Source organism: Azonexus caeni (assembly GCF_048146105.1).
GTDB lineage: Bacteria > Pseudomonadota > Gammaproteobacteria > Burkholderiales > Rhodocyclaceae > Azonexus > Azonexus aromaticus_B.
This window is the reverse complement of sequence record NZ_JBKJAD010000001.1, coordinates 281,638-337,709: the sequence shown is the minus strand read 5'-3', so window position 1 is coordinate 337,709 and position 56,072 is coordinate 281,638. Positions and strand designations below refer to the sequence as shown.

The following is a 56,072-nucleotide window of genomic DNA, read 5'->3' as shown; positions in this document are numbered from 1 at the left end:
GGGAAAATGAGCGGATTCGAGCACTACCATCAGGAAATCGGCGCGCTGGATCACGAAATCCACAAGTACGCCCAGCTTTGCGGAGTCGACCTGAGCAAGCGCTACGAGATCGAGGCCTGCCTCGCCGAGCACCACGACGACTGGGCCGGCGACAAGGCCAGGGAATCGTTGCGCGGCCTGCTCGTGCTCCGCCTCAAGGTGGAAACGGAAATGATCGAACTGGGCATGCTGCCGCCGCCCTTGCTGCCGGCGGCGACCGGGCAGAACTGAGGCGGGTGCCTCAGCCGCCCTTCTTCATTTCCTCGATGCCCTTGCGCAGCATCTGGTCGAGTTCGGAACCGGCTTCGACCTGCGGCAGCAAAGCTTCCCAGTAGGCGATGCCGTTCTTGCGGTCACCGGCTTCCATTGCCGCGGCACCGGCCAGGAAGAGGGTATGGGCGTGCTTGGGATCGAGCTTGAGCGCCTGGTCGATCAGTTCCTTGGCCTTGCCGGTCAATCCCTTTCCATTCGCCATCGCCAGCGTTTCGGCGTAGCTCGCCAGCAATTCCGGATCCTTCTCGATGGCCGGCTCGGCCTTGGCATAGGCGTCGACCGCCTCGCCATAGCGCCCCAGCATCTTGTACGAGCGCGCCAGCATCAGCCAGCCGTTCATGTCGTCCGGGTTCTCCTGCATGCGGGCCGCCAGCTTGGCCACCATGGCGTCGATGTCGGCCGCCGTCATCTGCTTTTGCGGCGCGGTTGCCGCCGGGTCCAGGGCCTGCGGATTGCCGAGCAGGAGGTAGCCGCCGACGGCCGCCAGCGGCAGCAGGAACAATACCAGCAGCGCAGTCTTGCGGCTGGTGGCCGGCCCGCCATCGCTCTCCTGGGTTTCGCCCACTTCCTCAAGCAGGCGCTTCTGCAGCTCCACCTTGGCCTGCGCAAAATCGGCCTCGCCAAGATTGCCCTCGAGACGTTCGCGTTCGAGGTCGGCCAGTTGATCGCGGAAGATTGCCAGGTTGGCGGCCTTGCGGTCGGCGTCGCTGGGGCGACGACGCCCGAACCAGAGACCGGGAATGATCAGCAGCGCCGTGACGACGACGAGCAGGGTGGCAAAAAGGGCGAACTGGGTCATTTCTCTTCGTTTTCCTTGAGCAACGCTTCGGCGCGGCGGATTTCCTCGGCCGTCAGCGGCTTGGCCTGGGCGGCGGTCTGCTGGCTGCGCCGCTTGAGATAGGAGCGCATGGCCAGGATGGCGATCAGCAGCAGGGCCAGCGGACCGCCCCAGAGCAGCATGGTGATGCCCTTGACCGGCGGCCGGTAGAGCACGAAATCGCCGTAACGGCTGACCATGAAATCGAGAATCTCGGCGTTGGATTTGCCGTCATGGATCATGCCGCGGATTTCCCGCCGCAGATCGACGGCCAGCTCGGCGTTGGAGTCGGCGATCGTCTCGTTCTGGCAGACCAGGCAACGCAGCTCCTTGGACAACTCTTGCAGGCGCTTTTCGGCGACCGGGTCGTCGGCCACCGCCGCTTCGTTGGTGCGCGAGGCGTAGGCCGCCGTCGACAGCAGGCTGAGGACCAGGAACAGGATACGGGCGCAATTCATCGATTCAGCTCCGCGACCAGGGGCAGGATCTTGTCCTTGAGCACCTGCGGGCTGATCGGCCCGGTATGCTTCATGCGGATCACGCCCGTCTTGTCGATGACGTAGGTTTCCGGAACGCCATAGACGCCGTAATCGATGCCGACCCGGCCGTCGATGTCCATCACTGTCAGCAGATAGGGGTTGCCGTGCTCGGTCAACCAGCCCTGCGCCCGTTTGACGGCGAGCGGCACTTCCTGCTCGGGCGGCACGCGGCGCATGTCGATCTCGCCGTCGCCGCGCAGTTCCTTGTAGTTCAGGCCGACCACCGGCACCTGGCCGTTGCGCGAGAACTCGACGAGCACCGGGTGTTCCTGGCGGCAGGAGACGCACCAGGTGGACCAGACATTGAGCAGCCAGACCTTGCCCTTCATGTCTTCCGGCCCCATCGTCGCGCCCTCCTTGCCCAGGACGGCCAGGCGGAACGCCGGCGCCGGCTTGCCGACGAGCGGCGACGGCACCTCGCGCGGATTCAGGTTGAGACCGACGGCGAGCAGCACGACCAGCGCGGCAAAGGCGCCAAGTATCCAGTAATAGCGATTCATCCCTGATTTCCCCCAAGCACGTTCGCGGCGACATCAGCGGCGGGCTTGCGCCGGCTGCGGTAGCGGCGGTCAAGGATGGCCAGCAAGCCGCCCAGCGCCATGATCGCGCAGCCGCCCCAGATCCAGTCGACATAGGGCTTGTAATAGACGCGCACCGCCCACTCCGCTTGCGGCCGGTCGGGATCGATCGGCTCGCCGAGCGAGACATAGACGTCGCGCAGCAGACCGGCGTCGATCGCCGCCTCGGTCATCGGCATCGACGACGAGAAGTAGTTGCGCTTTTCCGGGAACAGCTTGCGCTCCAGCTTGCCGCCCAGGAGCAGGTCGAAATCGCCCTGCGCCGCCTGGTAGTTCGGCCCCTGCAAAGACTGGACGCCGTTGAAACGGAACTGGTAGCCGCCAACATCGACGACATCCCCCGGCCCCATCTTGACGTCCTTTTCCTCTTCATAGGTACTGACCATGCTGACGCCGACGACAAAAACGGCGATACCGATATGCGCGACATGCATGCCGACGAAGCTCGCCGGCTGATCCAGCGCGGCGGCGACGAAGCCGCGACCGCCGCGGGTCTGATTGACGCGACGGACGAAGTGGATCAGCGCCGTGACGACGATCCACGCCGCCAGCAGCAGACCGAGCGCGGTCAGTACCTTCCACTGGCCATAGAGCAGCGGCACGGCGATCGCCACCACGACGGCGACGGCAAAAGCCCAGCGCAGGAGGCGCGCGATCTCGCCCAGCGACGCTTCCTTCCAGCGGGCGAAGGGGCCGATCCCCATCAGGAACAGCACCGGCATCATGACCGGGAAGAAGACCGTATCGAAATACGGCGGCCCGACCGAGATCTTGCCGATACCGAGGGCGTCGATCAGCAGCGGGTAAAGCGTGCCGAGCAGGACGGTGGCGCAGGCGACGACCAGCAGCACGTTGTTGGTGAGCAGCAGCGACTCACGGGAAATCAGGCCGAAACGACCGCCCAGACCGACCGACGGCGCGCGCCAGGCGAACAGGGCGAGCGAAGTGCCGATCACGGCGACCAGGAAGACCAGGATGAAGACGCCGCGCGTCGGATCGGTGGCGAAGGCATGCACCGAGGTCAGGACACCGGAACGGACCAGAAAGGTGCCGAGCAGCGACAGCGAGAACGCCGAAATCGCCAGCAGCACTGTCCAATTCTTGAAACTGCCGCGTTTTTCGGTGACTGCCAGAGAGTGGATCAGGGCCGTGCCGACCAGCCAGGGCATGAAGGAAGCGTTTTCGACCGGATCCCAGAACCACCAGCCGCCCCAGCCCAGTTCGTAATAGGCCCACCACGAGCCCATGGCGATGCCGAGGGTCAGGAAGATCCACGCCCCCGTCGTCCACGGCCGCGACCAGCGCGCCCAGGCGGCATCGAGCTTGCCGGAGAGGAGGGCGGCGATGGCGAAGGCGTAGGCCACCGAGAAACCGACGTAACCCATGTAGAGCAGCGGCGGGTGGATGACCATGCCCGGATCCTGGAGCAGGGGATTCAGGTCGCGCCCCTCGGCGACGCCAGGTAACAGGCGTTCGAAGGGATTCGAGGTGATCAGGATGAAGAGCAGGAAACCGAAGGAGACCAGGCCAAGGGTACCGAGCACGCGGGCCAGCATCACTTCCGGTAACTGCCGGGAGAAGAAGCGCACCGCCAGCAGCCACCAAGCCAGCATCAGCATCCATAACAGGAGCGACCCCTCGTGGCCGCCCCACACCGCCGCGACGCGATAGGCGAGTGGCAGCAGGGAATTGGAATGCTGGGCGACATAGGCAACCGAAAAATCGTTGGCGACGAAGGCCCAGGTCAGGCAGGCAAAGGAAACCGTAACCAGCAGCGAGAAGGCGCCAGCCGCCGGCCGGCAGAGGGCGATCCAGGGTTGATTGCCGTTATGGGCCCCAATCAGGGGAAGGGTGCCCAGCAGGAGCGCAACCAGCGCCGCCAGGATCAGGGCGAAATGGCCAAGTTCAGGAATCATGCTCAGTTACTCGCGGGTTGCGATGCCGTCGCCGCCGGTTTTTCCTGCGCGGACGCCTTCTGGACGCCGCGTTCGTGCGCGTCGTTGAGCGCCTTGGCCGCTTCCGGTGGCATGTAGTTCTCGTCGTGCTTGGCCAGGACTTCCTGGGCCTTGAACGTCCCGTCCGGCAGCAGGCGCCCCTGGGCGACCGCACCCTTGCCTTCCATGAAGAGGTCGGGAAGGATGCCGACGTAATCGACGACGATATCGTGCTCGGTATCGGTGACGATGAAACGGATGGTCACCCCGTCGGCCTGCCGCTGGATGCTGGCTTCCTTGACCAGGCCGCCGATGCGGAACAGCTTGTCCTGCGGGGCCTTGCCCTGGGCGACGTCGGTCGGCGAGATGTAAAGGGCGATGTTGCTGTTCAGTGCGTTCAGCACCAGGGCCGAAATGGCGCCGACGAGCGCCAGCGCCCCGACGATCAGGGCCAGTTTCTTGTGGCGGGACTTCATGCTTCCTTGCTCCGGGATTCTGCGCGCAACTGGCGCTTCAGGCGGGCGATGGTCGTCTTGCGCGAGCGACCGACGGCTATCGGTTCGATCGCCATGACCAGCGCGGTAACGCCAAAGGAGCCCCAGACATAGAATCCGTAGCCGCCCATGGCGATGAAATCGGCGAAACTGTTCCAGTAGATCATTGCATTTCCCCGCTCCGCATCAGTTCCGCCCTGACCCAGTCGGTGTTGCGCTCGCGCTCAAGCATCAGGGTCCGGACCCGCGCCAGCGCGACGGCGATGCTGTACATCCAGAACGACAGGGCCATCAGCAGCATGCCCCACAGCATGACCTCGGCCATCGACGACTTGGCGAGATTGACGCTGGAGCCCTGGTGCAGCGTGTTCCACCATTTCACCGAAAAATAGATGATCGGTACGTTGACCACGCCGACCAGCAGCAGGATGCCGCCGGCCTTGTCGGCGCGGCGCACGTCGTCGATCGCGGCGACCAGCGCCAGGTAACCGATGTAGAGGAAGAGCAGGATCAGCTCCGAGGTCAGGCGCGCGTCCCAGACCCACCACGTCCCCCACATCGGCTTGCCCCACAGGGCGCCGGTCCACAACGACAGGAAGGCCATCAGCGCGCCGGTCGGCGCCAGCGCCCGCGCCATCATGCCGGAGAGGCGGGTGTTGAAGGCCAGCCCGATCGCCGCCCAGAAGGCCATCACCAGGTAGATGAACATGCTCAGCCAGGAAGTCGGCACGTGGATGAAGATGATCCGGTAACCCTCGCCCTGCTGGAAGTCGGTCGGCGCCACCAGCATCCCGATGTAAAGCCCGGCGATCCCGAAGAGGACGGCGAGGGCAACGAACCAGGGAATCATCTTGCCGGCCAGCGGGTAGAAGGTGGCTGGCGACGCGAAACGGTAGAGATTGAAGCGGTCGTTCATTCGAGGGCGATCTTCAGGGCCGCAGCCGACGCCCAGGGGGCAAATCCGATTGCGGCGATGGTCATGGCAGCGAGCAGTGATAGGTGTCCTTCCCCCCCGAGACCGGACACCGTCGCATCAACTGCGCCAGCGCCGAATATTAGCACCGGAATGTAAAGAGGGAGAACCAGTAACGACAAAAGTACACCGCCGCCGCGCAGGCCCAGGGTCAGCGCCGCGCCGATGGCGCCGATGCCGGACAGCGCCGGGGTGCCGAGCAGGATGGCGGCGGTCAGCACGAACAGGGCATCACCGGAGAGATCGAACTGGATGCCGAGGACCGGCGCGATCAGCGCCAGCGGCAGGCCGGAAACCAACCAGTGGGCGATCACCTTGCCGGTCACCACGAGGCCCAGCGGGTGTGGCGACAGGGCCAGTTGTTCCAGCGTGCCGTCGCGCAGGTCGTCGGCGAACAGGCGGGGCAACGAAAGCATCGTCGCCAGCAAGGCGGCGACCCACAGCACGCCGGGCGCCAATTGGCGCAGCAGGTCGAGTTCCGGACCGATGCCGAGCGGGAACAAGCTGACCACGATGATGAAGAAGAACAACGCGGAAACGATGTCGGCCTGGCGACGCATGGCCAGCTTCAGGTCGCGGCCGATGACGGTGAATACGATATCGAGCATCTGTCGTCCTCAGCCGATGCGCAGTTCGCGCACCGTGCCGGCGGGAATCGCCACCGGCTGGTGCGTCGTCATCACCGCCATGCCGCCGCGCTGCAGGTGCGCCGAGATCACCCCGGCCAGCCAGTCGACGGCGCCGACATCGAGGGCGACAAAGGGTTCGTCGAGAATCCACAACGGCCGCCGGTCGATCACCAGGCGGGCCAGCGCGACGCGGCGTTTCTGCCCCTGCGACAGGTACTTGCAGGCGAGATCCTCGCGCCCGGCAAGACCGACCTGTTCCAGGGCGTCGATCGCGTCATCCTCGGACAAGGTCTCGCCGGCCAGGCGAGCGCCGGCCAGCAAGTTTTCGAGCGGTGTCAGCTCTTCCTTGATCGCGTTGAGGTGGCCGAGATAACAGAGGGCGGCGTGGTAGTCGTCGCGGTGGCGAGCGATCGCCTCGCCCTGCCAGCGGATTTCGCCGACCTCCGGCGGCAGCAGGCCGATCAGCATGCGCAGCAGGCTGGTCTTGCCGGCACCGTTGCGCCCCTGCAGGTAAAGCAACTCACCCGCTTCCAGCGTGAAGCTCAGGCCTGCGAACAGGCGGCGCTCGCCGCGCACGCATTCCAGATTGTCGGCTTCCAGCATGGTCAGGGCCCGGGATCTATCCGGCGCGTATTATGGACGCGCCAGTGTACCGACAGTTTGCGGTGAATCAAATCGAAAAGAACGGGGGCCGCAGCCCCCGAAACGTGCGCGGTCGAACAGCCGTCTATTTGAACGGCGTCGGACGCGGGGTGGTATCGGAAGAGGGCGGCAGGATCGGCAGCGTGAAGTTCGGCTGCTCGCCGGTCAGGGTCTTCAGGAAAGCGACGATCTTGGCGTTTTCATCCTTGGTGAACTTCTTGCCCAGTTGCAGGCGGCCCATCACATCGACCGCTTCGGTCAGCGTGTTGGCGGCACCGTCGTGGAAGTAGGGATAGGTCATTTCGACGTTGCGCAAGGTCGGCACCTTGAAGTTGAAGCGATCTTCATCCTTGCCGGTGACGGCGGCGCGACCATCCGACATCTTGCCCTTGTACGGCTCGACGATGCCCATCTTCTGGAAGGAATTGCCGCCGACGGCTTCGCCGTTGTGGCAGGCGACGCAGCCACTGTCCTTGAACAGCGCATAGCCTTCCTGCTCCTGCTGGGTCAGCGCCGCCTTGTTGCCGAGCAGCCACTGGTCGAAGCGCGAGTTCGGCGTGACCAGGGTCTTCTCGAATTCGGCGATGGCCAGCGTCACCTGGTCGATGTCGATCTTGTTCTTGCCGAAGACCATCTTGAATTCGCGGACGTAGGCCGGGATCGATTCGAGGACGTTGATCGCCAGCGTATGCGTGAACGCCATTTCACCCGGATTGGCGATCGGGCCACCGGCCTGCGCCTTGAGATCGGCGGCGCGGCCGTCCCAGAACTGGGCCAGGTTGAGGCTGGAGTTGAGCACCGTCGGCGCGTTGATCGGGCCTTGCTGCCAGTGATCGCCGACCGAGGTCGGAATGTTGTCGGTACCGCCCATCGACAGGTTGTGGCAGGTGTTGCAGGACATGATGCCGGACTTCGACAGGCGCGGGTCGAAGTACAGTTTCTTGCCCAGTTCGACCATGCCGACATTGATGCTGGCGGGCGGCTTGATCGGCTGGATCGGTTCGTCGCTGGCGGCCTGCACGGCGCCCTGCAGAGCCATGCCGGAAAGCAGGAGGATGGCGGCGGAAAGGACGGTACGTTTCATTATTGATCTCCCTCGTTGTGAAATTTGCCGGACCATTCTCACCCTCGAGAAATTTGCAAATTTGATCCAAATCAATGGTTTTTATGGGATTTCCCTATAGTAACCATAGGTATCCCCTATAAATCATGAGGGTATGATCCTCAGTCTTAGGAGGAAACCGGCATGACCCTGACCGAACTGCGTTACATCGTGGCGCTTGCCCAGGAAAAGAATTTCAGCCGTGCCGCCGAGCGCTGTTCCGTCAGCCAGCCGACCCTGAGCGTGGCCATTGCCCGTCTTGAGGATGAGCTTGGCGTGCAGTTGTTCGAACGCGGCAAAGGCTTCGTCAGCCCCAGCCTGGTGGGCAGCAAGGTCGTCAAGCAGGCGCAACTGGCCCTCAACGAGGCGGAAAAAGTGCGGCAGATCGCCCAGCGTGGCCGCGACCAGCTCGACGGCCACCTGCGTCTGGGCGTCATCCACACCATCGGTCCCTACCTGCTGCCGCAGTTGATCCATTCGCTGAAGAACATCGCGCCGAACATGCCGCTGGCGATCGAGGAGAACATGACCGCCAAGCTGGCCGACATGCTGCGCGACAACGACATCGACGTCGCCATCATCGCGCTGCCCTTCGACCTGCCCGGGGTGCTGACCCGCCCCCTGTACGACGAGCGCTTCAAGGTCATCGTGCCGCGCGGCCATCCCTGGGAAAAGCGCGCCGCCATTACGCCGGAGGAAGTCGCCGGCGACGAGGTGCTGCTGCTCAAGGCCGGCAACTGCTTCCGCGACCAGGTGCTGGACGCCTGCCCGCAGGTGAGCAGCCCGGAAACCGACATCCGCCTCGGCCATTCGATCGAAACCATCCGCTGCATGGTGGCGTCCGGCCTGAGCGTCTCGGTGCTGCCGGAAAGCGCGCTGCAGGAGCCTTACGGCAACGACATGATCAGCGCCATTCCCTTCCTCGCCCCGGAACCGTCGCGCCGTGTCGCGCTGGCCTGGCGCAGTTGCTTCGTCCGCCCGAAGGCGATCGACGCCTTGCTCGCCGCCGTGCGTGGCCTCGATTCGCCGGCCTACCGCTTGCTGGTCTGACTGCCGATCAGGATTTCGGCCTGCAGTTGCTGCAGCAGTTCGCTCATTTCCCGGCTGGCTTGGTGTAGCGTCTGCCAGGAATCGGCCAGCGACTCCTCGTTGCCGGCCTGCTGCTGGTCGAGCATCAACCGGGCGACTGCATGCAGGCGCTGGTGGATCGGGTCGATCGCCGCGAAGGTCGGGATCTCGCCGTAGCGCTTGCGACCCGCCCCCTGGTACCAGCGTCCGAAGCTGCAGGCCAGGTGATCGAGTTCGATTGACGGCGCGCTGCCCGGCGCTGCGGCGAGGGCATTTTCCAGGGCCTTCATCCAGCGCCGGTGATCGACCTCGGCGATCAGCATCGGCAGGTCCTCGCGCGCCCAGGTGAAGGCCGAGGCCGCCGACCACAGTTCGTCCGGTCGGAATTCCGCCATCCACTGCGGCAGACTCGCCGCCGGCATCGGCCGGGCGATGCCGAAGCCCTGCGCCAGGTCGCAGCCGAGAAGCAGCAGGACGAGGCCGTGCTCGATCGATTCGACGCCCTCGGCGATCACCTGGCGGCGGAAGGCGCGGGTCAGGCCGATCACCCCCTCGACGATGGCAAGGTCTTCCGGGTCGTCGAGCATGTCGCGCACGAAGGACTGGTCGATCTTCAGGATTTCCGCCGGCAGACGGCGGAAATAGGTGAGCGAGGAATAGCCGGTACCGAAATCGTCGAGCGCGAAACTGACGCCGAGCTGGCGACATTCCGTAAACAGTTGGGCGACGCGCCCGACATCCTCGATCGCCGCGGTTTCCAGCACCTCCAGTTCGAGCCGTGACGGATCGAGTTCCGGGTGCGCCGCCAGTTGACGCCCGAGTTCGGCGGCGAAGCCGGGATGCTGCAGGTGTTCGCCGGCGATGTTGATGCTCAGCTTGAGGTCGATACCGGCCGCCGCCCAACTCGACAACTGGTCGAGCGCCGTGGTGATGACCCAGTTGCCGAGGTCGATCGCCAGCTCGTTGCCCTCGATCGCCGGCAGGAACTCCTGCGGCAGCAGCAGGCCGCGTTGCGGATGCTGCCAGCGGATCAGTGCTTCGGCGCCGACCACACGGCCCTGCCGCATGTCGACCTTGGGCTGGTAATGGAGGACAAACTCGCCGGCCGCCAGGCCCTGGCCGATGCGAGTGATGTCCTCGCGGCGACGGCGCGCCCGGCGGTCCTTCTCGGGATCGAACAGGTGGTGGCGGTTGCGCCCGGCCTGCTTCGCCACGTACATCGCCTGGTCGGCGTGGCGGAGCAGGGTGTCGGCATCGGAACCGTCGTGCGGGTAAAGGGTGACGCCGATGCTGGCCGAAATCGTCACGTTCTCGCCGGCCACCGCGAAAGGCTGGGTCAACGACGCGGAAATCCGGCTCAGTGCCTGATCGCACTCGTTGAGGTCGTTGAGCGTGGACAGCAGCAGCACGAACTCGTCACCGCCCAGGCGGGCGACGGTGTCGCCGCCGCGCACGCAGTTGCGCAGACGCTGAGCGACTTCGACCAGCAAACGGTCGCCGGCGGCATGGCCGAAGCGGTCGTTGACCGGCTTGAAACCGTCGAGGTCGAGATAGCAGACCGCCAGCAGGCCGCGATTGCGGGCGGCGTTGGCCATCGCCAGTTGCAGCCAGTCGGCGAGCAGCATGCGGTTGGGCAACTGGGTCAGGGCGTCGAAATGGGCGAGACGTTCGAGACGCTGCTGGTGCTCCTTGAGCAGCGTGATGTCGGAAAAGATGCCAACGAAATGGGTGATCGTCCGCTCGGCGTCGCGCACCGCCGAGATGGTCAGCAACTCGACGAAGATCTCGCCGGATTTCTTGCGGTTCCAGACTTCGCCGCGCCAATGACCTTGATCGCGGATCGCTTCCCACATGTTGCGGTAGAAGGCGGCGTCATGATGGCCGGAATTGAGCATGCCGGCGTTCTGGCCGATCGCCTCGGCGCGACTGTAGCCGGTCAGTTCGCTGAAGGTCGGGTTCACTTCGACGATGTGCCCGGAAACATCGGTGATCATGATGCCTTCGTGGGCGTTGGCGAAGACGCTGGCGGCCAGGCGCAGCCGCTCTTCGGCCGCCAGCCGTTCGCCGACGTCGCGGGCAACGGCGATCAGCGCTGCCTCGCCGTTCCAGTGCCCGTGCACGGCGCGGACCTCGGTCTGCACCAGACGACCGTCGGCAGCCAGCAAGGGGGCCGGACAGGCATTCAGGCGACCGGCGAACATCTCGTCGAGATTGTGCTGCGCCTGCTCGCGCCAGGACGCCGGGTAAAGCCGGGAGACCGGTTCGCCGTGCAGGATGCCCGGCGCGTAGCCGAGCGCCTGGTCGACCACCGGGTTGTAATGGACGATGCGGCCACCGGCGTCGATGACGAAGATCAGGTCGTCGAGCGAGGCGAACAGGCCGCTCAGATTGTCCCGCGACTGCCGCGCCGCCTCGCGGGCTTCGATGCGTTCGAGCGCCATCGCGTACTGACTGACCAGGTGCTGCACCGCCTGGCAGGTGGCGACCGAGATCTGCACGGTACGATGTCCAGCCAGGTTGAGGCAGGCGATCGCCCGACCGTTGACGACGATGGGCAGGGCGATCAGGCAGCGCAGGCCTTCGCCGGCATAGTGCGCGGGATCGATCAGACTGCAGTGATCCTGCTGCTGACAGCAGGTGTGACAACTGCACAGCACCTTGCCGTTGCGGATCAGTTCTGCCTTCGGAGAATCCGCCACGCAGCAACGGGCAGCGGCGACGAACGCGGGCGACAGGCCCTTGTGCACGCGCAGTTCGTAGTCGCCGCCGGCGTTCTGCCAGTAGAACCCGCCGCTGTCGAATTCCGGGTAGCGCAAGGCGAGGTCGAGCATGGTCGCCAGCAGCGCCTCGGGGTCGGCCTCGGTATTCAGGGCGTTGGCCAGATCGCGCTCGATGCCCAAGCGCAACTGCTCGGCGCGGGTGACGCTGATGTCGATCGCGGTGACGATCAGCGCCGGCTTGCCAGCGTACTGCGTGGCGGAAATCTGCAGGCGCACCAGCAGCACCCGGCCGTCGCGGTCGCACCCCCAGAACTCCAGTTCCTGTGGCGCACCGCCGGTAGCCGAGCGGATCACCGCGGCGATCCGGGCCAGGTCGTTCAAGCCCTGGGCAGCCAGGAAGTCCGGCGCATGACCACGCAGTTCCTCGCGCCGGTAGCCGGTCATCCGCTCGGCCGCCGCGTTGGCGTCGAGGCAGCGACCGTCGCCGTCGATGACGAACAGCGCGTCGCCCGCCGATTCGAACAGTTCCCGGAAGGTCTGCTGGCTGCGCCCGAGCTCATCGGCCTGCTGTTGGTGGGCGATCATCAAGGCAGCCAGACGGCTGGCCTGGCGGATGGTTTCGCGGCTGCCGTCGGGCAGGCGACCGGCCTGCTCGCGATAGACGGCAAAGGTGCCGAGCAGGCGGCCGTCGGGACCGAGCAGGGCTTCCGCCCAGCCGGAGGTGACGCCGATCCGGCGGGCAAAATCCCGATAATCGATGCCGCAGGCATTCTCGTGGATGTTCTCGATATAGGCTTCGCCGCGCCGCCAGGCCGCCGTCCCGGACACCCCGACCCCTTCGGCAACCGGCATGTTCGCCAGCAGGGCGCGTGCGTCCTCGGCCAGTCCGGGCGCCGCGGCAACGTGCAAGTGGGCGCCGTCGGCGTCGGCCAGCATGATCGAACAGATGATGCCGGGGACCTCGTGCTCGGCGGAGAGGGCGATCAGTTCGAGCAGGCCGGCGAGCCGTTCGCCGCGCAGCATGCCGGTCATCGCCGCGTTGCGGATCAGCAGCGCTTCGTCGTAGCGGGTCTGCAACCCGCGCTGCTCGCTGATCGTCTCGTCGAGCAGATCCATTTCCAGCGGCCGGATCAGGCTGTGCTCGGTGAGCAGGCCGAGCAAGCGGCCTTCGGCATCGACCACGACGAGATGCCGGATGCGGCTTTCCAGCATCAGCGCCGCCGCGTCGGCGGCCGAAGTTTCGGGCAGGACGCCGGTCAGCGGCTGCGTCATCACCTCGCCCAGGGTCGGATTTCCCGACGTCTGCAGGTAGAGGCGGACAACATCGCGTTCGGTGACGATGCCGCAGGCGGTGCCGCCATCGACGACGACGACGCTGGTCGCCCGCGCCGTCCCCATCGCCGCCAGCGCCTCATCCAGCGTCGCCTGCCGCGGCAGGCGGGGGAAAACCCGGTCCATCAGGCCTTCGACGGTATTGAGCTGGCGGTAGAAATCGAGCCCGAAGAAGCGGCGAAAATCGGTCTCGCTGACGATGCCGAGCAGACGGCCTTCGCCGCCCGTCACCACCAGGTGGCGGATACCCAGCCGCGTCGCCTGGCGGAAGGCGCTGCGCACCTCGGTATCGTGGCTCACCGTATGCACCGGCGTCGTCATGAAATGCGCCACCGGCCGCCGCTGATCCTCGTGTCGGCGCATCGCATGCAGCATGTCGCGCTCGGTCAGGATGCCGACCACCCGCGTCGCGTCGACGACGACCACCGAGGAAATCCTCGCCTCGACCATCAATGCCGCCGCTTCGGCAAGTGTTGCGGAAGGGGCCACGCTGTCGGCGTGCAGGGTCATCAGGTCGGCTACGGTCGGCATCCCCGGATTCTATTCAGGCGCGACCGGCTTGTGTTGATCGAGTGCAAGATTCTCGGGGCATGCACGGCAATTTTCGGCGATTGGCAAGCAATGCAAAATTAGTTTCCACAAGCGGTAATCAAGCTTTCATCACCACCTTCGCAAGGGCCGGCACCGGCACCGGGCGCTTCCAGCCAAACCCTTGGTTTTCAAGACTAATCGGCGAAACACCGGGTGTGGCACGACCTTTGCGGAAGCTCACCACCGCAAGACTGACCATCGGGGGGAGCAAAGTGACTGAAACATTCTATGAAGTGCTGCGTCGCCAGGGAATCACCCGGCGCAGCTTCCTGAAATTCTGCAGCCTGACCGCGACCTCGCTCGGGCTGGGCAGCGCCGCCGCGCCGCGCATCGCCCAGGCGATGGAAACCAAGCCACGCACGCCGGTGATCTGGCTGCATGGCCTGGAATGCACCTGCTGCTCCGAGTCCTTCATCCGCTCGGCGCATCCGCTGACCAAGGACGTCGTGCTGTCGATGCTCTCGCTCGACTACGACGACACCTTGATGGCCGCCGCCGGTCACCAGGCCGAGGCGATCATCGAAGAGGTCAAGAAGAAGTACAAGGGCAACTACATCGTCGCCGTCGAAGGCAACCCGCCGCTCAACGAAGACGGCATGTTCTGCATCCATGGCGGCCGGCCCTTCGTCGAGGTGCTCAAGGAAACCTGCGCCGACGCCAAGGCGATCATTTCCTGGGGTGCCTGCGCTTCCTACGGCTGCGTGCAGGCGGCCAAGCCGAACCCGACGCGCGCCACGCCGGTGCACAAGGTGATTTCCGGCAAGCCGATCATCAACGTGCCGGGCTGCCCGCCGATCGCCGAAGTGATGACCGGCGTCGTCACCTACATGCTGACCTTCGACCGCATTCCCGAGCTCGACCGCCAGGGCCGGCCGAAGATGTTCTACGGCCAGCGCATCCACGACAAGTGCTACCGCCGCGGCCACTTCGACGCCGGCCAGTTTGCCGAAGCCTGGGACGACGAAGGTTCGCGCAAGGGCTACTGCCTGTACAAGATGGGCTGCAAGGGCCCGACCACCTACAACGCCTGCTCGTCGATGCGCTGGAACGGTGGCGTCAGCTGGCCGGTGCAGTCCGGCCACGGCTGCATCGGCTGCTCGGAAGAGGGCTTCTGGGACAAGGGCAGCTTCTACGACCGCGTCACCTCGATCACGCCGTTCGGCGCCGAATCGAACGCCGACACCATCGGCAAGGCCGCCGCCGGCACCGTCGGCGCGGCGATCGCCGCCCATGCCGCGGTGACCGCGCTGGCCCGCGCCCGCCAGAAGGCCGGCGAGTCCGCAACCGAACAACAGGGAGAAAACTGAGATGGGCGTGTACGAAACCCAGGGCTTCAAGCTCGACAACACCGGCAAGCGCGTCGTCGTCGACCCGGTCTGCCGCATCGAGGGCCACCTGCGGGTGGAAGTTAACCTCGACGACCAGAACGTCATCCGCAACGCCGTCTCCACCGGCACCATGTGGCGCGGCCTGGAAGTCATCCTCAAGGGCCGCGATCCGCGCGACGCCTGGGCCTTCACCGAGCGCATCTGCGGCGTGTGCACCGGCACCCACGCGCTGACCTCGGTGCGCGCCGTCGAGGACGCACTGGCGATCAAGATTCCGGAGAACGCCAACACCATCCGCAACCTGATGCAGTTGAACCTCTACGTTCATGACCATCTGGTGCACTTCTACCACCTGCATGCGCTCGACTGGGTCGATGTCGTGTCGGCACTGAAGGCCGACCCGAAGGCGACCTCGACGCTGGCCCAAAGCATCTCGTCGTGGCCGCTGTCCTCGCCCGGTTACTTCCGCGACATCCAGAACCGTCTGAAGAAGTTCGTCGAATCCGGCCAGCTCGGGCCGTTCATGAACGGCTACTGGGGCAACCCGGCGTACAAGCTGCCGCCGGAAGCCAACCTGATGGCGGTCGCCCACTACCTCGAAGCGCTCGATTTCCAGAAGGAAATCGTCAAGGTGCACACCATCTTCGGCGGCAAGAACCCGCACCCGAACTGGCTGGTCGGCGGCGTCCCCTGCGCCATCAACCTCGAAGGCACGGGAGCGGTCGGCGCCATCAACATGGAACGCCTCAACCTGGTCAAGAGCATCATCGACCGCTGCACCGAGTTCGTCGAACAGGTCTACATCCCCGACCTGCTCGCCATCGGCTCCTTCTACAAGGGCTGGCTGCACGGCGGCGGCCTGTCGTCGAAAAACCTGCTCTCCTACGGCGACATCCCGCAGAAGGCCAACGACTATTCGGCCGCCAACCTGCTGCTGCCCCGCGGCGCCATCATCAACGGCAAGCTCGACGAAATCCACCCGGTCGACCTCAAGGACCCGGAGCAGGTGCAGGAGTTCGTCGCCCACTCCTGGTACAAGTACCCGGACGAAACCGTCGGCCTGCATCCCTTCGACGGCGTCACCGAGCCCAACTTCGTGCTCGGCCCGAACACCAAGGGGAGCAAGACCAACATCAAGGAACTCGACGAAGGCGCCAAGTATTCGTGGATCAAGGCCCCGCGCTGGCGCGGCCACGCCATGGAAGTCGGCTGCCTGTCGCGCATGGTGCTCGGTTATCTGCAGCCGAAGCAGTACCCGGAAATCCATGGCCTGGTCGAAGGCGCCCTCAAGCATCTCGACGTGCCGGTCACCGCGCTGTTCTCGACCCTCGGCCGGACCGCCGCGCGCGGTCTGGAAACGGCGTACTGCGTCAAGCTGCAGAGCCAGCAGTTCGACAAGCTGATGGCCAACCTGAAGGCTGGCGATCTCAACACCGCCAACATCGAGAAGTGGGAACCCGCCACCTGGCCGAAGGAGGCGATGGGTGCCGGCTTCACCGAAGCCCCGCGCGGCGCGCTCGGCCACTGGATCAAGATCAAGGACACCAAGATCGACAACTACCAGTGCGTCGTGCCGACCACCTGGAACGGCGGTCCGCGCGACCACAAGGGGCAGATCGGCGCGTTTGAAGCGTCGCTGATGGACACCCCGGTGGCCAAGGCCGACGAACCGCTGGAAATCCTGCGCACGCTGCATTCCTTCGATCCCTGCCTGGCCTGCTCGACACACGTGATGAGCCCGGACGGTCAGGAAATGACGTCGGTCAAGGTCCGCTGAGCGGTCCGGAAAGGAGGCTGAAATGCTCTCTCAACAGGACATGCTGGAGGCCGAACGGCACGGTCGGCAGGTGCGTTCGATCTATGTGTACGAGGCGCCGGTACGACTCTGGCACTGGATCAACGCACTGGCGATGGTGGTGCTGGCGGTGACCGGCTACTTCATCGGCAAGCCCCTGCCGACGGTTCCCGGCGAAGCTGCCGAGAACTTCGTCATGGGTTACATCCGTTTCGCCCATTTTGCCGCCGCCTACATCTTCGCCGTCGGCCTGCTCGGCCGCATCTACTGGGCGCTGGTCGGCAACCACCACGCGCGGCAGATCTTCAAGCTGCCAATCACCAACCCGCAATGGTGGAGCGAAGTCTTCTTCGAACTGCGCTGGTATCTTTTCCTGGAAAAGACGCCGAAGAAGTACGTCGGCCACAACCCGATGGCGCAGTTGATGATGTTCTTCTTCTTCACGGTGCTGGCGGTCGGCATGGTGTTCACCGGTTTCGCGCTGTACAGCGAAGGCGCCGGCCTGGGCACCTGGAGCGACACGCTGTTCGGCTGGGTGATCCCGGCGCTCGGCGGCTCGCTGCAGGTACACAACCTGCACCGACTGGGCATGTGGATCATGATGACCTTCGCCGTCGTCCACATCTACGCGGCGATCCGCGAGGACATCATGAGCCGGCAGTCGCTGATCTCGACCATGGTCAGCGGCTGGCGGATGTTCAAGGACTGAGCGGGCCAGGGTTCACCTTGCGTAGGCTTGCCCCGGTGCACTCTGGTGCCCGGGGCTTTTTCCCCAGAGGAAGAGAGATGGAAAAACGCATACTCGTACTCGGCATCGGCAACCTGCTGTGGGCCGACGAAGGCTTCGGCGTGCGCTGCGTCGAAGCGCTCAACGCCGGCTGGCAGTTTCCGCCGCAGGTGACGCTGATGGACGGCGGCACGCAGGGCCTCTACCTGCTGCCCTACGTCCAGGAAGCCGACTGCCTGCTGGTCTTCGACGCCGTCGATTACGGCGACACGCCGGGCGACCTGCGCGAGGTGGTCGGCGACCAGGTGCCGCGTTTCATGGGCGCCAAGAAGATGAGCCTGCACCAGACCGGCTTCCAGGAAGTGCTGATGGCCGCCGAACTGACCGGCAAGCTGCCGGCCGAACTGGTGCTCATCGGCGTCCAGCCGGAAGAGCTGGAAGACTTTGGCGGCAGCCTGCGCGACGTGGTCAAGGCGCAGATGGCGCCGGCGCTCAACCTCGCCCTCGACTGGCTGGAACGCTGGGGCGCCACCGGCCGCCTGCGCGACAGCGAAGCCGAGCCGATCACCGACGCGGCGCTGGCCATCGACCTCTACGAAGGCGAACGACCGCCGGCCGACCAGGCCTACCGCCTGGGCGATGCCCGTTTCCTCAACCTGGAGGCGGCCTGATGTGTCTCGGCATCCCGGCGCAGGTCATCGAATGCGGCGAGCACTACGCGCGCTGCCAGGGGCCCGACGGAGAACAGCGCATCGACATCCGCCTGGTCGGCGCCCAGGCGCCGGGCAGCTGGCTGCTCTGTTTCCTCGACGCGGCACGCGAGGTGATCGACGCCGAACGCGCCGCTGCCATTACTGCCGCACTTTCCGCACTCGACGCGGTCAACGCCGGAGAGACCGATCTTTCCGCCTTCTTCGCCGACCTCGAGCGCGAACCCCAACTGCCCGAATTCCTGAGGACGCCCACCCCATGAGTCTCGAACTGAAAGCCGGCCCGACCTCGCTCGAACGCCTGGAAACCGCCATCGCCCGCATGCAGCAGAAACACGGTTTCGTCCGCGTCAGCGCCGACCAGCCGGCTTTCCCGGCCGGCCTGGCGGCGCTGTTGCTGACCGACGACCCGCAACGCAACCTGGAAGTGCTCGACGCCTGCGTCATCCTGCCGGAAGCGCTGCTCGCGCTCGGTGCCAACGTCGCCCGCCTGGTCGCCGGCCCGGACGCCGCCGCCGCGCTGCTGCAGCGCTTTGCCGTGGCGCGCGCGCCGGCCGTCGTTTTCCTGCGCGACGGCGACTATCTCGGCAGCCTGAACGGCATCCGCAACTGGCAGGAATACCGCGACGAAGTCGCCCGTCTCGCCGCCGGCCCGGCCCGGCCGCGCCCGATTTCCATCCCGGTGCTCGGCGCCGGCCAACCCGGAGCCTGCGCATGAACCCGTCCACCCTGCGTCCCTTCCCGATTTCCGTCGTCGCCATGGGGCCCGGCTCGCAAGGCGATGAAGCGCCCGACTACCTGCCGATGCCGAAGGACATGCAGACCTTCGCGGCGCCCTACCTGCCGGAAAACGTGGCACCCGAAACCGTCGCCGCCGTGATGCAGCTGCTCGGCGATTTCGTCGTCCGCGCCACCGAGGCCGGTCTCGACGGCGGCGCGACGGCCGACCTGGCCAGGCTGCCGGCCGGCGTGCGCGACGTGATCACCCAGTCGCTCGGCTTCGGCGAAGTCAGCGCCTTCACCACCGCGCCGCGCCACTGGCGCGTCCAGGAAACCGCCTTCGCCGGCGTCTGGCGCGTGCTGGAGATCGCCGACGACGGCGCCATCCTCGCCGACCGCCTGGAAACCGCCAGCATTCCCGCCGTCCTCGTCGACGCGATGCAGGAATGCGCGAGCAGCGTCCTCGCCGCGCCGGAATACGCCGCCGACTGCATGAACGCGCCGGCCCTGGTCGAGGAAATCCGCATGCAGGCCGCCACCTGGCAGCCGGGCGACGCCGCCCACGTCATCAACCTGAGCCTGCTGCCGGTCAGCGAAGGCGACCTCGACGCGCTCTACGGCTGGCTCGGCCACCGCGAGGTGTCGATCCTGTCGCGCGGCTACGGCAACTGCCGGATCACCAGCACGCGGCTGAAGAACGTCTGGTGGGTGCAATACTTCAACAGCATGGACGCGCTGATCCTCAATTCGATCGAGATCGTCGGCATGCCGGAAGTGGCGCTCGCCGCCGACGACGACTTCGCCGATTCGCTGGAACGCCTGCGCGAATACCTCGACATGATGGCGGAGCCGCTGTGATCTTCGAGGGCAGCTTCCGCGCCGTGCAGCCCGCCGACCGCCTCGAATGCGGCGTCTGCTGGTGGGTCTACGACCCGGCGGAGGGCGACGACGTGCGCGGCATCGCCCCCGGCACGCCGTTCGCCGAGCTGCCCGACGACTGGTGCTGCCCCGGTTGCGACGCGCCGAAGCACAAGTTCATGGTGATCGCCGCGTGAAACCCTGGGCGGACGATCCGACGGCCGACATTGCGGCCGTCTTCGCCGACATCGCGGCGACGCGCATGGCCGGCCTGCCGATCTGCAACCCGGCGCTGCAGGTCGAAGCGCTCGGCTTCCGGCGTGCCGAATCCGGTCACTGGGTCGGCGCCCTGGTCACCCCGTGGGCGATCAACCTGCTGTGCCTGCCCGGCCACGCCGACTGGCCGGCGGCTGCCGCCGGCAGCCATTACGACTGGGCCTTTCCGTCCGGCGTCTATGAGTTCATCGTCGCCGACGAAGACCGGCTCGGCCGCTACCACCTCTGCTCGCTGTTCTCGCCGGCCGGCGATTTCGCCAGTCACGAACAGGCGCGACTGACCGCGCTGGCGGCGATCACCGCGCTGTTCAACGACCCGCTCGCGGCACCAGCGGCGGCGGCCACGCCGCCCGCCAGCCGGCGCGCCTTCCTCGGCCTGCGCGGATGAACCCGGCCGGCAGCCTGACCATCCGCGCCGGATTCACGGAAAACAGGGTGCGCATCGCCGGCGTCGTCCTCGAACGGCCGGCGATGACGCGCCTCTTCGTCGGCCAGAACCCGGACGCTGCGGTGCGCTTGGTGCCGCACCTCTACGCGCTGTGCGGCGAGGCGCAGCGGGTCACCGCGCGCGCCGCCCTGGCCGCCGCCGAAGGCCGCAGCGCCGCCTGCGACGCGATCGACACCCGCCTGCTGTGGCTGGAAGTGCTGCACGAAAACCTGTGGCGGCTGCTCCTCGACTGGCCGGTGGCCTGCGGCCTGCCGGCGGCGCGCGACGAATTCGCCGCCTGGCGCAGCGCCCGTCTCGGCGTCGACGGCAACGGCGCCACCCGCCGCCTGATCGAGGAAACGCTGTGTCCGCTGGTCGAGCGCTGCCGGATCGTCCTCGACGACCGCGGCGTCGCCCCGACCTGGCCGCAACTCGACGTCGCCGCCTGGCTTGCCTGGTGGCGCGCGCCGGCCGGCGAACGGCCAGTCATCGCCTGCACCACCGACATCGCCGCCGCCTACCTGGCGCGCGTCGCCGACGTTGCCCGGGCGGCCGCCGCGCTCGAAGCCGGCCAAGCATTTCCGCTTGCCGCCGCCGGTGGCGACGGACTGGGCGTCGCCCAGACGCTGACCGCGCGCGGCGTCCTGACGCACGCGATCGCGCTGCGCGACGGCAAGGTCGCGCGGTATCATCTCGAAGCGCCGACCGATGCGAGTTTCGCCGGACCGGCGAAACTCGCGGCACTGCTCGCCGACCGTCGCTACGCGACGGCCGAGGCAGCCCGCCAGGGACTCGAGGCGGCGATCCTGGCGCTCGATCCCTGCCTGCCTTACCAAGTGGAGTGGCAAGATGCATGAAATGTCGCTGGCCGAAGGGATCATCGAACTGGTCGAGGACACCGCGCGGCGCGAAAACGCCGCCCGGGTCGGCCTGGTCGTGCTCGAAATCGGCCAGCTGTCGTCGGTCGAGCCGGAAGCGCTGCGCTTCTGCTTCGACGTCGTGACCAAGGGCGGCATCGCCGACGGCGCGGCGCTGGAGATCGTCGCCGTGCCCGGCGCCGGCTGGTGCATGCCGTGCGCAGCGACGGTACCGATCAGCGAGCTTTACGGCGCCTGCCCGGTCTGCGGCAGCCACCAGGTACAAGCAACGGCCGGCACCGAGATGCGGGTGCGCGAGATCGCCATCGAATAATCAACAAGGGGACAAGGATGTGTACAGTTTGCGGCTGCGGTGACGGCGAAATGAAGATCGAGGGCGGGGCGCACGCCCACCGCCATGTCCATGCCGACGGGACAGTGCATGAGCACGGCCACGCGCACGATCACGAACATGCGCACAGCCACGACGGCGAAATCGCCGGCGCCCACGGCCACGCGCACACGCACGCCGACGGCACGACGCATGTGCACGAACACGTCCATCAGGGCGAACACGCGCACGATCATGGTCACCACCACCATGGACATGATCATGATCACGCGCATGGCGAAACGCACCACCACCACGGCGACCTCGACTACGGCAGCGGCCCGGCGCGTGCCCATGTGCCCGGCATGAGCCAGGCGCGCATGGTGCAGATCGAGCGCGACATCCTGTCCAAGAACGACGGCTACGCAACGAAGAACCGCGCCTGGTTCGACGAGCACGGCGTCTTCGCGCTCAACCTGGTGTCCAGCCCGGGCTCGGGCAAGACGACGCTGCTGGTCAAGACCATCGAGGCGCTGCAGGCTCGGCTCGCCATCGCCGTCGTCGAAGGCGACCAGCAAACTGCCAACGACGCCGAGCGCATCCGCGCCACCGGCGCCCCGGCGCTACAGATCAACACCGGCAAGGGCTGCCACCTCGACGCGCACATGGTCGGCCACGCGATGGAACGCCTGCAGCCGGCCGACGGCTCGCTGTTCCTGATCGAGAACGTCGGCAATCTCGTCTGCCCGGCCGCCTTCGACCTAGGCGAGCAGCACAAGGTGGCGATCCTCTCGGTCACCGAGGGCGAGGACAAGCCGCTCAAGTACCCGGACATGTTCGCCGCCGCTGACGTAATGCTGCTCAACAAATGCGACCTGCTGCCCTACCTGCAGTTCGACGCCGACCTCGCCGAAGCCAACGCCCGGCGCGTCAATCCCAAGCTGACCGTGTTCCGCGTCTCGGCGACGACGGGCGAGGGGATGGCCGACTGGCTGGCCTGGATCGACGCCGGCGTCGCCACCCAGCGCGCCCGTCTGGCCGACAACGTCGCCGCGCTGAAGGCGCGCATCGCCGACCTGGAGCGACAGCTGGCGGCCAAGTGAGCGCTCGCCTGCTGCACATCCGCGGCCTCGTCCAGGGCGTCGGCTTTCGCCCCTACGTCTGGCGGCTGGCCGGAGAACTCGGCATCGCCGGCTGGGTGCGCAACGACGGCGACGGCGTCACGCTGCTCGCCGCCGGCGCCCGGCTCGACGACTTCCTCGCCCGCCTGCCGCGCGAGATCCCGCCGCTCGCGCGCATCGACGCCATCGACAGCGGCCTCAGCGACGAACGCCCGGCGCCCGGCTTCGTCATCCGCGACAGCGTCGCCGGCGCGGTGCGCACCGCCATCGGCCCGGACGCAGCGATCTGCCCGGACTGCATCGCCGACCTCTGCGACCCAACCAACCGCCGCTGGCGCTATGCCTTCACCACCTGCACCCACTGCGGCCCGCGCCATACCGTCAGCGCCGGCATTCCCTACGACCGCGCCCGTACCAGCCTGGCCGCTTTTCCGCTGTGCGCGCCGTGCGCCGCCGAATACACCGACCCGGCCGACCGCCGCTTCCACGCCGAAACCACCTGCTGCCCCGACTGCGGACCGCAGTTGCAACTGCTCGACGGAAATGGCGCCGATCTTGCCGGCGGTGACGATCCCATCGCCGCCACGCTCGCCCTGCTGCGCGCCGGCCGCATCGTCGCGATCAAGGGTCTAGGCGGCTTCCATCTCGCCTGCGACGCGCGCAATCCCGACGCCGTCGCCGAACTGCGCCGGCGCAAGGCGCGCGAGGCCAAGCCCTTCGCGGTCATGGGCCTCAACCCCGGCGCGCTCGCCGCTTTCGCCGAATTCGGCGACGGCGAGCGGGCGCTGTTCGCCGATCTCGCCGCGCCCATCGTCCTCTGCCGCAAGGGCGGCGAGGAACTGGCCGGCGTCGCCCCCGGCCTGCCCTGGCTCGGCGTCATGCGCCCGGCGACACCCTTGCATCTGCTGCTCTGGCACGAAGCCGCCGGCCGTCCTGCCGGCACCGACTGGCTCGGCGAGGAAAACGACCTGCTGCTGGTGATGACCAGCGCCAACCCGCAGGGCGAACCGCTGGTTACCGGCAACGCCGAAGCCTTGCTCCGCCTGAACGGCATCGCCGACGCCTTCCTGATGCATGACCGCGACATCGTCGTCCGCTGCGACGATTCGGTGGTGCGCGCGGTGTTTCTGGCACCGACCGGCCCTGGCGACGCGCCAGCGGAGCCGCTGCCCGAAAAACCGGCGGTCGACGACGATCTTCCCGGCGCAGCGCCAGGCGCCGTGCCGCCCCGCTCACCGGCCGCGGCAGGCCATCCTGGCTTCACGCCAGCCTTCCTGCGCCGGGCGCGCGGTTACGTGCCGCTGCCCATTCCGCTCGCCGCCGACGGCCCGCCGGTACTGGCGCTCGGCGCCCATCTGAAGAACGCCGTCTGCGTGCTGCGCGGGCGCGAGGCTTTCGTCTCGCAGCACATCGGCAGCCTCGACAACGCGGCGACGCTGGCTTTTCTCGAAGAAACCGTCGCCCACCTGCTCGCCGTGCTCGACGTCAAACCGGCGCTGATCGCCCACGATTTACATCCGGACTACGCGTCGACCGCGCTGGCCCTGCGTCTGGCCGGCGAACTCGGCGTGCCGGCGCGCGCCGTCGGCCATCATCACGCGCATGTTGGCGCGATCTGCGCCGAACAAGGCGTCAACGACCCGCTTTTAGGGCTGGCGCTCGACGGCGTCGGCCTCGGCCCGGATGGCGGCGCCTGGGGCGGTGAACTGCTGCGCGTCGACGGCGCCGACTGTCGCCGCCTCGGCCATCTGCGCCCGCTGGCCCTGCCCGGCGGCGACCGTGCGGCGCGCGAGCCATGGCGGATGGCGGTTGCCGCGCTGCACGGCGCCGGCCTCGGCGAGCGCGTCGCCGGCTGGCTGGCGCGCACCTGGCCGGAACGCGAGGCCGGCCCGCTGCTGACGCTGCTCGACCGGCAACTGCGCTGCCCGCCGACCTCCAGCCTCGGCCGCTGGTTCGACGCCGCCGCCGGCCTGCTAGGCGTGCGCGACGTTTCGCGCTACGAAGGTCAGGCGGCGATGGAACTCGAAGGCCGGGCGGCGGCGCACGGACCGCTCGAACCCTTGGCCGGCGGCTGGCGGATAGCCGGCGGAGTGCTCGACTTCTCGCCGCTGCTGCCGGCGCTGCTCGACTGCCGCGATGCCGGCGCGGGTGCCGCGCTATTCCACGCCACCGTCGCCGCCGGCCTCGCCGAGTGGGCGATGCTTGCGGTCGACCGTGAAAAACTTGCGAAAATGGCGGTCGGCGGCGGCTGCGCGGCGAACGCGATCCTCCTCGACGCGCTGCGCCGCCGTTTGACGGCGGCCGGCATCGAAGTCCTCGAAGCGCGCGCCGTCCCCGCCGGCGACGGCGGTCTGGCGCTGGGCCAGGCCTGGATCGCCCGGCAAATGCACGGAGACAAGGCATGAACGATCTGGCCAGCGCCGCCATCCACACCGACAACCCGGCGCCGCGCGTGCTCGCCCGTTACCGGCGCTGGCAGGCCGCGCTGAACGGCGGCCACCCCGGCCTCTCGGTCGACATCGCCGGCTTCCGGCGCTATCGCGGCGACTGGATCGGCGCCGTCGTCACCCCCTGGTTCATCCACCTGCTGCTGCTCCCCGGCGGCGGCGAACTGTGGCGCGAGCTGCCGGTCGAACAGACACTGCGCGTCGGCTTCCCGGCCGGCGATCTCGACCTGATCAGCGAACGCAGCGACGACGCCGACCTGCCGGCGAGCTTCTTCGTCCCCATCCTGGCGCCGGTCGACGAACTCGCCGACCAGGACTCCGCACTGCGCACCGCGATGGACGCGCTGCACCTGCTTTTCGAACCGCCGGCCGCCGCGCCGACACCCACGAACCCCGAGCCGCAACCGGTCGACCGGCGCGGCTTCTTCCGCCGCCTGGCCGGGCGCGGTTGAACTCCCCCGAAAGGAAGCCCCATGTGTCTCGCGATTCCCGCCCAGGTCGTCGAACTGCGTGACGGCGACAACGCCGTCGTCGATCTTGCCGGCGTGCGCAAGGAAATCTCGCTGTCGCTGGTCGAAGGTGTCGCCGTCGGCGACTACGTCATCGTCCATGTCGGCTTTGCGCTGAACAAGCTCGACCCGGAAGAAGCCGAGCAGACGCTCAAGCTCTTCGCCGAAATGGGACAGCTGACCGCCGATGGCGACGGCCTGACGCTGCACTGATGAAGTACATCGACGAATTCCGCGACGGCGACGTGGCGCAGAAGATCGCCGCCAGCATCCGCGCCGAGGCCGATCCCACCCGCAACTACCATTTCATGGAATTCTGCGGCGGCCACACCCACGCCATCTCGCGCTACGGCGTCAGCGACCTGCTGCCGGCCAACGTGCGCATGATCCACGGCCCCGGCTGCCCGGTCTGTGTGTTGCCGATCGGCCGCGTCGACCAGGCCATCCGCCTGGCGCTGGATGAAGGCGTGACGCTATGCACCTACGGCGACTGCCTGCGCGTGCCGGCTTCCGACAGCCTGTCGCTGCTGAAGGCGAAAGCGAAGGGCGGTGACATCCGCATGGTCTATTCGAGTGCCGACGCCGTGACATTGGCGCAGAAGAACCCGGACAAACAGGTCGTCTTCTTCGCCATCGGCTTCGAAACGACGACGCCGCCCACCGCAGTAGCAATCAAGCAGGCCGCCGCGCTCGGTCTGAAGAACTTCTCGGTCCTCTGCTGCCACGTGCTGACGCCGTCGGCGATCTCCAGCATCCTCGAATCGCCGGAAGTGCGTCAGTGGGGTACCGTGCCGCTCGACGGCTTCGTCGGCCCGGCGCACGTGTCGACGATCATCGGCAGCCGGCCCTATGAATTCTTCGCCGAGGAGTACCGAAAGCCGGTGGTCATCGCCGGGTTTGAGCCGCTCGACGTGATGCAGGCGATCCGCATGCTGATCCGCCAGGTCAACGAAGGCCGCGCCGAAGTCGAAAACGAGTTCTCGCGCGCTGTCGACCGCGACGGCAACCTGAAGGCGCAGGCGCTGGTCGCCGAGGTTTTCGAGATGCGCAAGCACTTCGAATGGCGGGGTTTGAACGTTTTGCCGTACTCGGCGCTGCGCATTCGCGGCACGTTCGCCGAATTTGACGCGGAGAAGCGCTTTCCTGTGACCTATGCGTCGGTGGCGGATCACAAGGCTTGTGAATGCGGGGCGATTTTGCGTGGGGTGAAGCGGCCGCAGGATTGCAAGATCTTCGGGACGGTGTGTACGCCGGAGAATTCGGTGGGGTCGTGCATGGTGTCGTCGGAAGGTGCCTGTGCGGCGCATTACACTTATGGGCGGTATAAGGATGTGGCCTGAGCGGCTGTTTTTTCCTGCTTGCCGACGGACGGCTTTCGCTTCTGATGCGCTGGGTTCCGCGCCTGACGCGCGGGCGTACTTTTTCTTGTGTGGCCAAGAAAAAGTAGCCAAAAAGAAGGCCACCCCCAGGTCGGCGCCGGGCTGCGCCCGGTCCCTTGCGCTACTCGGCGCGCCGGGCGGCTGCGGAACTCGGCCCTGCGGGCCTCAGACAGTCCTCGCCGACTTCCCCCGGCACGCCTGCGTTGCTCAGCGCCTCTCAGGGGGGCCCCGAAAACCAGCGGCATGCGAAGGGTTGCGGTTGAAAGAGCGCCATGCTTTCAGCAGCGATCGGTTTGCCGGACCCCTTGGGAGGCGCCGAGCAACGCAGGGCCTGGCGGATAAAGGGCGAGCACTGTCTGAGGGGCAAAGCCCCGAGTTGCGCAGCCCCCGCCAGGACCGAGTAGCGCAGGGGACCCGCGTAGCGGGCGCCGACCTAGGGTCGCCTTCTTCTTTGGCTACTTTCTTCTTGGCGAAACAAGAAGAAAGTACGCCCGCCGGGCAGCGGCGGAAAACAGCGGATCAACAAACCCAACCGCCCCCAAGAACCCACAGCCAAACCCAAAACCATGACCACCTCCCGTAAACCCTACATCCGTCCCCTCGACCTAAAACACGGCCAGGTCGATATGGCCCACGGTTCCGGCGGCCGGGCGATGGCGCAGTTGATCGACGAGCTGTTCGCCCGCCACCTCGGCAACGAATACCTCGGCCAGGGCGACGACGGCGCCGTGCTGCCGCTGCCGAGTGAAGGCCGATTGGTGATGGCGACTGACGCCCACGTCGTCTCGCCGCTGTTCTTCCCGGGCGGCGACATCGGCTGCCTGTCGGTGCATGGCACGGTCAACGACGTCGCGGTGATGGGCGCCAGACCGCTTTATCTGGCGGCCAGCTTCATCCTCGAAGAGGGCTTCCAGCTCGGCGATCTCGCCCGCATCGTGCAGAGCATGGCGGCGGCGGCGAGCGCTGCCGGGGTGCCGGTGGTGACCGGCGATACCAAGGTGGTCGAGCGCGGCAAGGGCGACGGGGTGTTCATCACCACCACCGGCGTCGGCGTCGTGCCACCGGGGCGCGAGTTGTCCGGGCGGCGGGCGCGGCCGGGCGATGTGATCCTGGTTTCCGGCACGCTCGGCGACCACGGCATGGCGATCATGGCCGAGCGCGAAAGCCTCGGTTTCGAGTCGCCGATCGTTTCCGACACTGCGGCCCTGCACGGGCTGATCGAAACGCTGCTGGCGACAGGCGCCGATCTGCGCGTGCTGCGCGACCCGACGCGCGGCGGGCTGGCCACAACACTGAACGAGATCGCCCGCCAGTCGGGCGTCGGCATGATGCTGCAGGAAAAGGCCCTGCCGGTGAAACCGGCGGTCAATGCGGCTTGCGAACTGCTCGGGCTGGACCCGCTTTACGTGGCGAACGAAGGTAAATTGATCGCGATCTGCGCGGCGGCGGACGCTGAAACAATGTTAACCGCCATGCGTTCGCACCCGCTGGGCGTCGACGCCGCAATCATCGGCCAGGTGCACGCGGACGATCACCATTTTGTCCAGATGACCACCGCTTTCGGTGGTCGCCGCATCGTGGACTGGCTGTCCGGCGAACAACTGCCAAGAATCTGCTGAGGCGAGGAATTCAGTGTCGTTCGGCGATCATCAGGCTGCTGACATCATCCACTTCGAGCATCACCAGCTCGCGGGCATCGGCGAGATTGTCGGCATTGCGCACGTAGAACAGTTCGCGGCTACCATCGAGATAGCGGACGGCGGCGATGTATTCGACCCGACGCTGAACGACGGGTTGAACCCGGGTGCGGGATGCCTTGCGTTGCGTTGCAGCCATGATGTTGTTCTCCCTGTGACATTTTTGCGCATCGTAGCGAATGGCAAGTCCCTGAAAAATAGCGCGAAGGTCATAAACGCGCTGTTTTCTAACGCGAGCACCGTGGAAAACGTGGCCACAAAACCTTCCATGATGAAGAGATGATGAAGAAAAATCCCTGCAGCATGCGCATGTTATTCCTAACGCATAGCTTCAACAGCCTGACCCAACGCCTGCTCAGCGAACTCGCCGCCCGTGGACACGCCATCAGCATCGAGCTGGACATCGCCGATTCGGTAACGGAAGAGGCTGTTTCCCGCTTCCGCCCCGACCTGGTGCTGGCGCCCTTCCTGAAGCGGGCGATTCCCGAGTCGGTGTGGTCGGTCGTGCCCTGCTTCATCGTCCATCCCGGCATTCCCGGCGACCGTGGCCCGGCTGCGCTCGACTGGGCGATCCAGCGCGGCGAGACGCGCTGGGGCGTCACCGTGCTGCAGGCCGAGGCGGAAATGGACGCCGGACCGGTCTGGGCCTCGGCGGAATTCGCGATGCGCCCGGCAAGCAAGGCCTCGCTCTACCGCAACGAAGTCACCGAAGCAGCGGTGCGCGCCGTGTTGCAGGCGGTCGACCGTTTCGCTGCCGGCAATTTCCAGCCACAACGCGTGCCCGGTGCCGCGCATCCGGCGATCCGCCAGGCCGACCGCCAGATCGAGTGGACAACGCAATCGACCGCCGACGTCCTCGCCCGGCTGCGCGCCGCCGACGGTTTTCCCGGCGTCGCCGACGAACTCTTCGGCCAGCCCTGCCAGCTCTTCGACGTCTGGTCGGAAGGGCGCCTGCGCGGTGCGCCGGGAACGCTGCTGGCGCGCCGCGAGACGGCACTGTGCCGGGCGACCGCCGACGGCGCGGTATGGATCGGCCACGTCAAGAAACCGGGCGGCATCAAGCTGCCGGCGACCGTCGCCTTCCCGGAAGCCGCCGAATTGCCTGAGGCGCCGCTGGCCGGCTGCTGGCAGGCCGACCATCCGACCTGGCAGGACATTGCCTGGCGCGAGGCCGACGGCGTCGGCTTCCTGTCCTTCCGTTTCTACAACGGGGCGATGGGCACGGCGCAGTGCCGCCGCCTGACCGAGGCCTTCGGCTGGGCGACGACGCGACCGGTGCGGGTAATCGTCCTCGACGGCGGCGGCGACTTCTGGTCGAACGGCATCCACCTCAACCTGATCGAGGCCGCCGACAGCCCGGCCGACGAATCCTGGGCCAACATCAACGCCATCGACGACCTGGCCGAGGCCATTTTGCGCTGCCAGACGCAATTGACCGTCGCCGCCGTCGGCGGCAACGCTGGCGCCGGCGGCTGTTTCCTGGCGCGCGCCTGCGACCGGGTCTGGGTGCGCGACGGCGTCGTCCTCAATCCGCACTACAAGAACATGGGCAACCTCTACGGTTCCGAGTTCTGGACCTACCTGCTGCCGCCGCGTGTCGGCGCCGACGGCGCCCGGGCGATCATGCAGCACCGCCTGCCGATGCCGGCCGCCGAGGCAGTCGCCTGCGGCTTCTACGACGCCTGCCTGCCGGCGCCCGGCTTTGCCGTCGATGTCGCCCGGCGGGCGCTGGAAATGGCGCAGGCGCCGGATTTCGCCGCGCAACTGGCGGACAAGGTGGCGCGCCGGGCCGCCGACGAAGCCGCGAAACCGCTGGCGCAGTACCGGGAAGAGGAACTGGCGGCGATGCGGCGCAATTTCTATGGCTTCGATCCGGCCTACCACGTCGCGCGTTATCATTTCGTCCATAAGAGCCCGCATTCGTGGACGCCGCGGCATCTCGCCCGGCACCGCGACCTCGACTGGATAATCCCCGCATGAATGCCCCCGTGTTGCGCCGCCTGCCTGCCGTCCTCGTCATCGACGACGAGTTGCGTTCGCAGGAAGCGCTGCGCCGCACGCTGGAAGAAGATTTCGAAGTGTTCTGCGCGTCGAGCGCCGACGAAGGCTGGGAAATCCTGGAGATGGAGGAGGCCACTGCCGGCATCCGCGTCGTCCTCTGTGACCAGCGCATGCCCGGCACCACCGGTGTCCAGTTTCTCAAGGAAGTCCGCCAGCGCTGGCCGGACATGGTCCGCATCATCCTTTCCGGCTACACCGACGCCGAGGACATCATCACCGGCGTCAACGAGGCCGGCATCTGGCAATACCTGCTCAAACCGTGGCAGCCCGAACAATTGCTGCTGACCCTGCAACGCGCCTCGGAAGTCTGGCGCCTGCAGCAGGAAAACCAGCGCCTGTCGCTCGACCTGCGCACGGCCGAGCCGACGCTGCGCCGACGCGTCGAACACAAGCAGGAAAAGGCCCGCAGCGCCTTCGGCCTGGCCGGTCTGGTGCGCGCGCCGGGCAGCCCGCTCGACCCGGTCTGCGCCCTGATCGCGCGCATCGCCCCTTACGACCTCTCGGTGATGGTCACCGGCGAATCGGGCACCGGCAAGGAAATGGTCGCCCGCGCCATCCACTACGAGAGCAGCCGCGCCGACAAGCCCTTCATCACCGAAAATTGCGGCGCCGTTCCCGACACCCTGCTCGAATCCGAACTCTTCGGTTACAAGCGCGGCGCCTTCACGGGCGCCGTCGACGACCGCATCGGCCTGTTCCAGCAGGCCGATGGCGGCACGCTCTTCCTCGATGAGATCGGCGAAACCAGCCCTGCCTTCCAGGTCAAGCTGCTGCGCGCGCTGCAGGAAGGTGAATTCCGCCCGCTGGGCAGCAACAAGGTGGTTTCCGTCGACGTGCGGGTGATCGCCGCCACCAACCGCGACCTCGAAGAAGACGTGCGCACCGGCCGCTTCCGCGAAGATCTCTATTACCGGCTGGCGACCATCCCGGTGCATGTACCGCCGTTGCGCGAGCGGCCGATGGACCTGCCGCTGCTCGCCGCCCGCCTGCTCGAACAGAGCTGCGCGACGCTGGGCAAGCGCGTGCGCGGTTTCGCCGAGGCAACGCTCGCCCGCCTCGCCGCCTACCCCTGGCCGGGCAACGTGCGCGAACTGCAGAACGAGATCCTGCGCCTGGTCGCGCTTGCCGACGACGAACTGCTCGGCCCCGAACTGCTCTCGCCACGCCTGTTGCAAGGACCGGCGACAGTGGCGCAGGCGAGCGACGAATGGACCGACGGCCTCTCCGGCAACCTGCGCGAGCGCATGGACCAGCTCGAACGCCGCGTCCTGCTGGCGGCGATGCAGCGTCACCACGGCAACAAGTCGCGCGCCGCCAACGAACTCGGGCTGTCGCGCGTCGGCCTGCGCGCCAAGCTGGCGCGCCACGGCCTGGCCGACGACGGGAAGGCCGACGAATGAAAGTGCTCTGGCTGCAAAGCGGCGGCTGCGGCGGCTGCACCCAGTCGCTGCTCTGCCACGAGCCGCGCCCGCTGTTCGACGAACTGCGCGGCGCCGGCATCGAGTTCGTCTGGCATCCGGCGCTGTCGGAAGCCAGCGGCGAGGAAGCGCTGGCCATCCTCGACGACTGCGCCAGCGGCCGCCGCGAATTCGACGTCCTCTGCATCGAAGGCGCCATGCTGCGCGGCCCCAACGGCAGCGGCAAGTTCCACCTGATGGCCGGCAGCGGCCGGCCGCTGACCGAATGGGTGCAGCGCCTGGCCGAACGCGCCAAATGGGTCTTCGCCATCGGCTCGTGCTCCGCCTGGGGCGGTTTTTCGGCGAACACGCCGGGCAATCCGCTCGAAGCCTGCGGCCTGCAGTACGACACCGACACGCCAGGCGGCCTGCTCGGCAAGGCTTTTCGTTCGTCCGGCGGGCTGCCGGTGGTCAATCTCGCCGGTTGCCCGACACATCCGGGCTGGATCGTCGATACGCTGGAAAAGCTGGCGCTCGAAGGACTGAGCGCCGCCGACCTCGACGAGGTCGGCCGCCCGCTGCTCTACGCCGAACAACTGGTGCACCACGGCTGCCCGCGCAACGAGTTCTACGAATTCAAGGCGAGCGCCGAAAAGCACTCCGACCTCGGCTGCATGATGGAAAACCTCGGCTGCAAGGGCACCCAGGCGCACGCCGACTGCAACACGCGACCGTGGAACGGCGTCGGCTCCTGCCTGAAAGGCGGCTACGCCTGCATCGCCTGCACCGAGCCGGGCTTCGAATCGCCCGGCCACGCCTTCCAGGAGACCCCGAAGCTGGCCGGTATCCCGATCGGCCTGCCGGCCGACATGCCGAAAGCCTGGTTCGTCGCACTCGCCGCGCTGTCCAAGTCGGCGACGCCGAAACGGGTGCGCGACAACGCCGTCGTCGACCACACCGTGGTCCGTCCGGGCGTGAAAAAGGGCGGCAAGTGAAGCGGATCCAGGTCGGCCCCTTCAACCGCGTCGAGGGCGACCTCGAGATCGGCCTCGACGTCGACGCCGGTCGGGTTGTCGCCGCGCGCGTCAATTCGCCGCTGTTCCGCGGTTTCGAGCAGGTCCTGGTCGGCCGTCACCCGGCCGACGCGCTGGCCGTCGTGCCGCGCATCTGCGGTATCTGCTCGGTCGCCCAGTCGGCCGCCGCCGCCAACGCGCTGAGCCGGCTGGCCGGCGTCATGCCGCCACCGAACGGCGAACTCGCCGGCCGCCTGGTCCTGGCGGCCGAGAACCTGGCCGACCACCTGACCCATTTCTACCTCTTCTTCATGCCGGATTTCTGCCGCCCGGCCTATGGCGACCGGCCCTGGCACGCCGCCACCGCCGAACGCTTCACGGCGCAGACCGGCAGCGCCGTCGCCCCCTGGCTGCAGGCGCGCGCCCGGCTGTTCAACCTGGCCGGTTTCCTCGCCGGCCGCTGGCCGCACACGCTGGCGCTGCAGGCCGGCGGCAGCACCAAGGCGATCGGCGCCGGCGAACGCATCCGCATCCAGGCGCTGCTGCGCGAGTTCCGCGCCTTCGTCGAGGAGCGGCTGCTCGGCGACCGCCTCGAAGCCTTCGCCGCGCTGCCCGACGCCGACTCCCTGCACGCCTGGGCCGCCGGCCGCAGCAGCGACGCTGCGCTGTTCCTGCGCGCCGCCAGCGACCTCGGCCTCGATACCATCGGCCGCGGCAGCGAGCGCTTCCTCTCCTACGGCGCCTACGAACTGTTCCCGGCCGGCGTCTGGCAGCCCGGCGGTAAAACATCCGCACTCGATACCGGCCGGATCGCCGAAGATGTCAGCCACGCCTGGCTCTACGGCGACGCGCCGCTGCCGCCGGCCGAGGGCGAAACCCGCGTCGAAGCCGACAAGGCCGGCGCCTACACCTGGTGCAAGGCGCCGCGCTACGCCGGCGAGGTCGTCGAGACCGGCGCGCTCGCCCGCCAACTGGTCGCCGGCCAGCCGCTGCTGCACTCGCTGGTCGCCCGCCACGGCGGCAACGTCGTCGCCCGCATCGTCGCCCGCCTGATCGAAGTCGCCCGCGTCCTACCGGCGATGGAGGACTGGCTGCGCGCGATCGAACCCGGCGCCCCCTTCTGCCTGCCGGCGCCGCTACCCGACAGCGGCCACGCCGTCGGTCTCGTCGAAGCCGCGCGCGGCAGCCTCGGCCACTGGCTGAGCGTGAAACGCGGGCGCATCGAGCGCTACCAGATCATCGCCCCGACCACCTGGAACTTCTCCCCGCGCGACGCCACCGGCACCCCCGGCGCCCTCGAACAGGCCCTGGTCGGCCTGCCCGCCGGCGACGGCGCACCGCCGACGGTGCAGCACGTGGTGCGCAGCTTCGATCCGTGCATGGTGTGTACGGTGCACTAAGCAAAGAGCCAGCCCCGGAAATTCAGATCAACTCGATTCGGTCTCGGAGCCGTTGGGCAGTCAGCAAAAGCTTGTTTTTCTCGAAGGCCGCGCAGAAATCTTCTGCTGTTGCTTCAGGTCGTCGCCAGCGCTGGCGCATTGCCTTCAACGCAGCCAATGACTGATATTCGTCAAGGTCGAGTTGATTGATGATGAAACTATCGGTATCGATTACTTCGATCCCATAGTTGCTCATGACTGATCTGTCGAACCCCCAAATGTCGTCGGTTACTATGCAGTCAGCGTGACCAACAATGGCCGCCGCAAGGACATGCCTGTCGTCCATGTCTGGCAGCGTCAAGCACCCTATAAGGTCGCTAATCCCTTGCTCACAGACTTCCCAGTCAGGTACTGAGCGACGCATCTGATCTTTGCGTCGAATAATTTCAGCCACCTTCTCAGGCATATTCTCTTTTAGGTGGCCGACCCACTCGTTTTCGATACGTTCGCTCCACTTGGCTGCAAATAGACCGCGAGTGCACAACGACATCAGTACGTCGGTTTTGAGCATCCCGTAGAAGACGCATGCGTCAATTACAGCGGTGTAGCGAACGTGTCCGGCCATCAGTAGTCGCCTAATTCCTGCGAAAGCTGCGATAGCTCATCAAGCGCAGCCTCGCGAGAGGCTTGTATCTGCTTTGCGTACTCAAGCAGATCGGTTAGCAGGATTCTCCGATGAGACCCAACCATGCGATGGGGAATGCGACCCGCGTCAATTTCCTTGACGACGAATGGGCGAGAGACATTCAGAAAGTTGGCCGCTTCAACGGTCGTTAATTCCTGCTTCTCCGGCATGAGCGTGAATGGCCGCCCCTCGCTCATCAGGCCTAGCAGTTGGCCAATCAGACGAAGTGAAGCCGGGGGCAACTCTATCGGCGGCATATCCCCATTTTCACTTTCCAGCTTGATCTTGACTGCCTTCGAGCGATCCAATGCTTCCATGATGCAGCGCTGCGCAATACGCGCAAGTTCCATATCCGTTTTTGACGGCGGAGGCGCGGCCGCCTCACGTTCCCTCTTTAATGTTTTCATTTCGTTATTGCTCCGTGCGTGGCACCCGTCTATTGCGGGGTAAAGTGGCCTTAAGTGGGCAAACGTGACCGTAAATGAATTAAACGCAATAAATGCAATAAGCGCAAGGGTGATCTCGTATTTTTTAACAGAGCGAGCAGGGCTTTAACTATGCCTATGGGTTTGATGGCGCCAATTTCGCGTTTACAAAATCGTTCGCTAAGCCCCTGATTCTTTGTGTTCGTGATGGTGTGTATTCAGCGCTTCCAAACGATTTCCGAGGTGCCACAACTCGTTGTCTGGAATGCGGAAACATGAATCCTTTCGGCTACGCATGGTGTGTACTGTCCACTAGACCAGCGGCGTAGAATCCGGAGGGTCTCCCATTCACTGGAGTCCCCATGCCGGAAACCCTGATCCTGCGCCCGCTGGAGCGCGAAGACCTGCGCTTCGTCCATGATCTGGACAACAACGAAACGGTCATGCACTACTGGTTCGAGGAGCCTTACGAGGCTTTCGTCGAACTCGCCGATCTCTACGACCGCCACATCCACGACCAGAGCGAACGCCGCTTCATCGCCGAGGTCGGCGGCGAACGCGTCGGCCTGGTCGAACTGGTCGAGATCAACCACATCCACCGCCGCGCCGAGTTCCAGATCATCATCGCGCCGACCCACCAGGGCAAGGGCCACGCCACGCAGGCGACGCAACTGGCGATGGACTACGCCTTCACCGTCCTCAACCTGTACAAGCTCTACCTGATCGTCGATTGCGACAACGAACGGGCCACCAACGTCTACCGGAAACTCGGTTTCTGCGAGGAAGGGCGGCTGCGCCACGAATTCTTCGTCGGCGGTGAATACCGCGACGTGTTGCGCATGGCTGTTTTCCAGCCCGATTACCTGAGTGCCCGCAAAAGCCGTTAGGCGCTTGCGTCCCCCTGGCCAAGCCATTGGTGGAGCTTGGCGAACAGGGTTTTCGGCACCACCGGCTTGGCGATGAAATCGTCCATGCCGGCGGCCAGGCATTGTTCGCGGTCTTCGACAAAAGCGTTGGCGGTCATCGCCACGATCGGCATCGTGCCTTTCGCACCCAGCGCGCGGATGGCACGGGTGGCATCGAGGCCGTTCATCTTCGGCATCTGCACGTCCATCAGCAGCAGTGCATAGTCGTTCGCCACGACAGCGGCGAGCGCGGCCTCGCCGTCCTCGGCCAGATCGATGCGCAGGCCGCTATCCTCGAGCATCTGCAGGGCAATCTCCCGATTGACCGGCTCATCCTCGACCAGCAGGATGCGCTGGGCGGCAAAGCGCGGCATCAGCGTCTCGTCATCCGTTGGCCATGCCGGCGAAGCGTTCGCGGCACGAGGCAGGCAGACGGTCATCCAGAAGCGGCTGCCCGCGCCGGGCTGACTCTCGACGCCGGTCGTACCGCCCATCATCTCAGCCAGCTTGCGGGTGATCGCCAGTCCCAGCCCGGTCCCGCCATAGCGCCGGGTCGGCGAGTTGTCGGCCTGTTCAAAGGCCTGGAACAGACGCGGCTGGTCCTGTTCGGCGATGCCGATGCCGGTGTCGCTGACCGTGAAACGCAATCTGGCCGATGCTTCGGACAACTCGATCAACTCAACATCAATGCCGATGTCGCCATGTTCGGTGAACTTGATCGCATTGGCGACGTAATTGAGCAGAGCCTGTTGCAGGCGGACCTGATCGCCGAGCACCGTCGGCAGTTGATCGGGAAGCCGCGTCGTCAGATGCAGGCCCTTTTCGGCCAGTTTGCCCTGCAGCATCGAGGCGATGTTGGCGAGCAATTGCGCCACATTGATCGGCGCCGCCTCGAGCGCGAACTTGCCGGCCTCGATCTTCGACAGGTCGAGCACCGCGTTGATGATGTCGAGCAGGTGCTGGCTCGCCGTTTCCAGCTTGTCGAGACGATCGCGCTGCCGCTCGTCGAGGCCGCTCTTGCGCAGCATGTAGGCCATGCCGGTGATGGCATTGAGCGGCGTGCGGATCTCGTGCGACATATTGGCCAGGAAGGCGCTTTTCGCGACGTTGGCCGCCTCGGCGGCTTCCTTGGCCAGGCGCAGGTCGGCCGTTCGTTGCTCGACCAGGCGTTCGAGCTGCTGGTGGTGCTGCGCGAGCACCTCGGCGGCTTCCTTTTCCCGGGTGATGTCGTAGCAGAAACCGATATAGCCTAGAAAATTGCCCTTGCTGTCGTAGCGTGGGTTGCCGTCGTCGCGGATCCAGCGGTATTCGCCGCTGCGATGACGCAGGCGATATTCCATGGAGAAGGGCAGGCGCTGCTCGAAATGCGCATCGTAGATGGCAAGGCAGCGTTCAAAATCGTCGGGATGCACGCCTTCCGCCCAGCCGTTACCGAGTTCCTGACGCAACGCGCGCCCGGTGAATTCCAGCCAGGGCTGGTTGAAATAGTCGCAGCCCTTGTCGAGGCCGGAAGTCCAGATCAGCGCACTGCCGCCGTCGGCCAGGGTACGGAAATACTGTTCGCTCTCGCGCAGGGCGGCTTCCGCCAGCTTGCGCTCGTTGATGTCGGCAATCACGCCGACCAGACCGATCAGCTCGCCGTCCGGCGTGAGCAAGCGGCGGCCGGTGAGATGCCCCCAGAACTGCGTGTGATCGCTGCGCCAGTACAGGCGTTCGAGATCGACCGAATCGATGCTGCTGGCCAGCAGGGCAAGCATGCGTCCACGCCCGATTTCGCGCTCGCTGGGGTCGATCAGGGAAACGTATTCGGCACCGGTCAACTCGGCACTCGGGGTCTGGAACATTTCGGCCATGCGCTCGTTGGCCCGGGTGATCCGGCCGGCCGGGTCGACCAGGAAGATGGCAACGCTGGAGGCCTGGTAGATTTGTTCAAGCAGCGCCTCGTTGGCTTTCAGATTGCGGCTGTCGACCAGATGGCGCAGCCAGAAACGATGGATCAGCCAGCCGGCGAACAGGGTGAAGAACAGGAAAGCCGTCAGCAACAGGGCCGTCTTGCGCACTTCCATCCACCAGGCGTTGAGGTAATCGTCCGGCGAAACACCGAGCATGATGATCGCCGGCATGTTGCGGACGCGCTGGTAAACATAGCGCCGATTCTCGCCGTCGGGCGCGACCGGGGTATAGAACTCACCGCGCTGCGCATCGTTGCTCCAGGCCTGACGGAATTCCGGAGAGACACCGCGATCGCCGGCCTCGCCAGCCCTTCCTTCAACCGCCGGATAACGGGTGATCAGGCGCAGTTCGAGGTCGCGGATGACGGCGGTGCCGCGTTTGCCCAGATCTAGATTGGCAATCAAGTCATAAAACCAGTCGATCGGCACCGCGGCAACGATGACGCCGCCAAAACTGCCGTCGGCCTGCCGCCAGCTACGCGTGAAGGGAAGCATGCCACGCTTCGAGATGCGCCCGACGGCAATCGGCGCGGCGATGTAGAGTTCGCTCGCGGCTGCCGCGCGTTGCCGGACGAAATACTCGCGGTCGGCGTAGCTCGGCGGACGCGTCGGATTGATTCCCTTGCCCCAGCGCACCGCACCGGCCGCGTCGGTCACCCGGAAGGCATCAACCTGGGGCAGGCGCTCCGACTGCGTCTGCAGCAGGGCGTTCAGGTCGGCATCGTCGAGCCGGCGATGGCGGCTCTCGCGTTCCATGTAGTCGGCGATGTTGAGCAAGGCGAAATCGATCTGGCGCACCGATTCGGCCAGGTTGTTCTCGAGCAGGCGGGCCAGATTGCCGGTGTTGGCCCGCATCGATTCCTCGATGTGGGCGCGGCCATCGCGCAGGTTCTGGATGGCCAGCGCGGTGACCAGCACATTGAGCAGAACAATCACGACAAGCAGCCCGCGCCCGAAGGCCAGACGCGCGAAGCCCGTCTTCCCTGCCGGCATCACCGGTGTCTGGGCTGGCATGCTCGTCGCCTCCTCTGCGCTTGTCGTTATCCGCGCAGATTACACCCGTCGCGACGCTACGCGCCAGCCGGGCGAGCCGATTCAGAAGCCGATCTTGCGCGTGCGCCCGCTGCGTGCCTGTTCGAAATCGCCCGCTTCCAGCCAACTACGACCGGCCAGTTTGGCGGTGCCGAAGGCAGCCAGCAGGCGCTTCTTCATGTCGCGCGGCGGCAAAGCCGCCAGGCGTTCGAGCACTGCGTCGTCGGCCTGCGCCGGGAACCCCCAGTCGTGTTCGGCGATGCAGTCGCGGTACAGGCTGCGGGCGATGGCCAGCGAGGCGTCGGCGTCGGGGCGCGGCACTTCGTAGACGTTCATCCGGTTGAGGATCGGTTCGGGAATGCCGCGTTCGTCGTTGGCCGTCGTCACCCAGAGGATGTGCGAGGCGTCGATGTCGATATCGACGAACTCGTCCTTGAAGGCCTTCGCCGTGTCGTGTTCGAGCAGGCTGTAGAGCGCGCCCATCGGGTCGTAGCGGGAATCGCCGCCGGCCTTGTCGATTTCGTCGAGCACCACGATGGGGTTGGCGTAGTCGCCATGCACCAAGGTGTGCGCCACCTTGCCCGGGCGGGCGTTGTTCCACTGCGCCGAAGCACCGGACAGCACCCAGCCGGCGGTAAGCGAACTCATCGACACGAATTCGTGGCCGGTCCCCAGGCGGGCCGCCAGTTCGCGCGCGAAATGGGTCTTGCCGATGCCCGGCTCGCCGAGCAGCAGGATCGGCGTGAACTGCATCGGTTCGTTGCCGGCGACCGACAGCGCCAGGTACTTGCGCAGGTCGTCGACGACTTCGCCGAAGTTCGGGCAACTGTCGTAGAGGTCGTCGAGCATGTCGGTGCCGCTCGGCCGGATCAGGAAGCGGCCGCCGCCGCGCTGCTTCATCTTCTCGTAGAGGGCGGCCAGCGCTTCGTTGCGGTTGCCGGCGGCGTCCTCGAGGGCGCGGTCGATCGCCGCGACGTCGTAGATGGTGCGCTCTTCGGCGACGGTGAGACGGATGTCGGTGCTTGCCATGATGACTTCCTCCTGACGCGACTGCAGTTGACTGCCTTAACGGGTGGACGATGGCCGGGGTTGAATCCGGCCACCCCGGTTTCAACAAGCATTTCCCGTTCCAGCCGGTTTGGGAAATAATGCGTTGCATCTCCCCCGACCGCAGGAACGCCATGGAACGCTTCACCATTTCGCTCGATGAATCGCTGGCCCGCCAGTTCGACGAACTGATCGCCGCCCGCGGCTACGTCAACCGCTCGGAAGCCGTCCGTGACCTGATCCGCGGCGCCATCGAGCACGACCGCCAGCAGGGCGAGCCGACCGGCCAGTGCGTCGCCAACCTGTCCTACGTCTATAACCATCACGAACGCGAACTGAGCGAGCGCCTGACCGGCCTGCAGCACGACCACCACGACCTGACCGTGGCGGCGATGCACGCTCACCTCGACCACGATCATTGTCTGGAATCCGTCATCCTCAAGGGCTCGACCGCGGCTGTCCGACAATTCGCCGACGCCATGATCGCCGAGCGCGGCGTGCGCCACGGCAAGCTCAACATCGTCGCCCTCGAGGCCGAATACCACCACGCCCACGACGCGCAGGGCAGCGACCATGTCCACTACCATCCCACCCGCTGACCCGCTGCTCGCCGCGACCGGCGAGCAGGCCTGGATCGAGGTGATCCAGAAGATGGACGAGGTGTACAACGACCTCCTGCAGTACGAAGTGGCGCTCGAAGAAAAGAACTCCGCCCTCGAAGAGTCGCACCAGTTCATCGAGAGCGTGCTGGCGGCGATGTCCGACATCCTCATCGTCTGCGACCGCAACGGCGGCATCGTCGAAGTCAACCCGGCGCTCTGCCACCTTTCCGGCCGCAGTTCCGAGGAGCTGGTCAGCACGCCGGTGTTCAACCTCTTCGCCGACGAGACCGAACAGGCCAAGGCGCGCGACGCCTTCGCCCGCTACGCGCGCGACGGCCTGCACGACTGCGAGTTCTTCCTGCGCGCCAGCGACGGTTCGACGGTGCCGGTGTCGATGAACTGCACGCCGCGCGTCTCGCAGACCGGCAAGCTGATGGGCGTCGTCGTCACCGGCCGGCCGGTCGGCGACCTGCGCAAGGCCTACCAGGCGCTACGCCAGGCGCACGAAGACCTGAAGCGGACGCAAGGGCAACTGCTGCACGCCGAGAAGATGGTGTCGCTCGGCCGCCTGGTCGCCGGCGTCGCCCACGAACTGAACAACCCGATCAGCTTCGTCCTGGGCAACGTGCTGTCGCTGCAGCGCTACGCCACCCGCCTCGGCCGCTATCTCGACGCCGTGCATGGCAGCGGTGCCGGCGAACACGACGGCCTGCCGGCACTGCGCGACGAACTGCGCATCGACCGCATCCTGGCCGACATGCCCAACCTGATCGACGGCATGATCGAGGGCGCCGAACGCACCCGCGACATCGTCGATGCGCTGAAGCGTTTCTCGGCGGTGGACAAGGCGGCGCCGGAAGAAGTCGACCTGAACGAGGTGATCGAACGCTCGGTGCGCTGGGTGACGCGCAGCGGTCCGGGCCAGTTCGCGGTCGATCTCGAGCTGCCGCCGGCCATGCATTGCCGGGGTTCGTCAGGGCAGTTGCAGCAAGTGGTGATGAACCTGGTGCAGAACGCCTGCGACGCCACAGCCGACCGCAGCAACGCCCGCCTGCGGATCAGCGGCACAATCGCCGAGCAGCAGATCGTCCTGCGTTTCGCCGACAATGGCCCCGGCATCCCGGAAGCCAACCTCGCCCACATCTTCGAGCCCTTCTTCACCACCAAGCCGGTCGGCCAGGGCACCGGCCTCGGCCTGTCGATCAGCTACGGCATCGTCGAGCGGCACGGCGGCCGCCTCGAAGTCCACAACATCCCGGACGGTGGGGCCGAATTCACCCTCACGCTGCCCCGCCACTGACTCCGGCCGCGCTCAGTGGTTGCAGTCGTTGAGGAAGCTGAGCAGTTCCTCGCGCAGACGATAGTAGTCCGGGTGCTCGAGCAGCGCCTTGCGCGAACGCGGCCGCGGCAGGTCGACCTCGAGGATCTTGCCGACCTTGGCACGCGGTCCGTTGGTCATCATCACGACGCGGTCGGCGAGCAGGATCGCTTCGTCGACATCGTGCGTGATGACCATGGCGGTCAGTTGCTCGCGGCTCCAGACCTCCATCAGGACTTCCTGCAGGTCCCAGCGGGTCAGCGAATCGAGCATGCCGAACGGCTCGTCGAGCAGCAGCAGCTTGGGTGACAGGGCAAAGGCGCGGGCGATGCCAACCCGCTGCTTCATGCCGTTCGACAGATCGCCGGCCAGCTTGTCCATGCTGTCGGCCAGACCGACGCGAACCAGGAAGTGGCGGATGATGGCGTCGCGCTCGGCGGCCGTCGCATGCGGATAGACCTGCTCGACGCCGAGCGCCACGTTGTCGTAGGCGGTCAGCCAGGGAATCAGGCTGGGTGCCTGGAAGACGATGCCGCGGTCCGGACCGGCCGAACTGATTTCGCGGTTGTCGAGCAGGGCGACCCCTTCGCTGATGTCGTTGAGGCCGGCGATCATCGACAGGACGGTGGATTTGCCGCAACCCGAGTGGCCGATCACCGAGACGAACTCGCCCTTGCGGATGCGCAGGTCGAACTTCTCGACGACGGTGAGCGGTCCCTTCTTGGTCGAGTAGATCTTGGAAACCTGCGAGAACTCGACGTAACGATGGTAATGCGGCAGGGTTTCGGCCGTTTTCGCCTTGGCTCCACCAGCCGCCGGCCGCTCGCCCGGCACGTATTCGGCGCTGGTGTTGGGCAGGATGCCGGGCAGCGGAATCACGTTGTCGGACGCCGTTGCCTGGGCCGCCCCCATCTGCATCAGGTATTGCGTCACTTCCTTGCGCAGGCGCTTGAACTCGGGATCGTGGTTCATCGCCGAGCGGTCGCGCGGACGCGCCAGGTCGATCTCGAATTCCGGCCCGAAGGTGGCACCGGGACCGGGATTGAGCGGGATGATGCGGTCAGCCATGATCAGGCCTTCGTCCACATCGTTGGTGATCAGGATGACCGTCTTCCGCTCCTGTTCCCAGATGCGCAGGATTTCGTCCTGCAGGTTGGCGCGGGTCAGCGCGTCGAGCGCCGACAGCGGTTCGTCGAGGAGGAGGATTTCCGGGCTGGCCGCCAGCGCCCGCGCCACATTGACGCGCTGGCGCATGCCGCCGGACAGCTCGGACGGACGCCGTTCGATGGCGTGCGTCAGGCTGACCATGTCGATGTACTTCTCGACCCGGGCCTGCCGCTCCGCCGCCGGCATGTCGGGGAAGACCTGATCGACGGCGAGCGCCACGTTCTGGCGGACGGTCATCCAGGGCATCAGCGAGTAGTTCTGGAAAACCACGCCGCGATCCGGCCCCGGCTCGGTCACCGCCTTGCCCTTGAGCTGGATCGACCCGGTATCCGGGGCGATCAGGCCGGCGATCATCGAAATCAGCGTCGTCTTGCCGCTGCCGGAGAAACCGACGATGGCGACGAATTCGCCTTCGCGGATGGTCAGGTTGATGTCCTTGAGGACGTCGTGCCGCTGCTTGCCCTCGCCGTAGGATTTGGCCACCCCGGAAATTTCGAGGAAGGCTGCCGCCGATGCCTGCGGCGCCGGATCCTGCTTGATCGCTGCCAATGCCATGATGCGTGCTCCTCTTAGTGACCGGCTTCGCCGAAGCTGACCAGTTGTTGCAGGGTGTTCATGACGCGATCGAGCATGAAGCCGACCAGACCGATGGTGAACACGGCGACCATGATGCGGCCGAGGGAATGCGAGCTGCCGTTCTGGAATTCATCCCACACGAACTTGCCGAGGCCCGGGTTCTGGGCCAGCATTTCGGCGGCGATCAGCACCATCCAGCCCACACCGAGGGAGAGGCGCAGACCGGTGAAGATCAGCTTGAGCGAGGACGGCAGGACGATCTTGGTGACCTTGGTCCAGGCCGACAGGCGCAGCACCTTGGAAACGTTGATCAGGTCCTTGTCGATCGACGCCACGCCGAGCGCGGTGTTGATCAGCGTCGGCCACAGCGAGCACAGGGTGACGGTGATGGCGGAGACGATGAAGGACTTCTCGAAGGTCGGGTTGTCGCTGACATAGACCGCGCTGACGACGATGGTGACGATCGGCAGCCAGGCCAGCGGCGACACCGGCCGGAAAATCTGGATCAGCGGGTTGAGCGCCGTCTGGAAGGTGCGCGACAGGCCGCACAGGATGCCGAGCGGAATGGCGACCAGGGTGCCGATGGCGAAACCGGTGAACACCGTGTACAGGCTGGTCACGATCTGGTCGAGGTAGGTCCGCTTGCCGGTCCAGGGGCGGATGCTGACTTCGGCGGTCGGATCGGCGGCCAGGGTTTCCGCGTTGCGCTTTTCCTGCCGTTCGTAGAAAGCGACTTCCTTGGCCCGTTCGGCCTTGTGGTCCTCGATCAGGCCGAGCGCTTCCTCATAGACCGCGGCCGGTCCCGGAATCTCGCCGAGGCTGGTCTGCACGCCGGAAGCCAGCCCGTTCCAGGCGGCCAGAAAGATGCCCAGGGCGAGCAGGGGGACGCCGATCTGGAGGAGGATTTCCCGCACCTGGCCGCGCGGATCGTCGCCGGCCGCCATGCGCAGGAAGGGGACAAACCAGGTCAGCCCGATTTGCTGGAAGAAGTTGGCGAGTTTGATGAGCATGTCGTTCACCTTTGTTCGGAATCGGCGCGCCAGGCGCGCACGGTTGCGGGGGCTTGGCGGTCGCCGGCTGGAGACAGGCCGGCGACCGGGCAAAGCCGCTTACTTGACCTTGTCTTTGCCCTTGAGGCCGATCTTGAAGCTGTCGATGTAGGCGTTCGGCTTGGAACCGTCATACGGCACGCCGTCGATGAAATCCTTCTGCGTCGGCTTGAAGCCCGTTTCCTTGGCGAAATCGGGGAAGTCGGCAGCCTTCATCTTGCCTTCGGCGATCAGCTCCTTGGCAGCGGTGGCGTAGATGTCCGGCCGGTAGACCTTCTTCGCCATGTCCTTGTACCAGCTGTCCGGCTTGAATTCCGGAATCTGGCCCCAGCGGCGCATCTGGGTCATGTACCAGATGGCGTCGGAGTAGTAGGGATAGGTCGCGTTGTAGCGGAAGAAGACGTTGAAGTCCGGCACCTTGCGCACATCGCCCTTCTCGTATTCGAAGGTACCGGTCATGCTGTTGGCGATGACCTTGTAGTCGGCACCGACGTAGTTGGACTTGGAGATCATCTTGGCCGCTTCCTGGCGGTTCTTGTTGTTCTCCGCATCCAGCCAGTAGGCGGCACGGATCAGCGCCTTGACCACGGCCTTGTGGGTGTTCGGATACTTGTCGTTCCAGGACTGGGTAACGCCGAAGACCTTCTCCGGGTTGTTCTTCTGGATTTCGTAGTCGGTGATCACCGGTGCGCCGATGCCCTTGAATACGGCCTGCTGGTTCCACGGTTCGCCGACGCAGTAACCGTCGATGGTGCCGGCTTCCATGGTGGCCGGCATCTGCGGCGGCGGCGTCACCGAGAGCTGGACGTCGGCGCCGACGGTGCCGGCGGTATCGCCCTTGAGCGGTGCGTAGTAGCCCGGGTTCATGCCGCCCGAAGCCAGCCAGTAGCGCAGTTCGTAGTTATGGGTGGACACCGGGAAGACCATGCCCATCTTGAAGGACTTGCCTTCCTTGCGGTAATCGTCGACCACGGACTTCAGGTATTGCGCCTTGACCGGATGTTCCGGCTTGCCGTCGGCGCCCTTCGGCAGCTTGGCCTTCAGCTTCTCCATGACGGCGTTCGACACGGTGATCGCGTTGCCGTTGAGGTCCATGCTGAAAGCGGTGATGACGTCGGCCTTGGTGCCGTAGCCGATGGTGGCGCCGATCGGCTGGCCGGCCAGCATGTGGGCGCCGTCGAGTTCGCCGGAAATCACGCGGTCGAGCAGGACCTTCCAGTTGGCCTGGGCTTCCAGCGTGACGTAGAGGCCTTCGTCCTCGAAATAGCCTTTTTCGTAAGCGACGGCCAGCGGCACCATGTCGGTCAGCTTGATGAAGCCGAATTTCAGGTCCGCCTTTTCGATCTTGCCGGCGGCGTGAGCCTGGACGACGGCGAATTGCGCCGCGATGGCTGCGGTCATCAGGGCGGCACGGACCATTTTCCGGCCGACGGAGAATTGCGGCTTGCTGCGGTTTTCCTTGCTCATTTTGTAGACTCCTGAAAAAAAATCCCAAAAAAAATGGCGCCCTCGTAGCGAAACCTGGTTTCGCTCTCGAGGACGCCGTTGTCCCAGCATGACGACCCTACCTTGGGCCAAGCATGCTCACGATTGCCGTTCCTGCTTGCTGCGACTCCACCGTTGGAGCGCTGCGACTTCGGAATTGCCGGCAATGCGCAGTTACTTTTAACTTAGCAACCACCGTGCCACAAAAATCAACATCATTAAATCAACATCATTAAATCAACAACTTAAAACAAACACACCGGTCAAATCGCTTATTGCAGCGCACCATTAAATGACTTTTGCCCTGCCATTTGCCCCTGATCGGTGCGCCTTGTCTGGCTTACCCAAGCACCTGCTGCGCGGCCGCATCCCGTCCGGCGCGAAGCGCATCGGCGCGCGCCACGCCGGACACTTCATCGGCCAGCGTCGGCAACTCGATGATGCGGATGGCAACGCCCGCCGCGCGCAAGGCGGGCATGGCTTCGCGTAGCTGTTGCTGCCCGTCGCTTCCGGTCAACAAATGAACCACCCGCTCGCCCTCCGTCGCCGCGATCAGCATCAAGCGATTGATGAAACTGCGCGGCGCCGCTGGGCGACCGCCCGGACGCCCGAGCTGGACGATGCGGGCGTGCGCCGGCACCAGGCGGAGCAGGGAGTCGTCGATCTCGTCGCCGGCCAGCACGACGCTGGCGTCGATCAGGGCATGCGCGGCCGCCTCGGCCAGGCCGTCGACACCGCGGGCGTCGGCGTGGACGAAGGTGACCAGTCCGCGTTCCGCCGCGGCGGCGTTCCACCCGGTTTGCGGCATGGCGCTCATGCCGCCACCTCGCTGGCCGCCAGCATGCGCCGCACTTCCGGCACGCAGGAACCGCAGGAAGTGCCGCACTTGAGCGTTGCCTTGAGTTGTTCCAGGCTGCGCTGGCCGGCGGCAATGCCGGCGTGAATTTCGTTTTCCGAGACATTGAGGCAGTTGCAGACGATGCGGCCGCGCCCTTCGCCACCGGCCGGCGGCGTCGCCGAGGGCAGGAAGACCCAGGGATCGAGCCCGCCGATCGCGTCGCCGCCGGTCATGTGTTCGAGCAACCAGGGCAGGGCAGCGGTTTCGCCGGCGAACAGGATGCCGGCCAGGCGGCGCACCGTCCCGACATCCTCGAAGCGGGCGCGCTTTTCGATGCGCCGGGCCGGATCGCAGAGAACACGGCAACGCTCGGCCGGCAGTTCGAGCAGCTCGGCCAGCCGCTCGATGTCGGCCTGCGCCAGCGCCTGAGCGCGCGCCAGACGCAGGATCAGCACCGGCGATTCGCGCCCGCCCAGAGTCAGGCTGGCGTAGGGCTGATCGGCGAGCAGCGGGGCCAGCTGGCGCCGCCAGGCGAGCAGGCGTTCGCCGGCCGCCGCCTCGTCCAGTCCGGGACAGGCGCGGACGATGGCTAGTTGCCAGGGCAGGCTGACCGGCGTGATTTGCACCGCGGCATGCTTGAGCGCCGGCTGGCCGCTGACCGGGTCGAGCTCCTGCAGGGTGTGCAGGTTGGCGCCGGGATGCGACAGATTGGCCGAGCCCCAGTGCATGGCGAGATAGACGCTGCCCGGCGCCAGCTCGTTGCTGGCCGCCACCGGCAGTACGGTGTCGCCGCGGCGCGAGCTGAGACGGACCAGATCGCCGTCGGCCAGACCGCGCTGTGCCATGTCGTCCGGATGCATCTGCAGGCGCGCTTCCGCCTCGTGGGCGTAGAGGCGGCCGCTGCGGCCGGTACGGCTCATGCCGTGCCACTGGTCGCGCAGGCGGCCGGTGTTGAGGCGCAGCGGGTAGGCGGCATCCGGCGCTTCGCCGTTCAGGCGCAGTTCGATCGGCGCGAAACGCGCCCGCCCGCTCGCCGTCGGGAACACGCCGTCGCTGTAAAGGCGCGCCTTGCCGTTGGCCTGGCCGGCCGCGTAAGGCCACTGCACCGCCCCCTGCTCGAGCCTGGCGTAATCCAGCCCGGCAATGTCGAGATCGCGGCCGCGCGTGCTGCGCGCGTGTTCGGCGAAAACGGCGGCGGGCGATGGGAAGTCGAACAGGCGCGCGGCACCGGGACGGTCGAGCTGGCGGCCCAGGGCCAGCGCAAAATCGCGCGCGATGCGCCAGTCGGCGCGGGCTTCGCCAGGCGCCGCCACGGCGGCCCGGACGCGGGTGATGCGGCGCTCGGAATTGGTCACCGTGCCGTCCTTTTCGCCCCAGGTGGCGGCCGGCAGCAAGAGGTCGGCGTGCGCGCAGGTATCGGTATCGGCGAAGGCATCCTGGACGACGACGAAGGGACAGGCGGCGAGCGCTTCGCGCACGCGTTGCTGGTCGGGCAGCGAATGCGCCGGGTTGGTGCAGGCGATCCACAGCGCCTTGATCGCGCCGCGCCGTACCGCCTCGAACAACTGCACCGCCATCAGGCCGGGCTGCGTCGGCAGCGCCGGGATGCCCCAGAAATCGGCCATTTCGGCCCGGTCGGCCGGATTCTTCAGGTCGCGGTGCGCCGACAGCAGGTTGGCCATGGCGCCGACTTCGCGGCCGCCCATGGCGTTCGGCTGGCCGGTCAGCGAGAACGGGCCCATGCCAGGCCGGCCGATCTTGCCGGTGGCCAGATGCAGGTGGATCAGCGCCGCCGAGTTGGCCGTGCCGTGCCCCGACTGGTTCAGCCCCTGGCACCAGAACGACAGCGGCGCCGCCGCCTGGCCGAACCAGCGCGCCGCCTGCACGATGTCGGCGGCCGGTACCTGGCAGACGCCGGCGGCGACCTCGGGCGTCACGCTGCCCAACTGCTCGAGCAGGACGGCGTAGCCTTCGGTGTGGTCGGCAATGTAGGCCGCGTCGACCAGCCCTTCGGCGGCCAGCACCTGCAGCATGGCGGCAAACAGGTAGAGGTCGGTGCCCGGCGCGATCTGCAGGTGCAGGTCGGCCATCGCTGCGGTGTCGGTACGGCGCGGGTCGACGACGACGATCTTCAGCTCGGGCCGCGCCTCGCGCGCCGCCTCGATACGGCGGAACAGGATGGGGTGGGCGAATGCCGTGTTGGCGCCGCTGATGAAGAGCAGGTCGGCCAGATCGATGTCCTCGTAGCAGCAGGGCACGCTGTCCATGCCGAGCGTCGCCTTGTAGCCGGCGACGGCCGACGACATGCAGAGGCGGGAGTTGGAATCGATGTTGTTGGTGCCAACCAGCGTGCGCGCCAGCTTGTTGAAGACGTAGTAGTCCTCGGTCAGCAACTGGCCGGAAATGTAGAAGGCCACCGAATCCGGGCCGTGCGCGCGGATCGTCTCGGCGAAACGGCGGGCCGCCTTGTCGAGCGCCTCGTCCCAACCCAGCGCCTGCAGCGGCGCGGCGCGCTGCGCGCGCCACAGCGGCTGGACGAGGCGGCCGTCGAGCTGGACGGTCCGGTGCAGGTTGGCGCCCTTGGTGCACAACTTGCCGAAGTTGGCCGGGTGATCCGGGTCGCCACGCACGCCGGTGATGCGGCCGGCGCTGTGGCTGATGACGACGCCGCAGCCGGTGCCGCAGTAGGGGCAGGTGGAGCGGGTTTCCTGTTGCGCTTCTTGGGTCATGCGATTCTCCATCGATCCGTTGCCGCTCAGCCCTGGCCGCCGGCCGCCAGTTGCGACTCGGCATGGGCCTGACCGAACAGCAGGTGATCGCGCAGCGGGCCGATCTCGGCGGCCGAGCGGACCAGACCGAAATACCAGCCGCCCTCGGCGGCATCGCCGTAGAGCACGGCGCCGCGCAGGCGGCCGTCGCGTACGATCAGTTTCTTGTACTGGTTGGCCGGACGGTCGACCAGGACGATGGTTTCGTCGTCCGGACCCGCGCTGAAATCGCCGGCCGAAAAGACGTCGATGCCGGTCACTTTCAGCTTGGTCGAGGTCACCGAGCCGCGGTAGGCGGCGCCCGACGCCCCCGCCAGATGCGCGGCGCAAACCTGCGCCTGTTCGAAGAGCGCCGCCACCAGCCCGTACACCGTGCCGCGATGGCTGACGCATTCGCCGACCGCGCTGACCGACGGGTCGCTGGTGGTCAACGTGTCATCGACGACGATGGCGCGCTGGCATTCGAGCCCGGCGGCCTCGGCGAGGGCGATGTTGGGACGCACGCCGGCCGCCAGGACGACGAGGTCGGCCGGAATTTCCTCGCCACCGGCGAAGGCCACCGCCGCCACCCGGCCGTCGGCGCCGGGGCGGATCGCCGCCGTCTGGCGGCCGAGCAGGAAGCGCATGCCCTTGGCCTCCAGTGTCGCCTGCAGCATTTCGGCCGCCTGACGGTCGAGCTGGCGCTCCATGATCCACTGGCCGAGATGCACGACGCTCACCTGCATGCCGCGCCGCGCCAGGCCGTTGGCCGCTTCCAGACCGAGCACGCCGCCGCCGATCACCACCGCGTGGCGGTTGCGCTGCGTCGCGGCGATCATCGCTTCCGTATCGGCAATATCGCGATAGCCGATCACGCCGGGCAGGTCGTTGCCCGGCACCGGCGGCCGGAACGGCGACGAACCGGTGGCGATCAGCAGCCGGTCATAGACCGCGACCTTGCCGCAATCGGTGTGCACCGTGCGCGCCTGACGGTCGATCCGCGTCACCTCACAGCCGGCGTGCAGGACGATGCCGTGTTCGGCGTACCAGGCCGGCGGGTTGAGCACGATGTCGGCGACTTCCATCTCGCCGGCCAGCACCGGCGAGAGTAGCACCCGGTTGTAGTTGCCGTGCGGCTCGGCGCCGAACACCGTGATCTCGTAGCGCTCGGGCGCCAGCTTGAGCAGCTCCTCGAGGGTCCGGACGCCGGCCATGCCGTTGCCGATGAGAACCAGTCTTTCCTTGGCCATCTGCCGCTCCTCAGGCCGCCAGGCGCAGCGCCATGTCGCGGCAGGCCGCCAGATCGACCACCGGACCGACGACGATCAGCGCCGGCGCCGGCAGGGCCGCGGCTTCCACCGCCGCCGCGACGTCATCGAGGCGGGCCAGCACTTCGCGCTGGGTCGGCTGGCAACCGCGGGCGATCACCGCCACCGGCGTGCTCGGCGCCAGACCGCCGCCGATCAGCGCCGCCGAGATTTCCGGCAGCAGGGCGAGCCCCATGTAGACGACGAGCGTCGTCCCGGTTTTCGCCAGCGCCGCCCAGTCCGGTGCCGGACTGCCCTGGGTGCCGGCGCGTGCCGTGACGAAAGTGACGCCGGCGGCCAGCCCGCGATGCGTGACCGGAATGCCGAGCGTTGCCGGTACCGCGATGCCGGCGGTGAGTCCGCTGACCACCTCGACGTGATGGCCGGCGCCGCGCAGACGCAGCATTTCCTCGCCGCCGCGGCCGAACAGGAAGGGATCGCCGCCCTTGAGGCGGACCACGCAACGGCCCTGGCGGGCGTAGCGCAGCATCAGGCGCTCGATGAATTCCTGCGGCGTCGAGGCGCGGCCGCCACGCTTGCCGACGTGCAGGATGCGCGCCTGCGGCCGGACCAGCGCCAGCACCTCGGCCGACACCAGATCGTCGGCCAGCACGACCTCGGCTTCCTGCGCCAGAATGCGCGCCGCGCGCAGCGTCAGCAAATCGGCCGCACCCGGCCCGGCACCCACGAGATAGACAGTCGCCATGGCGTTCTCCCGGAAAAATCGAAACAAAAAAAGGCGTCCATTCCCCAGCCAGATGGTCTGACCGGGAAATGGACGCCGTTGTCCATGTCGCGCCGCAGTGCCGTCGTCGGCAATACGTCGCGGGTAATTCGGTGTCCGCCATCATCGGTAGCGGACGTCAGTTCATTAGCAACTCATATGCCATCGCCGGCAATGGCGCCCATCCCGGCCCGCCAGAAACGGTGGAAATCACCAGCCGGCGTGGCATGCCGGCCGTTGCGGCCGGCCTTTGGCGGTCCCGCCGCCTCACCCACCCGGCGCGCCGCGACGGCACTCGGCGGGTGCAGCCAGCGCCCGAACCTCACCGAATCGGTGCGCCGTGCTGCATCAAGTCGCCGAGTGCCAGCCGAAGGCAAGCACGATGGCGAGCAGGGCCAGCCCGGCGCTGAGCAGTTTCCAGAAGCGCAGCGGATCGCGTTCGATCAGCGGCAGGCGGCGCGTGCTGAGAAATTGCGGCCCGGGTTGCTGCAAGTCGCGGACAAACTCGCTGAGCGCCTCCTGGCGGCGTCGCGGGTCGACCTGCAGCGCCTTGCCCAGCACGGCGTCGACCCAGGCCGGCAGATCGGGGCGAAAGCTGGCCAGCGGCAAGCGCCGCAGACGGCGTGCCTCGGGCGCCGTGCGGACGCGCGCCGCGGCCAGCCCGTAAGGCAGTTCGCCGCTCAGCATGCGGTAGGCGATGGCGGCCAGCGCGTAGAGGTCGGCGGCCGGCGTCGCCGGCCCGCCGGTCAGGCATTCCGGCGCCAGATACTGCACGGTGCCCGGCGGCGCGGCCTCATCGGCCTGCCCGGCTTCGGCCAGACCACCGACCTGGACGCTGGCCAGATCGATCAGGCGAACCGTGCCGCTGGCGTCGATCATCACGTTTTCCGGACGCAGATCGCGGTGCAGCATGTCGCGCCGGTGCAGCGCCTGGATGCCCTGCGCCAACTGGACGACGATGCCGCGCACCGCGTCGAGCGACGGCTGCGGATGGTCGATCATCCACTGCGCCAGGGTCTGGCCGGCGATGAACTCCATCGCCACATAGAGCGACTGGCGCGGCCGCGTGCCCGGCCAGGCCCTGATCACGTGCGGGCTGTCGACGCGCCGCGCCACCCATTCTTCAAGCACGAAGCCGTCGAGATAGGCGGCGTTCTCCCGCAGATCGGTGGACGGCAGCTTGAGCACGACCGGCGTCCGGCTGGCTTCAGCCTCGGCCAGATAGACATGGCTGCGCGCGCTGACCTGCAGTTCGCGGACGATGCTGAAGCCCTCGAAATGCATTCCCGGCCGCAGCGGCGGCGGCAGCGGCAAAGCCTGGCGCTGCGCCCGTAGCTGGTCGGCCGCGGGGGACGGCAGGGCGTCGATGCGCAGCAGTTGAATGGTGGCGTCGTCGCGACTGCCGGCCGCCCGTGCCGCTTCGACCAGGGTGGCAGCGACGGCATCGAGCGCGTCGCCATGCTGATCCAGCGCGGCGTGCACGGTGGCGGCGTCGAGAAATTCGTGCGCCCCGTCGGTCGCCAGCAGGTAGATCTCGCCCGGCTCGGCATCCCAGCAGCGGTAGTCGATCTCGACATGGCTGCCGACGCCGAGCGCCCGGGCGAGGTAGCTCCCGGCGTCGTGCCGGACGCGATGGTCTTCGCTCAACTGTTCCAGCGCCTGCGCGTGCAGGCGGTAGACGCGCGCATCGCCGACGTGCAGCAGGTGCAGTTGGCGAGCTTTCAGGATCAGCGCGCTGAAGGTGCAGACGTAGCCGCTATCGCGGTCGAAACGGCCGTCGCCGTGCATGGTCTGGCTGTACAGCCAGGCATTGACGGCATCGAGCACGCGCTGCGCCGAGCGACGGACGGTCCACGCTTCGGCGGTGGCGTAATAGTCGTCGAGGAAACTGCGTATCGCCGTCTGGCTGGCGATATGGCCGACCCGGCTTGAACTGATGCCGTCGGCGATGGCGAGGGCGATGCCCTTGGCGGCCAGCAGGTGGCCGCCGGGCAACAGCGCGCCGTGGAAATCCTGATTGACCGGATGCTCGCCGGCCAGCGAGTGCTGGCCGAGCGAGACACGCGGTCCGCTCTCAGGCGATGGCACGCTTCGGCGCCGTCTTGTAGTGCGTCGAGTAGAGCGTGGCGCCGACAAAGGTCAGGCCGCCGACCAGGTTGCCGAGCACGGTCGGGATTTCGTTCCAGATCAGGTAGTCCATGATCGTGAAGTTGCCGCCGAGCATCAGGCCGGACGGGAACAGGTACATGTTCACGATGCTGTGCTCGAAGCCCATGTAGAAGAAGACCAGGATCGGCATCCACATGGCGATCACCTTGCCCGACACCGAGGTGGACATCATCGCCGCGACGACGCCGGTCGACACCATCCAGTTGCACATCACGGCGCGCACGAACAGCGTCAGCATGCCGGCGGCACCGTGCGCGGCGTAACCGACGGTACGGCCTTCGCCGATATGGCCGATCTTCTGGCCGATGGCGTTGGGCGCTTCGGAAAAGCCGCTGGTGAAGATGATCGCCATGAACACGGCAACGGTCATCGCGCCGGCAAAGTTGCCGCAGAAGACCAGCGACCAGTTGCGCATGACGCCGTTCCAGGTAGCGCCCGGGCGCTTGTCGAGCACGGCGAGCGGAGCCAGCGTGAACACCCCGGTCAGCAAGTCGAAGCCGAGCAGATAGAGCATGCAGAAGCCGACCGGGAAGAGCAGCGCGCCGATCAACGGGTTGCCGGTGTTGACCGTGACCGACACGGCGAAGGCGGCGGCCAGCGCGAGGATGGCGCCGGCCATGTAGGAACGGATCAGGGTGTCGCGGGTGGACATCAGGAGTTTGGATTCGCCAGCGTCGATCATCTTCGTGACGAATTCGGCAGGAGCAAGGTAGGCCATGGTAATTACCTCTTGTGAAGGATCAGGAAAGGGAAACGGAGACGAGACCGTCGTGCACCTGCACCGGGTAGGTGCGGACCGAATGTTCCGGGGATTCCAGACATTCGCCGGTGCGCAGGTCGAAATGGTTCTTGTAGAGCGGCGAGGCAACGACCAGGTGGTCGCCGAGATTGCCGGTCAGGCCCCGCGACAGAACGCTCGCCCCGGAACGCGGGTCGATGTTGTCGAGGGCAAACAGTTGATTGTCGCCGACGCGGAAGACAGCAATGTGCTTGGCGCCGAGCAGGGCGCAGACACCGGTGCCGGGCAGGATGTCGGCGATCCCGCAGACCGGCAGCCAAAGGGGTTCGGGGGTTTTCATGGCGGAGTTCTCCGGGCAGGTTCAGGCCAGCGACACGCTGTCGCATTCGTCGGCGCGGGCCGGCCGCTTCTGGCCGCGTTCGCTGACGAAAACGATGCCGGCGTCGGCCTGTTCGTCGTTGATGAAGGTACGGAAACGCTTGCGGACGTCGGGGTCGCTGACCGCCGTCTTCCACTCGCACTGGTAGGTATCGACCACGTAC

Annotated in this window: 53 protein-coding genes (1 of these 53 running past the window's edge); 26 read left to right on the top strand and 27 right to left on the bottom strand. The window is 66.5% G+C overall.

Annotated elements, in window-relative coordinates:
* Nucleotides 1-6: 6 nt before the first annotated feature.
* Nucleotides 7-270, top strand: a complete 264-nt coding sequence (locus tag ACLIIZ_RS01480) for a hypothetical protein (protein WP_416690428.1) — start codon at nt 7-9, stop codon at nt 268-270.
* A gap of 10 nt (nt 271-280) precedes the next feature.
* Here the strand turns inward: ACLIIZ_RS01480 and ccmI are convergent, their stop codons facing one another.
* The 10 genes from ccmI to ACLIIZ_RS01430 form a co-directional block, all read right to left on the bottom strand.
* On the bottom strand, nt 281-1,111 hold the full coding sequence (gene ccmI, locus ACLIIZ_RS01475; RefSeq protein ID WP_416690427.1) for a c-type cytochrome biogenesis protein CcmI: 831 nt from the start codon (nt 1,109-1,111) through the stop codon (nt 281-283).
* Nucleotides 1,108-1,587: a cytochrome c-type biogenesis protein gene (locus tag ACLIIZ_RS01470; RefSeq protein WP_416690426.1), complete on the bottom strand. Its 480-nt coding sequence runs from the start codon at nt 1,585-1,587 to the stop codon at nt 1,108-1,110. Before ACLIIZ_RS01470 ends, ccmI begins: the two co-directional genes overlap by 4 nt.
* Complete coding sequence (locus ACLIIZ_RS01465) at nt 1,584-2,168, bottom strand: DsbE family thiol:disulfide interchange protein (RefSeq protein WP_416690425.1); 585 nt, start codon at nt 2,166-2,168, stop codon at nt 1,584-1,586. Before ACLIIZ_RS01465 ends, ACLIIZ_RS01470 begins: the two co-directional genes overlap by 4 nt.
* The gene (locus ACLIIZ_RS01460; protein WP_416690424.1) at nt 2,165-4,162 is read right to left on the bottom strand and encodes a heme lyase CcmF/NrfE family subunit; all 1,998 of its coding nucleotides are present in this window, start codon (nt 4,160-4,162) and stop codon (nt 2,165-2,167) included. Before ACLIIZ_RS01460 ends, ACLIIZ_RS01465 begins: the two co-directional genes overlap by 4 nt.
* Nucleotides 4,163-4,164: 2 nt before the next feature.
* Nucleotides 4,165-4,656 carry a cytochrome c maturation protein CcmE gene (ccmE, locus tag ACLIIZ_RS01455; RefSeq protein ID WP_416690423.1) on the bottom strand — a complete coding sequence of 164 codons (492 nt, stop codon included), beginning with the start codon at nt 4,654-4,656 and terminating at the stop codon, nt 4,165-4,167.
* Nucleotides 4,653-4,841, bottom strand: a complete 189-nt coding sequence (gene ccmD / locus ACLIIZ_RS01450; RefSeq protein ID WP_416690422.1) for a heme exporter protein CcmD — start codon at nt 4,839-4,841, stop codon at nt 4,653-4,655. Before ccmD ends, ccmE begins: the two co-directional genes overlap by 4 nt.
* A complete protein-coding gene (gene ccmC, locus ACLIIZ_RS01445) occupies nt 4,838-5,590 on the bottom strand; it encodes a heme ABC transporter permease CcmC (protein ID WP_416690421.1) in 753 nt (250 codons plus the stop codon). Before ccmC ends, ccmD begins: the two co-directional genes overlap by 4 nt.
* A complete protein-coding gene (gene ccmB, locus ACLIIZ_RS01440) occupies nt 5,587-6,255 on the bottom strand; it encodes a heme exporter protein CcmB (RefSeq protein WP_416690420.1) in 669 nt (222 codons plus the stop codon). The genes ccmC and ccmB overlap by 4 nt, the downstream gene beginning before the upstream one ends.
* A gap of 9 nt (nt 6,256-6,264) precedes the next feature.
* On the bottom strand, nt 6,265-6,879 hold the full coding sequence (gene ccmA / locus ACLIIZ_RS01435; RefSeq protein ID WP_416690419.1) for a cytochrome c biogenesis heme-transporting ATPase CcmA: 615 nt from the start codon (nt 6,877-6,879) through the stop codon (nt 6,265-6,267).
* Between the two features lie 124 nt (nt 6,880-7,003).
* Nucleotides 7,004-7,957, bottom strand: a complete 954-nt coding sequence (locus tag ACLIIZ_RS01430) for a cytochrome-c peroxidase (protein ID WP_416690692.1) — start codon at nt 7,955-7,957, stop codon at nt 7,004-7,006.
* Nucleotides 7,958-8,164: 207 nt separating this feature from the next.
* On the opposite strand from ACLIIZ_RS01430, the gene ACLIIZ_RS01425 reads away from it, so the two are divergent.
* Entirely contained in the window at nt 8,165-9,070 is a 906-nt protein-coding gene (locus ACLIIZ_RS01425) for a hydrogen peroxide-inducible genes activator (protein WP_416690418.1), read from the top strand.
* Here ACLIIZ_RS01425 and ACLIIZ_RS01420 read toward each other — a convergent pair.
* The gene (locus ACLIIZ_RS01420) at nt 9,052-13,671 is read right to left on the bottom strand and encodes an EAL domain-containing protein (RefSeq protein ID WP_416690417.1); all 4,620 of its coding nucleotides are present in this window, start codon (nt 13,669-13,671) and stop codon (nt 9,052-9,054) included. The genes ACLIIZ_RS01425 and ACLIIZ_RS01420 overlap by 19 nt on opposite strands.
* Before the next feature lie 272 nt (nt 13,672-13,943).
* Between ACLIIZ_RS01420 and ACLIIZ_RS01415 the strand changes: the two genes are divergently transcribed.
* The 17 genes from ACLIIZ_RS01415 (at nt 13,944) to hypE (ending at nt 28,835) form a co-directional block, all read left to right on the top strand.
* Nucleotides 13,944-15,038 carry a hydrogenase small subunit gene (locus ACLIIZ_RS01415; RefSeq protein ID WP_416690416.1) on the top strand — a complete coding sequence of 365 codons (1,095 nt, stop codon included), beginning with the start codon at nt 13,944-13,946 and terminating at the stop codon, nt 15,036-15,038.
* 1 nt (nt 15,039) lies between these two features.
* A complete protein-coding gene (locus ACLIIZ_RS01410) occupies nt 15,040-16,836 on the top strand; it encodes a nickel-dependent hydrogenase large subunit (RefSeq protein ID WP_416690415.1) in 1,797 nt (598 codons plus the stop codon).
* Between the two features lie 22 nt (nt 16,837-16,858).
* The gene (gene cybH / locus ACLIIZ_RS01405) at nt 16,859-17,563 is read left to right on the top strand and encodes a Ni/Fe-hydrogenase, b-type cytochrome subunit (RefSeq protein ID WP_416690414.1); all 705 of its coding nucleotides are present in this window, start codon (nt 16,859-16,861) and stop codon (nt 17,561-17,563) included.
* A 77-nt stretch (nt 17,564-17,640) separates the two neighbouring features.
* Nucleotides 17,641-18,252 carry a HyaD/HybD family hydrogenase maturation endopeptidase gene (locus ACLIIZ_RS01400; RefSeq protein ID WP_416690413.1) on the top strand — a complete coding sequence of 204 codons (612 nt, stop codon included), beginning with the start codon at nt 17,641-17,643 and terminating at the stop codon, nt 18,250-18,252.
* Nucleotides 18,252-18,554, top strand: coding sequence for a HypC/HybG/HupF family hydrogenase formation chaperone (locus ACLIIZ_RS01395; protein WP_416690412.1), 303 nt, complete (start codon nt 18,252-18,254; stop codon nt 18,552-18,554). Before ACLIIZ_RS01400 ends, ACLIIZ_RS01395 begins: the two co-directional genes overlap by 1 nt.
* Nucleotides 18,551-19,009 carry a thioredoxin domain-containing protein gene (locus ACLIIZ_RS01390; protein ID WP_416690411.1) on the top strand — a complete coding sequence of 153 codons (459 nt, stop codon included), beginning with the start codon at nt 18,551-18,553 and terminating at the stop codon, nt 19,007-19,009. The genes ACLIIZ_RS01395 and ACLIIZ_RS01390 overlap by 4 nt, the downstream gene beginning before the upstream one ends.
* Nucleotides 19,006-19,869 (top strand): hydrogenase expression/formation protein, encoded by an 864-nt coding sequence (locus ACLIIZ_RS01385; RefSeq protein ID WP_416690410.1) that lies wholly within the window; start codon nt 19,006-19,008, stop codon nt 19,867-19,869. The genes ACLIIZ_RS01390 and ACLIIZ_RS01385 overlap by 4 nt, the downstream gene beginning before the upstream one ends.
* The gene (locus ACLIIZ_RS01380) at nt 19,866-20,066 is read left to right on the top strand and encodes a rubredoxin (protein WP_416690409.1); all 201 of its coding nucleotides are present in this window, start codon (nt 19,866-19,868) and stop codon (nt 20,064-20,066) included. The genes ACLIIZ_RS01385 and ACLIIZ_RS01380 overlap by 4 nt, the downstream gene beginning before the upstream one ends.
* Nucleotides 20,063-20,533, top strand: a complete 471-nt coding sequence (hybE, locus tag ACLIIZ_RS01375; RefSeq protein WP_416690408.1) for a [NiFe]-hydrogenase assembly chaperone HybE — start codon at nt 20,063-20,065, stop codon at nt 20,531-20,533. The genes ACLIIZ_RS01380 and hybE (ACLIIZ_RS01375) overlap by 4 nt, the downstream gene beginning before the upstream one ends.
* On the top strand, nt 20,530-21,429 hold the full coding sequence (locus tag ACLIIZ_RS01370) for a hypothetical protein (protein ID WP_416690407.1): 900 nt from the start codon (nt 20,530-20,532) through the stop codon (nt 21,427-21,429). Before hybE (ACLIIZ_RS01375) ends, ACLIIZ_RS01370 begins: the two co-directional genes overlap by 4 nt.
* Complete coding sequence (gene hypA / locus ACLIIZ_RS01365; protein ID WP_416690406.1) at nt 21,422-21,763, top strand: hydrogenase maturation nickel metallochaperone HypA; 342 nt, start codon at nt 21,422-21,424, stop codon at nt 21,761-21,763. The genes ACLIIZ_RS01370 and hypA overlap by 8 nt, the downstream gene beginning before the upstream one ends.
* 17 nt (nt 21,764-21,780) lie before the next feature.
* A complete protein-coding gene (gene hypB / locus ACLIIZ_RS01360) occupies nt 21,781-22,863 on the top strand; it encodes a hydrogenase nickel incorporation protein HypB (RefSeq protein ID WP_416690405.1) in 1,083 nt (360 codons plus the stop codon).
* On the top strand, nt 22,860-25,286 hold the full coding sequence (locus tag ACLIIZ_RS01355) for a carbamoyltransferase HypF (RefSeq protein WP_416690404.1): 2,427 nt from the start codon (nt 22,860-22,862) through the stop codon (nt 25,284-25,286). Before hypB ends, ACLIIZ_RS01355 begins: the two co-directional genes overlap by 4 nt.
* Nucleotides 25,283-25,780, top strand: coding sequence for a [NiFe]-hydrogenase assembly chaperone HybE (gene hybE / locus ACLIIZ_RS01350; protein WP_416690403.1), 498 nt, complete (start codon nt 25,283-25,285; stop codon nt 25,778-25,780). Before ACLIIZ_RS01355 ends, hybE (ACLIIZ_RS01350) begins: the two co-directional genes overlap by 4 nt.
* A 21-nt stretch (nt 25,781-25,801) precedes the next feature.
* Nucleotides 25,802-26,050, top strand: coding sequence for a HypC/HybG/HupF family hydrogenase formation chaperone (locus tag ACLIIZ_RS01345; protein ID WP_341744018.1), 249 nt, complete (start codon nt 25,802-25,804; stop codon nt 26,048-26,050).
* Nucleotides 26,050-27,177 carry a hydrogenase formation protein HypD gene (gene hypD, locus ACLIIZ_RS01340; protein WP_416690402.1) on the top strand — a complete coding sequence of 376 codons (1,128 nt, stop codon included), beginning with the start codon at nt 26,050-26,052 and terminating at the stop codon, nt 27,175-27,177. Before ACLIIZ_RS01345 ends, hypD begins: the two co-directional genes overlap by 1 nt.
* Before the next feature lie 605 nt (nt 27,178-27,782).
* Nucleotides 27,783-28,835 carry a hydrogenase expression/formation protein HypE gene (gene hypE, locus ACLIIZ_RS01335; protein WP_416690401.1) on the top strand — a complete coding sequence of 351 codons (1,053 nt, stop codon included), beginning with the start codon at nt 27,783-27,785 and terminating at the stop codon, nt 28,833-28,835.
* Between the two features lie 10 nt (nt 28,836-28,845).
* Here hypE and ACLIIZ_RS01330 read toward each other — a convergent pair whose 3' ends face one another.
* Nucleotides 28,846-29,052, bottom strand: a complete 207-nt coding sequence (locus ACLIIZ_RS01330; RefSeq protein ID WP_416690400.1) for a hypothetical protein — start codon at nt 29,050-29,052, stop codon at nt 28,846-28,848.
* Nucleotides 29,053-29,222: 170 nt separating this feature from the next.
* Here ACLIIZ_RS01330 and ACLIIZ_RS01325 point away from each other — a divergent pair, with 170 nt between their 5' ends.
* The 4 genes from ACLIIZ_RS01325 to ACLIIZ_RS01310 are packed head-to-tail and all read left to right on the top strand — an operon-like array spanning nt 29,223 to nt 34,784.
* Nucleotides 29,223-30,893 carry an enoyl-CoA hydratase-related protein gene (locus ACLIIZ_RS01325; protein ID WP_416690399.1) on the top strand — a complete coding sequence of 557 codons (1,671 nt, stop codon included), beginning with the start codon at nt 29,223-29,225 and terminating at the stop codon, nt 30,891-30,893.
* Entirely contained in the window at nt 30,890-32,374 is a 1,485-nt protein-coding gene (locus ACLIIZ_RS01320; RefSeq protein ID WP_416690398.1) for a sigma-54-dependent transcriptional regulator, read from the top strand. The genes ACLIIZ_RS01325 and ACLIIZ_RS01320 overlap by 4 nt, the downstream gene beginning before the upstream one ends.
* Nucleotides 32,371-33,366: an NADH-quinone oxidoreductase subunit B family protein gene (locus ACLIIZ_RS01315; protein ID WP_416690397.1), complete on the top strand. Its 996-nt coding sequence runs from the start codon at nt 32,371-32,373 to the stop codon at nt 33,364-33,366. The genes ACLIIZ_RS01320 and ACLIIZ_RS01315 overlap by 4 nt, the downstream gene beginning before the upstream one ends.
* Nucleotides 33,363-34,784, top strand: a complete 1,422-nt coding sequence (locus ACLIIZ_RS01310; protein WP_416690396.1) for a nickel-dependent hydrogenase large subunit — start codon at nt 33,363-33,365, stop codon at nt 34,782-34,784. Before ACLIIZ_RS01315 ends, ACLIIZ_RS01310 begins: the two co-directional genes overlap by 4 nt.
* 22 nt (nt 34,785-34,806) lie before the next feature.
* On the opposite strand, the gene ACLIIZ_RS01305 is transcribed toward ACLIIZ_RS01310, so the two are convergent.
* Nucleotides 34,807-35,388, bottom strand: coding sequence for a PIN domain-containing protein (locus ACLIIZ_RS01305; protein ID WP_416690395.1), 582 nt, complete (start codon nt 35,386-35,388; stop codon nt 34,807-34,809).
* Nucleotides 35,388-35,855, bottom strand: coding sequence for a helix-turn-helix domain-containing protein (locus ACLIIZ_RS01300; RefSeq protein WP_416690394.1), 468 nt, complete (start codon nt 35,853-35,855; stop codon nt 35,388-35,390). The genes ACLIIZ_RS01305 and ACLIIZ_RS01300 overlap by 1 nt, the downstream gene beginning before the upstream one ends.
* A 380-nt stretch (nt 35,856-36,235) precedes the next feature.
* Here ACLIIZ_RS01300 and speG point away from each other — a divergent pair, with 380 nt between their 5' ends.
* On the top strand, nt 36,236-36,760 hold the full coding sequence (speG, locus tag ACLIIZ_RS01295; RefSeq protein WP_416690393.1) for a spermidine N1-acetyltransferase: 525 nt from the start codon (nt 36,236-36,238) through the stop codon (nt 36,758-36,760).
* Here the strand turns inward: speG and ACLIIZ_RS01290 are convergent.
* Together ACLIIZ_RS01290 and ACLIIZ_RS01285 are read right to left on the bottom strand one after the other, a co-directional pair.
* Nucleotides 36,757-39,744, bottom strand: a complete 2,988-nt coding sequence (locus tag ACLIIZ_RS01290) for a PAS domain S-box protein (protein ID WP_416690392.1) — start codon at nt 39,742-39,744, stop codon at nt 36,757-36,759. The genes speG and ACLIIZ_RS01290 overlap by 4 nt on opposite strands.
* Nucleotides 39,745-39,825: 81 nt before the next feature.
* Nucleotides 39,826-40,791, bottom strand: a complete 966-nt coding sequence (locus ACLIIZ_RS01285) for an AAA family ATPase (protein WP_416690391.1) — start codon at nt 40,789-40,791, stop codon at nt 39,826-39,828.
* 152 nt (nt 40,792-40,943) lie between these two features.
* Here ACLIIZ_RS01285 and nikR point away from each other — a divergent pair, with 152 nt between their 5' ends.
* A complete protein-coding gene (gene nikR, locus ACLIIZ_RS01280; RefSeq protein WP_416690390.1) occupies nt 40,944-41,408 on the top strand; it encodes a nickel-responsive transcriptional regulator NikR in 465 nt (154 codons plus the stop codon).
* Nucleotides 41,383-42,711 (top strand): PAS domain-containing sensor histidine kinase, encoded by a 1,329-nt coding sequence (locus tag ACLIIZ_RS01275; RefSeq protein ID WP_416690389.1) that lies wholly within the window; start codon nt 41,383-41,385, stop codon nt 42,709-42,711. The genes nikR and ACLIIZ_RS01275 overlap by 26 nt, the downstream gene beginning before the upstream one ends.
* A 12-nt stretch (nt 42,712-42,723) precedes the next feature.
* Here the strand turns inward: ACLIIZ_RS01275 and ACLIIZ_RS01270 are convergent, their stop codons facing one another.
* The 11 genes from ACLIIZ_RS01270 to nirB form a co-directional block, all read right to left on the bottom strand.
* Nucleotides 42,724-44,451: an ABC transporter ATP-binding protein gene (locus ACLIIZ_RS01270; protein WP_416690388.1), complete on the bottom strand. Its 1,728-nt coding sequence runs from the start codon at nt 44,449-44,451 to the stop codon at nt 42,724-42,726.
* 14 nt (nt 44,452-44,465) lie between these two features.
* Nucleotides 44,466-45,482: an ABC transporter permease gene (locus ACLIIZ_RS01265; RefSeq protein WP_416690387.1), complete on the bottom strand. Its 1,017-nt coding sequence runs from the start codon at nt 45,480-45,482 to the stop codon at nt 44,466-44,468.
* A 99-nt stretch (nt 45,483-45,581) separates the two neighbouring features.
* Nucleotides 45,582-46,988: a CmpA/NrtA family ABC transporter substrate-binding protein gene (locus ACLIIZ_RS01260; protein ID WP_416690386.1), complete on the bottom strand. Its 1,407-nt coding sequence runs from the start codon at nt 46,986-46,988 to the stop codon at nt 45,582-45,584.
* A 358-nt stretch (nt 46,989-47,346) separates the two neighbouring features.
* Nucleotides 47,347-47,814, bottom strand: a complete 468-nt coding sequence (locus tag ACLIIZ_RS01255; protein WP_416690385.1) for an SAM-dependent methyltransferase — start codon at nt 47,812-47,814, stop codon at nt 47,347-47,349.
* A 5-nt stretch (nt 47,815-47,819) separates the two neighbouring features.
* Nucleotides 47,820-50,573: a nitrate reductase gene (locus ACLIIZ_RS01250; RefSeq protein WP_416690384.1), complete on the bottom strand. Its 2,754-nt coding sequence runs from the start codon at nt 50,571-50,573 to the stop codon at nt 47,820-47,822.
* A 26-nt stretch (nt 50,574-50,599) separates the two neighbouring features.
* Nucleotides 50,600-51,841 carry an NAD(P)/FAD-dependent oxidoreductase gene (locus ACLIIZ_RS01245; RefSeq protein ID WP_416690383.1) on the bottom strand — a complete coding sequence of 414 codons (1,242 nt, stop codon included), beginning with the start codon at nt 51,839-51,841 and terminating at the stop codon, nt 50,600-50,602.
* 10 nt (nt 51,842-51,851) lie between these two features.
* Nucleotides 51,852-52,604: a uroporphyrinogen-III C-methyltransferase gene (cobA, locus tag ACLIIZ_RS01240; RefSeq protein WP_416690382.1), complete on the bottom strand. Its 753-nt coding sequence runs from the start codon at nt 52,602-52,604 to the stop codon at nt 51,852-51,854.
* Between the two features lie 366 nt (nt 52,605-52,970).
* On the bottom strand, nt 52,971-54,710 hold the full coding sequence (locus ACLIIZ_RS01235) for a protein kinase domain-containing protein (RefSeq protein ID WP_416690381.1): 1,740 nt from the start codon (nt 54,708-54,710) through the stop codon (nt 52,971-52,973).
* A complete protein-coding gene (locus ACLIIZ_RS01230) occupies nt 54,697-55,509 on the bottom strand; it encodes a formate/nitrite transporter family protein (protein WP_416690380.1) in 813 nt (270 codons plus the stop codon). The genes ACLIIZ_RS01235 and ACLIIZ_RS01230 overlap by 14 nt, the downstream gene beginning before the upstream one ends.
* Before the next feature lie 22 nt (nt 55,510-55,531).
* A complete protein-coding gene (gene nirD / locus ACLIIZ_RS01225; protein ID WP_416690379.1) occupies nt 55,532-55,870 on the bottom strand; it encodes a nitrite reductase small subunit NirD in 339 nt (112 codons plus the stop codon).
* Between the two features lie 21 nt (nt 55,871-55,891).
* Nucleotides 55,892-56,072 carry the 3' portion of a nitrite reductase large subunit NirB gene (gene nirB / locus ACLIIZ_RS01220; protein WP_416690378.1) on the bottom strand. It continues 2,339 nt past the right edge of the window, so 181 of the gene's 2,520 nt are visible here — the last part of the coding sequence; its start codon lies beyond the right edge, outside the window; the stop codon is at nt 55,892-55,894.

Coding starts and splice junctions, on each gene's coding strand:
- ACLIIZ_RS01480 (WP_416690428.1), top strand. CDS start 7: ATGAGCGGATTCGAGCACTACCATCAGGAAATCGGCGCGCTGGATCAC.
- ccmI (WP_416690427.1), bottom strand. CDS start 1,111: ATGACCCAGTTCGCCCTTTTTGCCACCCTGCTCGTCGTCGTCACGGCG.
- ACLIIZ_RS01470 (WP_416690426.1), bottom strand. CDS start 1,587: ATGAATTGCGCCCGTATCCTGTTCCTGGTCCTCAGCCTGCTGTCGACG.
- ACLIIZ_RS01465 (WP_416690425.1), bottom strand. CDS start 2,168: ATGAATCGCTATTACTGGATACTTGGCGCCTTTGCCGCGCTGGTCGTG.
- ACLIIZ_RS01460 (WP_416690424.1), bottom strand. CDS start 4,162: ATGATTCCTGAACTTGGCCATTTCGCCCTGATCCTGGCGGCGCTGGTT.
- ccmE (WP_416690423.1), bottom strand. CDS start 4,656: ATGAAGTCCCGCCACAAGAAACTGGCCCTGATCGTCGGGGCGCTGGCG.
- ccmD (WP_416690422.1), bottom strand. CDS start 4,841: ATGATCTACTGGAACAGTTTCGCCGATTTCATCGCCATGGGCGGCTAC.
- ccmC (WP_416690421.1), bottom strand. CDS start 5,590: ATGAACGACCGCTTCAATCTCTACCGTTTCGCGTCGCCAGCCACCTTC.
- ccmB (WP_416690420.1), bottom strand. CDS start 6,255: ATGCTCGATATCGTATTCACCGTCATCGGCCGCGACCTGAAGCTGGCC.
- ccmA (WP_416690419.1), bottom strand. CDS start 6,879: ATGCTGGAAGCCGACAATCTGGAATGCGTGCGCGGCGAGCGCCGCCTG.
- ACLIIZ_RS01430 (WP_416690692.1), bottom strand. CDS start 7,957: ATGGCTCTGCAGGGCGCCGTGCAGGCCGCCAGCGACGAACCGATCCAG.
- ACLIIZ_RS01425 (WP_416690418.1), top strand. CDS start 8,165: ATGACCCTGACCGAACTGCGTTACATCGTGGCGCTTGCCCAGGAAAAG.
- ACLIIZ_RS01420 (WP_416690417.1), bottom strand. CDS start 13,671: ATGCCGACCGTAGCCGACCTGATGACCCTGCACGCCGACAGCGTGGCC.
- ACLIIZ_RS01410 (WP_416690415.1), top strand. CDS start 15,040: ATGGGCGTGTACGAAACCCAGGGCTTCAAGCTCGACAACACCGGCAAG.
- cybH (WP_416690414.1), top strand. CDS start 16,859: ATGCTCTCTCAACAGGACATGCTGGAGGCCGAACGGCACGGTCGGCAG.
- ACLIIZ_RS01400 (WP_416690413.1), top strand. CDS start 17,641: ATGGAAAAACGCATACTCGTACTCGGCATCGGCAACCTGCTGTGGGCC.
- ACLIIZ_RS01395 (WP_416690412.1), top strand. CDS start 18,252: ATGTGTCTCGGCATCCCGGCGCAGGTCATCGAATGCGGCGAGCACTAC.
- ACLIIZ_RS01390 (WP_416690411.1), top strand. CDS start 18,551: ATGAGTCTCGAACTGAAAGCCGGCCCGACCTCGCTCGAACGCCTGGAA.
- ACLIIZ_RS01385 (WP_416690410.1), top strand. CDS start 19,006: ATGAACCCGTCCACCCTGCGTCCCTTCCCGATTTCCGTCGTCGCCATG.
- ACLIIZ_RS01370 (WP_416690407.1), top strand. CDS start 20,530: ATGAACCCGGCCGGCAGCCTGACCATCCGCGCCGGATTCACGGAAAAC.
- hypA (WP_416690406.1), top strand. CDS start 21,422: ATGCATGAAATGTCGCTGGCCGAAGGGATCATCGAACTGGTCGAGGAC.
- hypB (WP_416690405.1), top strand. CDS start 21,781: ATGTGTACAGTTTGCGGCTGCGGTGACGGCGAAATGAAGATCGAGGGC.
- hybE (WP_416690403.1), top strand. CDS start 25,283: ATGAACGATCTGGCCAGCGCCGCCATCCACACCGACAACCCGGCGCCG.
- ACLIIZ_RS01345 (WP_341744018.1), top strand. CDS start 25,802: ATGTGTCTCGCGATTCCCGCCCAGGTCGTCGAACTGCGTGACGGCGAC.
- hypD (WP_416690402.1), top strand. CDS start 26,050: ATGAAGTACATCGACGAATTCCGCGACGGCGACGTGGCGCAGAAGATC.
- hypE (WP_416690401.1), top strand. CDS start 27,783: ATGACCACCTCCCGTAAACCCTACATCCGTCCCCTCGACCTAAAACAC.
- ACLIIZ_RS01330 (WP_416690400.1), bottom strand. CDS start 29,052: ATGGCTGCAACGCAACGCAAGGCATCCCGCACCCGGGTTCAACCCGTC.
- ACLIIZ_RS01325 (WP_416690399.1), top strand. CDS start 29,223: ATGTTATTCCTAACGCATAGCTTCAACAGCCTGACCCAACGCCTGCTC.
- ACLIIZ_RS01320 (WP_416690398.1), top strand. CDS start 30,890: ATGAATGCCCCCGTGTTGCGCCGCCTGCCTGCCGTCCTCGTCATCGAC.
- ACLIIZ_RS01315 (WP_416690397.1), top strand. CDS start 32,371: ATGAAAGTGCTCTGGCTGCAAAGCGGCGGCTGCGGCGGCTGCACCCAG.
- ACLIIZ_RS01305 (WP_416690395.1), bottom strand. CDS start 35,388: ATGGCCGGACACGTTCGCTACACCGCTGTAATTGACGCATGCGTCTTC.
- ACLIIZ_RS01300 (WP_416690394.1), bottom strand. CDS start 35,855: ATGAAAACATTAAAGAGGGAACGTGAGGCGGCCGCGCCTCCGCCGTCA.
- speG (WP_416690393.1), top strand. CDS start 36,236: ATGCCGGAAACCCTGATCCTGCGCCCGCTGGAGCGCGAAGACCTGCGC.
- ACLIIZ_RS01290 (WP_416690392.1), bottom strand. CDS start 39,744: ATGCCAGCCCAGACACCGGTGATGCCGGCAGGGAAGACGGGCTTCGCG.
- ACLIIZ_RS01285 (WP_416690391.1), bottom strand. CDS start 40,791: ATGGCAAGCACCGACATCCGTCTCACCGTCGCCGAAGAGCGCACCATC.
- nikR (WP_416690390.1), top strand. CDS start 40,944: ATGGAACGCTTCACCATTTCGCTCGATGAATCGCTGGCCCGCCAGTTC.
- ACLIIZ_RS01275 (WP_416690389.1), top strand. CDS start 41,383: ATGTCCACTACCATCCCACCCGCTGACCCGCTGCTCGCCGCGACCGGC.
- ACLIIZ_RS01270 (WP_416690388.1), bottom strand. CDS start 44,451: ATGGCATTGGCAGCGATCAAGCAGGATCCGGCGCCGCAGGCATCGGCG.
- ACLIIZ_RS01265 (WP_416690387.1), bottom strand. CDS start 45,482: ATGCTCATCAAACTCGCCAACTTCTTCCAGCAAATCGGGCTGACCTGG.
- ACLIIZ_RS01260 (WP_416690386.1), bottom strand. CDS start 46,988: ATGAGCAAGGAAAACCGCAGCAAGCCGCAATTCTCCGTCGGCCGGAAA.
- ACLIIZ_RS01255 (WP_416690385.1), bottom strand. CDS start 47,814: ATGCCGCAAACCGGGTGGAACGCCGCCGCGGCGGAACGCGGACTGGTC.
- ACLIIZ_RS01250 (WP_416690384.1), bottom strand. CDS start 50,573: ATGACCCAAGAAGCGCAACAGGAAACCCGCTCCACCTGCCCCTACTGC.
- ACLIIZ_RS01245 (WP_416690383.1), bottom strand. CDS start 51,841: ATGGCCAAGGAAAGACTGGTTCTCATCGGCAACGGCATGGCCGGCGTC.
- cobA (WP_416690382.1), bottom strand. CDS start 52,604: ATGGCGACTGTCTATCTCGTGGGTGCCGGGCCGGGTGCGGCCGATTTG.
- ACLIIZ_RS01230 (WP_416690380.1), bottom strand. CDS start 55,509: ATGGCCTACCTTGCTCCTGCCGAATTCGTCACGAAGATGATCGACGCT.
- nirD (WP_416690379.1), bottom strand. CDS start 55,870: ATGAAAACCCCCGAACCCCTTTGGCTGCCGGTCTGCGGGATCGCCGAC.